This is a genomic window from Glycomyces algeriensis, from assembly GCF_027622855.1.
Taxonomy (GTDB): Bacteria; Actinomycetota; Actinomycetes; order Mycobacteriales; family Micromonosporaceae; genus Glycomyces; species Glycomyces algeriensis.
Map to the genome: position 1 here is coordinate 57,200 of NZ_JAPZVR010000016.1, position 45,422 is coordinate 102,621.

Here is a 45,422-nt window from a genome sequence, read left to right on the forward strand (position 1 = left end):
CAGCTCCGACCAATAGGTCCGCATACCGGTAGACCTCAGCCGTTAGCTCTTGTGCCCGTTCGAGAAGCTCCCGCTTCATCTCCTGGTCGGTCGCGCTCTTGTCGCCGATCTCAGCGATGGCCTTTCGTGCCTCCGCAGCCTCGGCGACGATGTCTCGGACATGGGCCGTGTAGTCGAGGATCGTGCCCTCGTGCAGCCTCCGACCCTCAACAGGATCGAGGTGCATGTACTCAAGCTGCTCAACGTTCGTGATGCCGAGGAGGCTGTCCCCGCAGACCAACCGGTCATCAAGAAAGGTAAAAGGTCGGTCTTTGTCCATGGACACCAACCAGAGCGACAGCTTGGCCATCTCGACCGCGGCCGGGTTGATGTCCGCCCCATAGAGGCAGTGCTCGATGATGAGGCGTCGGGCTTCGACCAGGTTCGGGTCCTCCCCCGCACCTTCGCTCTCGTCGCCTTCGAGGACCGCTGCGCGCGGGTCGTCCTCGATCTTCCAGGCCTCCAGCAGCCGTGCAGAGAGGAAGCGGCAAGCGGCGACCAAGAACGCGGCCGAGCCCATGGCGATGTCCGCGACCTTCAGTCCGAGAATGTCCTTGCTGCTCTTGAGCTTCCACTCACTCTCATCAGCGGTCTGGAGCGGGCCCGGCTCATATACCAGCGGCTCAAGAGCGCCCTTCACAACCTCATCCGCAAGCTTCCTGGGCGTGTAGTGCGCCCCGGTGTTCCCGCGAAGCTCGGACTCGGTCATGTAGAGCATGTCCTTGAGGACCACCGTGGCCTGTCCGCGCAGGTCGGCGCGGATGATGCCGTAGAAGGGCAGGAGGCGTTCGGCCAGGCTGCCGTCGTTGCCGGTCACGGCCCGGAGGTCGCGCATGGCGCGTTCGGTCTGCTCGGTGTCCATGGGCGCCAGAAGCTTCGCGATGGCGCTCGCGGAGCCGATGCCGGTCTTGCGCTGCTTCTCGAACCGTTCGTACAGCTCCGCCGCGAGCGCGTCGACGTCCCCGCTCACCGCTCGGCGCATGTCCTCGAGGTCCGTCAGGTAGACCTCGGCTTCTTTGCTCTGGCTGCCGATGAGTCCGACGACGATGTCGTCGGCCCAGCGGCCTTCCCAGGCGAGGAGGCCTTCGTAGACGTAGCCGATCTGCTCGACGCCGAGGCGGTCGAAGTTGAGTTTGCGCCATTCGCCGCGGGGTCGCTTGCCGGAGGCGAGCTGGAGTCCGTTGAGGGACTTGGGGGAACGCTGACGGCCGGCGCTCATCCAGACAGTGGTGACGGATTTGAGAACATTGTGGACGGTGCGGTCGTCGATGGCGAGGGGCTCGGCCATGTCGGTGAGCCAGGGATGCGTGGCCGGGTCGAAGAGGGAGCCGCCGTAGGCCGGGATGGCGAGTTCGGGGGTGTCGACGCCGCGGTGGACGGCGTTGAAGAGGGCAAGGAGCCGAAGCCAGTGGCGGTGGCTCTGTTCGAGGTGGGCTTCGCTGCCGGAGTCGGCGGTCTCGCGGAGTTGCTCCGCCGCTTCGGCAATGGAATAGGACTCGGCGTAGAGCGGGTTGTCGGCGGGGAGGAGGCGGCGTTCCTCGGCGAAGAGGAGGAAGACCAGGCGCATCATGACGGTGACCGCGCCGCGGTAGACCTCGTCGGCTTCGACGAGCCGGGTGGTGCCGTCTTCGGCGGTGACGGTGATGCCGGTGCCGTCGCGTCGCTTCTTGGCGAGGTGGGCGCGGCCGATCGCTTCGACGAGGAGTTCGACTGCCCGGCGGACCTGGACGCCGAGGGTTTCGGTGAGGTCCTCCTCCTTCTCGGCGGACTCCTTGAAGAGGGCGGGGAGCTGCTGCGCGGGTTCGTAGTCGGTGAAGCGGCGGAGGTTGAGGAGGCTGTAGAGGGCGCGGAGGACGTCCCGGTCGCCGCCTTCGGTGATGGTCTCGGTGTCGAAGACGCCGTAGGCGCTCGCGCCGTCGGCGGGGGCGTAGACGAGGGCGAGGTGCCGGCCGTCGGTGGCCATGCCGAGGTCGACCTGGTTGGCGTTGCAGAGGCGCACGAGTCGGTCGATGGGGGCGGCGGCCCAGGTCTCGCCGGGCATGCGCTTGGCGGGGTGGGTGCCGCGCGGGGTGACGAGGCCGATGAGGCGCACGTGCTCGCCGTCGTGGAGGGTGAAGCTCGGTTCGACGGTGGTGTCGTGCTGTCCGATGTGGATCGGCGCGATGCCGTCGACGGGTTCTCCTGGGCGGGAGGCGAAGTGGAGGCCCTTGTCGCCCCAGCCGAGGAAGTCGGCGAGGATCGCGCGGAGCCAGGTGGTGAGCGCGGCGGGGTCGTCTTGCGCGATGGACCAGTCGTTGTGGGCGTGCTTGAGCTGCTGGCGCTGCTCGGGGGTGACGGCGTCGAGTTCGGGCCAGGTGGCGGTGAGGACGGGGAGGGACAGCCAGGGGCCGTCGGTGTCGATGAGTTCGATCCAGTCCTGGTGGCCGCGGGTCCGGTCGGCTCCGGTGCGGCGCTTCCTGAACTGGCGGTTCGCGTTGCGGCTCAACGGTTCTCCCTCTCAGGGACGACGCAGACGATGGCGAGCGGGGTGCGGTGGCCGACCGGGTCGGCGTAGCGGGCGGCGACGCGGCCGACCTCGCGGTCGCGTTCGGTCTCGAGCTGCTCGAGGCGTTCGGCCCAGTGTGCCTCGTCGCGGCGGGCCTGCTGGAGTTCGAGGTCGGCGAGGCCGAACAGCTCGTTCTCGTCCGTGTCGCGGCCCCGGATGGCCGCTTCGAGGGAGGCGCGGAACTGGTCGTAGTCGGAGCGGATGCGGGCCCGCTCCTCCTCGACGCGCTTCTCGAGCTGGCGTTCCAGGGCTTCGCTGCGGGTCTTGGTGCGCCAGTCCAGCGAATCGCTGAGTCCGCGGTGGATCTCCTTGGCGTGCTCGGCGATCCGCAGCTGCGCACCAGGCCCGGCCGCGGTGCCGCGGTCCAAGGCGCTGTCGAGGATCTCGCGGGAGCGGGTCAGGTTCTCCAAGCGGCGGAAACGGCCCGTGCGCAGGTCGAGCCAGCCGCCCACGGCCATGAGCTCCTGGTGCAGTTGCGCGGAGTCGCCGCCGGTGAGCGTGTACTTCGCGTACGCGCCCACGAAGAGGTCCTCGAGGTCGTCGGGGCCCACGACCGCGGACACCCGGTGCAGGTCCACCCGGTCGGTGCTCGCCGCGGCGCGCAGCAGCCGCGCCGACATGTCGACGAGCGGGTGCGAGAGGTGCGCGAGGACCACGTCGTCGCGGCCGCGCGCGATCAACGGATCGAAGGTGATCGGCCGCCGGTACGACTCCTGGCCTTCGGGGACGAACGGCGTGTCCAGGCCGTCGAGCGCGCGGACCCACTCGCCCGTGAGGTCGGGGACCTTGTAGAGCGTCGCGTCGCTCTCGGGGTCAGCGACCGGTTCGAGCTGCACGTTCTGGTGGGCCAGAACAAGAGCCGTGTTGACCACCTCGCGGATCCGCTCGGGGTGGAGGTGCAGCTTGTTCTGGCTCTCGGCGAACACGTCGTCGAGCTCGGCGACCTGCGCGGAGACGTCCGCAGTGGCCTTCAGCTCCCCGCGGCTCTTCCCCTTGGCGACCGCCTGGTTCGTGAGCGCGTCCACGTCCGCCACGGAGACGTCGCCCGCGAGCCGCTTCTGGAGCGCTCCGGCGAGGACCGGGTTGACCGAGCCCAGGTCGGTCTCCATCTGGCTGACCTTCACCGCGACCCGGGCGAGGAACTCGATCTCGCCCTTGAACGCCGAATCGGGCACCGTGGCACCGGGCACGAAGTTGTAGACCTTCGGGTTCTCGCGCTGGCCGTACCGGTCGATGCGGCCGGCCCGCTGCTCGAGCTTGTTGGGGTTGAAGGGGATGTCGTAGTTGACGAGGCGGTGGCAGTGGTTCTGGAGGTCGATGCCCTCCCCCGCGGCGTCCGTGGCGAGCAGGATGCGCAGCGGGTGGGCGGCGGGGTCCGCCTGGAAGGCGAGGCGTATCTGCTCGCGGTCCTCGAGGTCCATGCCGCCGTGCAGGAGTGCGACCCGGTCGCCGCCGAAACCTTGGGAGGCGAGGAGTTCGTGGAGCCAGTGCAGGGTGTCGCGGTACTCGGTGAAGACCACGACCCGCTCGTTCGACCACGACGCGCCGATCTTGCAGGTCTCGTCGAGGAAGGCGAGGAGGCGGGCGGCCTTGGTGTCGGGGCGGGCCGCGTGCTGGACCGCCCAGTCGCTGATCGCGGCGAGGGCCTTTCGCTCGGTCGGGTCGAGGCGCTCCTCGTACCCGGCCGAGCGGCGCAGGGTCTCGTTCTCGTACTCGAAGAGCTCGTCGTCGTCGAGGACGGCGGCCTCGTCGTTGTACTCGTCGAAGTAGTCGGGCACGTCGTCGCTGAACGGGGCCGGTTCGGCCGGGAGTGCGCCGGCATAGGAGGCGTAGGTGTTCGCGAACGCGCGGGGGCTGGAGAGCAGGCGCTTCTTGAGCAGGAGCGTCACCAGGTCGGCCGCGGCCCGGCCGCGGCGGCCCTGCACCCGCCGGGCGCGGCGGGCGGTCGTGAACTCGCTGAAGAGCCGGTGGACCTCCAGCTCGTCGTCCGTGTACTCCAGGCGCAGGTCGCGAACCTCGCGGGACGGGAACTCGGGGTTCCCGTGCGCGTCGACGATGCTCGACTTGAGGCGGCGGATCACCACCGCCTCCTGCGCGGCGGGCGACGGCGTGACGCCGCGCGCGAAACGGGCCGGGTCGAGGATCTCCAGCAGTGCGGTGAACGACTCCGGGTAGCCGTTGTGCGGTGTGGCCGAAAGGAACAGGCGGTGCGTGAAGTGGGCGGCCAGCGCGCGGATGGTCTTCGTCTGCTGGGAGTCGACGGCGTACCGCTGCTTCGGCGCGGCGGGGGCGATGTGGTGGGCCTCGTCGAGGATGAGGAGGTCGAAGAACGGCTTGGTGTGCTCGTCGGCGTTCTTGAGGAGTTCGCCGAACAGGAGCCGGTCGGCTTTGGGGCCGCGCAGCCACGGGAGGCTGACGATGGTGTGGCGGTGGATCTCGAACGGGTTGGCGCCGCTGCCGCGCTCGCGGCGCAGATCGGTGTACGTCTGGGCGTTCACGATGGTGAAGCGGTGCCCGAAGAGGCGGAACATCTCGTCCTGCCACTTGTTGGTGAGGCCGGCCGGGCAGACGATCATGACGCGCTGCGCGCGGTGGCGCAGGATGAGTTCGGAGGCGACGAGGCCGGCTTCGACGGTCTTGCCGAGGCCCACGTCGTCGGCGAGGAGCTGGTTGACGCGGGGTGCGGTGAGGGAGCGCCAGACGGGTTCGAGCTGGTAGGTCTTGACGTCGGCGCCGGAGCGGAACGGGGCCTGGAGTTCGCGGGTGTCGAGGCGGACGAGGGCCGACCAGAGCATGGCGTCGAGGAACGCGGCGGACTGCTCGGGGCGGTCGAAGCCGTCGCGGGTGATCTCGGGCAGGCCGGAGGCGGGGAGCAGGCGGCGGCCGGGCTCGAGCTCCCAGACGAGGCGGAGGGTATCGCCGAAGCCGTCGTCCGCGAGGCTCGCCAACTCGACCACGGTGTCATTGCCTGCGGCGTCGACCGCGGCGACCGTCCAGCGGGAGTCCCTGACCTCGACCCGGTCCCCGACCGACGGCACTGCGACGGACGGTGCTGCGGAAGGTGGGGTCATGGGGTTCCCTTTCCAGGCGGGTTGCGGCTCGAACCGGGACGCATGGGCTGTTTCACGAGGTTATCAAGGGTTCCTTCGCGTCACATTCTCCATCGAGGAGCGTGCCGCGCGGAGGGCGGGTCAGAGGTGGCGCTGCATGCTTCTGAGGAGGTGCAGCAGTTCCCGCAACTCCTCGATCTGTTTCGGTGAGACGGGGTCCTTGGAGAAGTGCATGATCGCGTTCCTGGTGGCGGTCACCTTGTTGAGGCTGTCGACCAGTGAGGTCCGCGCGGACCATCCCAGTCGGTTCCAGTAGTGGTCGGAGGCGATGATCTTGGCGTACTGCCCGAGGGTCAGGTCGGAGGCGCTCTGCGACCGGGGCCCGTGCGATGCCGGTCCGGGTCAGTGGTTGCGCGCGAAGCCGGAGGTCGAGTCCTTCGTGGGGCGGAAGACCATGAAGACCCGCCGCTCCTGCTGGTCGACGAAGGTGCGCTTGGCGGCGATCGCATCGGTCGCGGTCAGGCGTCCGAGGCGGTCGGCCAGCGCGAAGAAGCCGTCGCCGGGCAGTCCCGTGTCGCCGTCGCGGACGAGGACGGTGATCATGAGGTGCAGTCCGGTGGTCCGGGAGTGGTAGGCGGTGATGTCGTCGCAGAGCCTCCCGATCCGCTCGAGGGCGTCGCTGTCGGGCTCGAACGGGCTGCCGAGTTCGCGGTGGAGGTCGTCGTAGGAGAGCGTCGCGCCCTGGGAGGCGTACCGCTTGAGCACCTGCAGTCCGGGTTCGATGAGGGCGGCGTCCTTGGAGGCGGCGTCGTTGGAGGCAGCGTCGTCGAGAGTGGAGTCGTCGTGCGTCATGTCGGGCCTGCTTCTCAGAGAATGCGATCGGACCCGATGAGGGGATGGCCTCGACCGTAACACGGTCGCCCCGTCCAGTACCCGGCTTCGACTCGGCGGAGGCGGGGCGGGCCTTGCGGCCCGCCCCGCCTCCTGTTCCCCAGGTCAAGAAGGTGTGGCGCCGGTGATGGTGAGTTCGTAGGGGAAGGGGTCGCCGACGCCGGTCTGCCACATCGTGTAGTTGCGGTGCTGGGACGGGGTGGCGGCGACGACGAGCATCATGTGGGTCTCCCCGCTCTGGAGCGAGAAGTTCGCGGTCTGGCCCGGTGTGAAGAGCGGGCTGTAGCGGACCGAGAAGTCGGCCTTGACCGCGACGAGGCGGAAGCGCCAGTCGGCGCCGGCGAGGCCGGAGGCGCCGGTGAGCTGGACGCCGATGGTGCCCGCGGTCGGGTTGAGGCGGATCGTGTTGTGGCCGTACTGGTGCGGCGCGTCGGTGTTCGCGATCCGGTAGCGGTTCGAGCCGAGGCTGGTGAGCGGGTCGGTGTGGAGCGGGCGGTAGCTGCCGCCGCGCCACAGGTCGGTGCGCATGGCCGGGCCCTGGTCGAAGTCGTAGACGACCTGCCGTGAGGTCATCTCGCCGATGAGGGTCGCGAACTCCTGGTGGTCGAGTTGGAGGACGCGTTTGATCGTGTCGATCGGGTGCTCGCCCTGGCGGGCCTCGAACCAGAGCCGGTCGACCGCTTCGGCGCCGTAGAGCTCGGCGATGGTGTCGAACATGAGCCAGTCGCCGTAGTAGGTCTCCTGGGCGAGCCAGCGGTAGTGCTGGCGTTCGAGGTAGTAGCCGGAGCCGAGGACGACCTCGGGCCGCTGCATGCGGGCCATGTAGTTGGCGTGGGCCTCCCAGACCGGTCCCGCGATGGGGTTGCCGTGGCCCCAGCCGCCGCCGTTCCCGTTGTCGGCGTTGATGTCGCTGGCGTAGGACTGCATGATGTGGTTGAACTCGTGGGATTCGACCCAGTCGTCCCAGATCTTGTCGTAGGGCAGGCACATGTGGCCGACGCCGGCGTCGTCGGGCCCGGCCCAGTTGGCGGGCGGGAGGAACCCGTTCGACCAGGTGCCGCAGAGGTAGAGGTTGATGCGGTAGCGGGACCCGGCGCTGTGGTCGGCGGGGTCGACGAAGCCGACGTCGTTGACGTAGAAGTCGTAGATCTCCTCCATGTGGTTCGCGACCCACTGGGGGTAGTTGTCGTAGCCGTGCTGGCGGCCCCAGGCGACGGCGTCGACGGCGTCGCCCCAGCGGACGGTGAAGTTCGCGGACTCGACGTAGTTCCTGGTGGAGGCGCCGGCCTCGATGAGGAAGCTGGGGGTGCGGGTCTGCTTCTGCTGCTGGGGGTTCCCGGTGGGCTCGGGTTCGGTGGGCGTCTGGGTCGGGGTGCTGGTGCCGCCGCAGGCGACGCCGTTGACCTTGAACCCGGTGGGGATGGTGCCGGTGCCGGTCACGGTGAGGCCGAAGACCTCTTTGGTCTGGCCGGCGCCGATCTGGGCGTTCCAGCCGACGTCCTCGCCGGTGAAGTGGGCGCCGGACGCGGTGTGGTCGACGTTCCAGGCGTTCTGGACGGAGGAGCCGGAGGGGAGGTCGAACTCGACCTTCCAGCCGTTGATCGACTCCGATCCGGCCTTGATGGACACGGCCGCGTTGTGGCCGGTGCCCCATTGGGAGGTGATGGCGTACTGGACGGCGTCGCATGCGGCGGCAGATGCCGGGACTGCCGCCACCACTGCGACGGACGCGGCCATGACCGCTCCTACCGCCAGTCCGACGGCGCCGAGCCGCCGTTTCCGGGTTCGTGTGGCTTCCATGGATCGAGCTCCTTCGCTCGGGCGCGACGGCTTCGGCGCGCCCGCAGCCGGAACCGCGGCGGCCCTGTGAGCACGCTGAACGCGGGCCCACGGCGCCGACCGCAGTTAATATTTACGGACGTAAATATTAGATCCCGCCTGGAAGTGCGAGCACAAGCGCAGGGGATTTCTGAAACCAATTACGCAAATCGCACGAAACGGCATCGGGCCGGTCGCGCGCGGCGAACCGCCGGGCCCGGTCCGGCGGGAGCGGTGGGGGCTACCGCCGGACCGGGCGGGACCTCAGCCGCGACGCCGGGCGTCGGCCCGCTGGAAGGCGGTGACGGCGGCGTTCACGGCCGCGGTGCGGCGGAGGAACCCCTGGTCCCTCGACCTGCGGAGTGCTTCGAGGCTGGTGCGGCGCCGCTGCAGGGACCGGCCGAGCCAGGCCTGCCAGGCGGCGCTCGCTTCGACGCGGCCGACCGTCTCGGCGCTCCAGAGCGGCATGGGCCTGCGGGCGCCCATGTGGTGCGGGTTCGACTTGTAGCGTTCGGGGCCGGGCAGGAAGTCGCGGATGGCGGTCTCGGTCCAGCCGCGGGTCCGGAGGATCGGCTTCGTCACCCAGATCTGGGTGCTCACGCCACCCGGAGGGCTGCCGCCGAAGTACCGGCGCGGGCGCTTGGCGTCGCCGCGGAACGCGTCGCGGCGCTCATTGCAGGAAGCGCCCCGCGCTTGCGGGCGCCCCGGCGAAGCGTTTCGGAGGACGAGCTCTCTGATGCGGGCCTTGATGTCTGCGGATGCGGGTTCGTCGTTCACGGGCTGCAGCCTCCGTTCGTCGTCGTCTGCGAACGAACGTAGCCAGCGCGGAAGTTACTTGTCGGTAATGACACGCCGGGACACCGGCGGTTCCCGCAACGAGTTGAGGCGGTAGGGCATCAGTACCCAGCGCCCTCAGCACGCCCGGTGCGTCAGGTGATGCGGTCGGGCCGGGCGTAGAGGTTCATGGTGTCCTCCCGCACGAAGCCCGCGAGGGTCAGCCCGGACTCCTCGGCGAGGTCCGCCGCGAGGGACGAGGGGGCCGATACCGCTGCGAGGGCGGGGATCCCGGCCATGACCGCCTTCTGGACGAGTTCGAAGGAGGCGCGTCCGGAGACGGCGAGCACGTTGCCGCGCAATGGGACCCGGCCTTCCCGGAGCGCCTGGCCGAGGACCTTGTCGACCGCGTTGTGGCGGCCAACGTCCTCCTTGGCGGTGATGAGGTCGCCGTCGGCGGTGAAGAGGCCCGCGGCGTGGAGGCCTCCGGTGCGGTCGAAGATCTTCTGCGCCTTGCGGAGCTGATCCGGGAGGGAGGCGAGGACTTCGGCGCTGATCAGGGTGTCGTCCTCGGCGACGCTCCATGCGGCCTTCGTGCGGACGTCCTCGAGGCTGTCCTTGCCGCACACCCCGCAGGCCGAGGTGACCGTGGTGTTCCGCTTCGCCGACTTCGGCGGGGCCGCCACGTCGGTGGCGAGGACGATGTCGAGGAGGTTGTAGGTCTGCTCGCCGTTCGCGTCGACGCCGGCGCAGTAGCGCATGGTCACGATGTCCCGGGGCCTGGTGATGACCCCTTCGGCGAGGAGGAACCCGGTCGCGAGGTCGAAGTCGTCGCCGGGGGTGCGCATGGTGACCTGCAGCGATTCGCCCCCGACCCGCAGCTCGAGGGGTTCTTCGACGGCAAGGGTGTCGACCCGCTCGGATCGGTGCTCCCCGGCGATGCGGGTGGTCTTGCGGCGGACGGTGACGCGGCCCATCGGGCTTCAGGTTCCCTTCAGGTGGCTTCAGCTCCCCTTCAGGTTCGGCGAGCTCTACTGGCTTGTATAGCGCGGCGGGCCACGAACGGCGAGGAAGGAGGTCCGAACTCACGACCGGGCGGATCCCGGAAGTAGCGTTCGCGGGTCGGCATCCGCCGACCCGAAGGCCGGCGAACATCGGGGTGGGTGGGGTGGGGCGGGGGGAGGGGCCCCCAGAAGGCCCGGGCCCCGGAATCGAATCAGGTGCGCGCCACCCCGGACGGCTCGCCGCTGTCGGGCTCGAAGCGCACCACGATCGATTTGGAGGTGGGGGTGTTGCTGGACTCGGCGACCGAGTCGAGCGGCACGAGCACGTTCGTCTCCGGGAAGTACGCGGCGGCGCAGCCGCGCGCCGTCGGGTAGTGCACGATCCGGAAGTGCGGGGCGCGCCGGTCGCCGTCGGACCATTCGCTCACCAGGTCGCAGAACGCGCCGTCGGCCAGACCGAGCTCGGCCGCGTCCTCGGGGTGGACCAGCACGACCCGCCGGCCGTTGTGGATGCCCCGGTAGCGGTCGTCGAGCCCGTAGATCGTGGTGTTGAACTGGTCGTGGCTGCGCAGCGTCTGGAGCAGCAGCCGCCCCGGCCCCGCCTCGGGCGAGGTCACCGGGTTGACCGTGAAGTTCGCTTTGCCTGTGGCCGTAGGGAACACGCGCCCGTCGCGCGGCGCGTGCGGCAGCGCGAACCCGCCCGGAACGCGGGCGCGGGCGTTGTAGTCCGCGAAACCGGGCACGACCCGCTCGATCCGGGCGCGGATCAGGTCGTAGTCGGCCGCGAACTCCTCCCAGGTCACCGCGTCGTCCGCCCCGAACACGGCGCGGGCGAGCCCGGCCACGATCGCGACCTCCGAGCGCATGTCCGGGCTCAGCGGCGGCACGCTGCCGCGCGAGGCGTGCACGATCCCCATCGAGTCCTCGACGGTCACGAACTGCTCGCGCCCGCCCGGCGCGTCCACATCCGTGCGGCCGAACGCCGGCAGGATGAGCGCCCGCGTCCCGGTCACCACGTGCGAGCGGTTGAGCTTCGTCGAGACGTGCACCGTCAGGCGGCAGCCGCGCATGGCGGCCTCGGTGGCGGCCGTGTCGGGCGTGGCCGCCACGAAGTTGCCGCCCATCGCGAAGAACACGCGCACCCGGCCGTCGCGCATCGCGCGGATCGTGTCCACGGTGTCGAGGCCGTGGTCGCGCGGCGGCGCGAAGTCGAACTCGGTGCCGAGGGCGTCGAGGAACCGGTCGGGCATGCGTTCCCAGATGCCCATCGTCCGGTCGCCCTGGACGTTCGAGTGCCCGCGCACCGGGCACACGCCCGCGCCCGGCCGCCCGATGTTGCCGCGCAGGAGCAGGAACGCGACGATCTCGCGGATCGTGGGCACGGCGTGCTTGTGCTGCGTCAGGCCCATCGCCCAGCACACCACGATCGTGTCCGCGGCCAGGACCATCGCGAGGAGCCGTTCGATCTCGGCGGCCGGCAGGCCGGTGCGCTCGACCGCGTCGGCCAGCGCGGCGGCGTCGCCGGCGGGGTCGTCGATGCCGTGGTGTGCCGCGAAGTCCGCGAAGCCGTGGGTGTGGGCGTCGATGAACGCGCGGTCGAGGGCGGTGGGGTCGGTGGTGGAGGCGCGCAGGATCATGCGGTTGAGGATGCTGAAGAGGGCGAGGTCGCCGCCGACTTTGATCTGCAGGAAGAGGTCGGTGAGGGTGGTGCCGCGTCCGGCGAGGCCGCGGGCGGTCTGGGGGTTCTTGAAGCGCTGCATGCCGGCTTCGGGGAGGGGGTTGACGGTGGCGATGCGGGCGCCGGCGTGTTTGGCCTTCTCGAGGGCGGTGAGCATGCGGGGGTGGTTGGTGCCGGGGTTCTGGCCGGCGACGATGATGAGGTCGGCCTGGTGGAGGTCGTCGAGGGTGACGCTGCCTTTGCCGATGCCGATGGTCTCGGCGAGGGCGGAGCCGGAGGACTCGTGGCACATGTTGCTGCAGTCGGGGAGGTTGTTGGTGCCGAGGCGGCGGGCGAAGAGCTGGTAGAGGAATGCGGCTTCGTTGCTGGTGCGGCCTGAGGTGTAGAACGCGGCGGCGTCGGGGGTGTCGAGGTCGTCGAGTTCGGCGGCGATGAGGTCGAAGGCGTCGTCCCAGCTGATCGGCTGGTAGTGGGTGGCGTTCTCGGCGAGGTGCATCGGTTGGGTGAGGCGGCCTTGCTGGCCGAGCCAGTAGCCGGATTTGTCGGCGAGGTCGGCGACGGGGTGGGCGGCGAAGAATTCGGGGTCGACGCGGCGGCGGGTGCCTTCTTCGGCGACGGCTTTGGCGCCGTTCTCGCAGAATTCGGCGGGGTGGCGGTGGCCGGGTTCGGGCCAGGCGCAGCCGGGGCAGTCGAAGCCGCCGGTCTGGTTGACGTCGCGCAGGAGGGGGAGGCCGCGTTTGGCGCCGGCTTGGGCGCCGACGACGCGGAGGGAGTTGGCGACGGCGGGCAGGCCGACGGCGTGGTGCTGGGGGCGGCGGACGTCGGGTGCGTCCTGGGCCGGGTCGAGTTCGGGCGCCTTGCTCATTGGTGCAGTGTAGGTGGGCGGGGTGCGGTGGCGGGTGGGGAACACTCGGTGGCGGGCGGGGCGCGGGGGTTGGTTGCGGGTGGCGGGTTTTCTGGATGAAATGCCAGCTCTTGGTGGCAGAGCAGGGGGTATCGGGGCGAATCGGCGCGGACTGTTCGGGCGGGTCGGTCCGGGTAGGCTGAACGTCGCGGACCGTCGCGGGGTCGCCGTCCCGGTCCCGTGGTGCGGTCCTCTGCGGAAGGCGGTGGTGATGGACGAGGCTGATGGCGCGCTTGACGACTCGCCTGGTCGGCGTGGTCGTCTGCACGGCCGCCTGCTGCAGTTGCTGGGTGTGGTGTCGGCGGTTGCGGCGGTGATCGCTTTGTGGCAGTTCGTGGTGTTCGGTGATGATCCCGACCGTGATCCGGTGAGCATGGCCGAGGGGCTGGAGACGTTGTCCATTCCGGAGGGTTCGAGCTCGTCTGGTGCGGTCGCTTCGGTCAGTGCGTCGAGTTCGCCGATCGAGTCGCCTTCGGAGTCGAGTGCGGCGGCGACGTCCGATGCGCCGACGAGTGCGAGCGCGGCGCCGTCGTCTTCGGAGGAGGCGACTTCGGGTGCGGCGGAGGAGGCTGCGCCGGCGTCGTGCACGGCGAGTCTGACGGTCGAGAAGGAGTGGGACGACTCGGTGGAGGTCCACGTCGAGGTGGTCAGCACCGGGGATGCCGCGTTGGGGGCGTGGGAGATCGACCTGGATCTGCGCGATGTGGACATTTACAATCACTGGAACATGCGGGATCTCGACCACGGCTGGTACGGCAGCGAGGACTGGAACGGGCGCCTCGATCCGGGTGAGAACGCGGTCGCGGGGTTCCAGGCGGAGACCGATGACCGCGTGGAGCTGCCCGGTTCGGTGTCCTGCACGGCGGTGGTGTGAGCCCTTTCAGGCGGTGAGGAGTGTCGCGGCGGCGCTCGCGCCGTCGGGGCGGATCGTCGCGGCCGTCGCGGCGGCGCGGTCGCGGGTTTCGGCGGTCAGGGCCGTTGCCATTGCGGCGGTGAGTGATGCGGTGGTGAGGTTCGGTCCGGGGTGCGCGGCGCCGATGCCGAGTTCGGCGACGCGGCGGGCCCAGTAGGGCTGGTCGACGATCTGCGGGAGCACCACTTGGGGCGTGCCCGCGATCGCGGCGGCGGTGGTGGTGCCGGCGCCGCCGTGGTGGACGACGGCGGCCGTTCGCGGGAACAGCGCCTGCTGGTTGACCTCCTCGACCGCGATGCAGTCGTCGTTGTCGTCGATCGGGGCGAGGCCGGCCCAGCCGCTGGCGAGGATCGCCCGCAGGCCGTGGCGGCGGGCCGCTCCAACGGCGACGCGGGCGATGCTTTCGCTGGGGCGCACGGGAATACTGCCGAATCCGATGTAGACCGGCGGCGGCCCGCTTTCGAGGAACGCCTCCAGTTCGGCGGTGAGCGGGCGGTCGTCGGGGAGGATCCAGGCCCCGGTCTGCACGGCGTCGAAATCGCGCGGGTGCCAGGGGCTGAGCACGGTGTCGGCCGCGAGCCAGGGCCGACCGGTGTAGACGCGGTCGCGGACGTTCGTCCAGGGCGGCAAGCCGTTCGCGGCCCGCAGCCGGTTGACCGGCTCACCGTAGAGGGCGTGCATGCTGGCGGCGTCGTGGGCCCACAGCTCCCGGTTGTCGGTGACGCCGCGCGGGAGCGGTCGGCCGGGCCGTTCGGGCGGCCGGTGCATCAGCGAGGGCAGGAGCGTCGGCTGGAAGCTGACATGGTGGTAGCGGAGGCCGAGCGCGTCGGCGGCGGCCCGCGCGGCGGCGGCGACGGGGAACATGCCGGTCGCGACGATCGCGTCGAATCCTGTTGCCGCCGTGATGATCCGGTCGAGCTGGTCGGCGAGGATCGCGGCGGTCCGCGCCGCGAAATCCCCCTCGGACGGCGGCCCGGTGCCGGTGACCAGCGGCCGCACGGCCGCCCCGGCGGGCACCATCGGCACCTCGGCATTCGCGAGCAGCCGCGCGAACTCGGGGTCGGGAGGCGCGCACACGACCGCCTCCGCGCCCTGCGCGCGCAGGCGCACCGCGAGGGCGGCCATCGGTTCGACGTCGCCGCGCGAACCGTAGGTCGAGAGCAGGACGCGCATCGGTCCCCCGTTCGAACGGTTGGGGCGTCTATTCTGCGCCGCGCATGCAAGGACCGGTGCCCCGGCGGGGCAGCCCGTGCGGGAGGATCGTCGGAGCGGCCCTCCCGTTGGGCGGCTTCGAGGATCGGGAGGCTGCCGATGGATGACGGAAACGCCGTGAGTCCGCAGGTCATCGTGTTCACCGGGCTGCCGGGGACGGGCAAGTCCACGCTCTCGGAGCGCCTCGGCCGGGCGACCGGCGTGCCGGTGTTCGCCGCGGACTGGCTGATGGGCTCGCTGGTGCCCCACGGAGTCCTGAACGACCTGGAGTTCGAGACCTACGCGGCGCTCCACGACGGCCTCATGGAGACGCTGATCGTGCGCCAGCTCCGGCTGGGGCAGTCGGCCATCACCGACTGCGTGGTCGACGACGCGACCGCCGAGCGGTGGGCCGGCATCGCCGCCGAGTACGGTGCGCGGCTGCGCGTCGTCGAGTGCATCTGCACCGATGCGGCACTGCACCGCAGCCGGGTCGAGGGCCGCGTCCGCGGCATCCCCGGCTGGCACGAGATCGACTGGGCGCACGTCGAGCACATGCGCAATGAACTGCCGCCGTTCACGCTGGACCGGCTCGTCACCGACGCTGTGGACCCGCTCGAGGCCAATATGGACAAGGTCCGCGCCTACGTGTCGCTCTGATCGTCTCCCGGAGGTGGGTTGCGGCCCGCCCCCGCCACCAGCGCCAGTAGGCTCGCAGGCCTACCGACAAATCGGTGCAATCGAAACGCGCGGAAGGGGAGCGAGATGAGCGGCAGTCGGATCGCGATCGTGTGGAACCCGTCGAAGACCTCGCGGGAGGACCTCGAACGCGCGCTTCCCGCGAGCGCCGCTGACGCGGAGGTCTCGTGGCATGAGACCACCCCTGACGACCCCGGGCAGGGTGCGACGGGCGAAGCGCTGGCCGCCGGTGCCGCGGTGGTGGTCGCGGCGGGCGGCGACGGGACCGTGCGGGCGGTCGCCGAGCGGCTGGCGCAGGGCGCCTCGGCCGAACTCGCGATCGTGCCGTTGGGCACCGGCAACCTCCTCGCGCGCAACCTCGGTGTGCCGCTCGGCCTCGCAGGCGCGCTCACCCGGGCGTTCGAGGGCGAGTCGCGCGCCTTGGACATCGGCTGGATTACGGCCGAAGTGGACGGTGCGAAGTCGCGTCAGGCGTTCGCCGTCCTCGCGGGCATCGGCCTCGACGCGCACATGATCGTGGAGACCGACGAGGACCTCAAGAGCAAGGTCGGATGGCTGGCCTATGTGGAGTCGCTCGGACGCGCCCTGAGCGCGAGCGCGGTGGTGAAGATGGCGATCGCCGTCGACGGCGCGGCACCCGAACGCGCCGAAGGGCACACGCTCCTGGTCGGCAACTGCGGCACCCTCCAGGGCGGCATCGCGCTCCTGCCGGACGCGGACCCCTCGGACGGCGAACTCGACCTGCTCCTCCTCAGCGCGGAGGGCATGGGCCAGTGGCTCGACACGCTCCGCTCCTTCATGTGGGACAACGGCATCCGCCGACTCTTCAGCCGCCACGAACGCGCCGAGAGCGCCGACACCGCCACCCACGGCAGGGTCCGCCGCGTGACGGTCGAGCTCGCAGAACCGCGCGTACTGGAGGTCGACGGCGACGACCTGGGCGAGACCGCCGCCTTCACCATCGAAGTCCAACCCGAAGCCGTACGAGTGCGCTGCGACGCCGCCGCCAAGCAGTGACCAGGGCGCGTCCGCTGCTCAGTGCCGGATTCCGTCTCAGGCCGATTCGGGGCGGCCGAAGCGCACTGCGACGCCCGGTGACCAGAGGACGCTCATCGGCGCGCCGGTGACGGGCAGGCCCGCCGCTGCGAGGAGGTTCTCGTCGCATTCGAGGAGTTCGGCGCGGTGCAGGGGCCAGCGCGGGTGGGCGTTGGGGAGGTACCGGAGGCGTCCGGCGACGGTGTGGTGGAGTCCCCAGCGGGCGGTGAGGAAGTGCTCGAGCGGGGTCGGGTCGGTGAGGGGCCGGCCGGCGCGGACGGTGATGCGGGAGCGGGCGTCGCGGGGTCCGGGCCGGCGGCGGGCGCTGGTGTAGGTGCGGGTGTCGCCGCTGGTGCGGAGGTTCATGCGCGACCAGACGTAGGGCAGGCGGAAGCCGATGCGGGCGGCGAGCACGGGGATGAGCCGGGAGGCGTCGAGGGAGCGGAAGACGACGCCGCGGCGGCCGTGCCGGTCCACCGAGTAGAGGCGGACGTTGGTCTCGGGGAAGGTGCCGAGGTAGGGGATGCCGGGGAGGCCGAACCAGCCGACGCGGTACATGCGGAACGGGACGAGGCCGACGTACGTGGCGCCTTCGAAGGTGTCGGGGACGGTCCCGGCGGGGAGGAGGCGGGCGACGCTTGCGACCGGGACCTCCCAGTGGAGGAAGGCCAGGTCGAGCCAGGACTGGGTGAGCAGCGGGCGGGTGATGGCCGCGCGCGGCTCGGGCGTGACGGGTTCGGGCGTCGGGTGCACGGTTCCAGCATCGCAGGGCCGGGCGGGTGGGCGGGGGCCGTTGGCGCTTACGCTGCGGGCGTGGAGATCTTTGAGGACCGGCGCGGGCTGCTGCAGGCGGTGGCCTACCGGGTGCTGGGGACGGTGACGGACGCCGAGGACATCGTCCAGGAGGCGTGGCTGCGGTGGAGCGGGGTGGACGCGGCGGCGGTCGAGGATCCGACGGCGTACCTGGTGAAGGTGACGACGCGGTTGGCGATCGACCGGTTGCGGAGCGCGCAGGCGCGGCGTGAGTCCTATGTGGGTCCGTGGCTGCCGGAGCCGGTGCTCACGGGCGGGGACGTGGCGGACGACGTGGCGCTGGCGGACACGGTGTCGTCGGCGATGCTGCTGGTGCTGGAGGCGCTGTCGCCGCTGGAGCGGGCGGTGTTCGTGCTGCGGGAGGCGTTCGGCTACTCGCACAAGGAGATCGGTGAGATCCTGGACCGGAGTGAGGCGTCGGTGCGGCAGACGATGATGCGTGCCCGGGAGCATGTGGAGTCGCGGCGGCGGCGATACGACACGGATCCGGTGACTCGGCGGCGCGCGGCGGAGTCCTTTCTGGAGGCTTCGGCGGGCGGGGACCTGGCGGGGCTGATGGGGATTCTCGCGCCGGACGTGAAGCTGGTGTGCGACGGCGGCGGGCTGGCGCCTGCGCCGCGCCGGGTGCTCGAGGGCTTGGAGCTGGTGGCGGGTGCGCTGATCTCGTTCACGGGGCGGATGCCGGAGGATCCGAGCGTGGCGCTCGCGGAGGTGAACGGCGGTCCGGCGATCGTGGTCCAGTCGGGCGGGGCGGCGGCGGTCGTGGTCATGCTGCATCTGGTCGACGGGATGATCGAGGAGATTCACCTGGTCAGCAACCCCGAGAAGCTCGGCGCAGTGTGACGAGCGCCACTACAACTCACGTTCGGCGGTGTCGTCTCGTCCTTGGGGCATGAATGACATCCTCGTTATCGGCGCCGGCTACACCGGCATGATGGCCGCCCACGGCATCGCCCTTCGCAACTCGGACGCCCGCGTCACCCTGCTCAACCCGACCGACCGCTTCAACGAGCGGCTGCGCCAGCACCAGGTCGCGGCCGGGCAGGAGCTCGGGGACCACCGGATCCCCCGGATCGTGGCGCCGGCGGGCATCCGCTTCGTCGAAGGATGGGCCGCCGCGATCGACGCGCAGGCCCGCGCGGTGACGCTGGCCGACGGGCGCGAGCTCCGCTACGACGTGCTCGTCTACGCCATCGGCAGCGCGACGCAGCCGATGAAGGGCGCCTTCACCATCGACGACCCGAACCTCGCCGAGCGGCTGCGCGCCCACCCGGAAGGGATGCTGACCGTGTGCGGGGCCGGGCTCACCGGCGTCGAGGCCGCGGCCGAGATCGCCGAGGCCTACCCGCGGATGACGGTGCGGCTGCTCAGCCGGGGCGAACCGGGGTCGATGATGGGCCCCGGCGCCCGCGCCCACGTCATGCGGGCCCTCGACAGGCTCGGCGTGGAGGTCCGCACCGGCGTCCGCGTCGCCGAGGTCCTGCCCGACGCGGTCGTGCTCGAAGGCGGCGAACGCGTCCCCACCGACACGACACTGTGGACGACCGGGGTGCGGGTGCCGCCGCTCGCCGCCGAAGCGGGCATCGCGACCGACGACACCGGCCGCGTGCTCGTGGACGCCACGCTGCGGTCGGTCTCGCACCCGGAGGTCTACGCGATCGGCGACGCCGCCGCGATCCGCCAGGGCTACGGCGTGATCCACGGGACCTGCCAGAGCGGCATCCCCTCGGCCGCGCACGCCGCCGAGTCGATCACGCGGCGCCTGCACGGCAAGGCGCCCAAGCCGTTCCGGTTCGGGTACTTCCACCAGCCGGTGTCGCTCGGCCGCAAGGACGCCGTCATCCAGTTCACCCGCCCCGACGACACCCCCGGCCGCTGGTACCTCAAGGGGCGGGCCGCGATCGCGTACAAGGAGGCCGTGAGCAGCAGCCCCTTCACGTTCTTCCGGTCGCGCCGGGCCATCCCGGCCCGCATGACCGGGCGGACCGGGGGCCGGCGCAACCGCCTTGCGGCGTAACGCCGCCGCCCGGCCCTCGCTCACGTGCAGCACCGCGTCGGCGCCTTCGAGGACCGATCGGTCGAGCGGGAACGGCCCCTGCGGCGAGGTGATGTCGGTGCGCGCGGCCGCCTCGGGAAGGTCGGCCGCGGCGACCAGGCCCCACGTGTCGAAACGCTCCTGGAGCCGGCCCTCGTACGTGCCCGGGTCGGGCGCGGGAAGCCCGATGCCGTCGCTCTGCCCGAGGCTCCCGACGATGCACGCGTACCGCGGGCCGAGCAGGGACGCCAGGATCGCGCCGGTGCCGGACCAGGCGAGGTCCATGCCGCCCATCGACATTCGACTGGGGTTCCGCTGGAGGTGGAGGTTGTGTCCGTAGAGGAGGGTCGGGCCGCGCTCGGCTTCGATGGCGCGGATGTCGAGCACGTTCTGGGCCATGATCGCGTCGCGGACGGCGCCCAGGCGGCTCCACCGCACGGCGTCCTCGCCGGGCCGGGCGGCCTCGCGGTGGTAGCGCAGCAGGGCCAGCGCGGTGGTGATGTGGACGCGGGCCCGGTCCCATTCGGCGCGTCCAGCGCCGGCGGCGAGTTCGGGTGCGCGGGCGTACAACTCGGTGTGCAGATCGTCGGCGATCGCGTGCAGTCGCCGGGCCTCCGGGGTGTCGCCGGGCGACTGGGCCGGGTCGGTGACGGCCTCCATGCGGGACCACCGCTCGTCGTCGCCGGCGAGCGCCCGCACGTCGAGGGCCAGGCCGAGGTGGTCGGCGGCGTGCTCGAGGTAGCGGCGCGGGCTCTCGGCGGTGAACTCGAAGGGGGCGTCGATGCCGTGGAAGGCGAGGCGGTCCTCCACGGGCCGGTCGGTGTTGTACTCGCGCATCCAGGCGACGAGTGCGCGGTTGGCCGCGGACTCGCCGAAGCCGTGCGAGAACCCTTGGGCCATGGCCGTATCGAGGCTTCCGTTTCCATGCTGGACGAAGTCGTTCACTGACAGGGCGGCGACCCGGTCGGATTCGAGGGCGAAGGAGCGGAAGCCCCGCTCGGCGAGGTCCGCGAACAGCTCGTTGCGGATCTCCCCGAACGCGGGCTCGCGGTGGTCGGGCTCGCCGAGGGCCAGGATGTGGTGGGCGTCGGTGACGAAGTCGCGAATGTCCTGAGTCATGGCCTCAAACCTATCCTTGAAAGAACGATTGAGACTTTCATCGGGTTGGAGCTCGAGAACCGGGCGCAGAGCCTCAATCGGTGGTGCATCGGGCGTCGGCGTCTTCAGCGCGAGGCGCGGGGTGCGTCGGTCCCCTGCTCTAGGGTCGGGGCATGACGGTGCACTGGCCTGAAGCGATCCTCGGGCAACTCGAGTTCTACTGGGAGGTCCACCTGCGGCCGCGGCTGGAGGGGCTCCACGACGAGGAGTACCTGTGGGAGCCCGCCGACGACTGCTGGAGCCTGCGTCCCGACGCGGACGGCGCCCTTGAGCTGGAGTTCGCCGAACCCGCCCCCGAGCCGCCGCCGGTGACCACGATCGCGTGGCGGATGGTCCACATCGGACGGGACGTACTCGGCGTCCGCGCCCGCGCGTTCTTCGGACCCCATGAGGGCTTGGAGGATGCGCACATGTGGGACCTGCGGCTGTGGCCCGATCCGCTGCCGGGCACCGCGGCCGACGCGATCGAGATGCTGGAGGCCGCGTACGCGCACTGGTGCGAAGGGGTGCGCGCGCTCGACACCGGGGCGCTCGAGCGGCCGCTCGGCCCCAAGGGCGCCTGGTTCGCGGACGACTCCATGGCGGCGCTCGTCCTCCACATCAACCGCGAGGTCATGGCCCACGGCGCGGAGATCTGCCTCCTTCGCGACCTCTACCGCGCCGCGGGCTTCCGCTCCCGCTGACGCTCAACCGGCGGTCTGCAGCCCGAACCCGTAGGGGTACAACGGATCGTAGGCCTCGTCCCCCACGTTCATCGGCTCCTGGTCGTTGGCGCGCGGCCAGGTGACCGGGAGCCGCCCGCCGTACGGCGCCATCCCGAAGAGCGGGTCGGCGACGCCCGCGCCCTCGCTGCCCGGCAGCCAGGCCGCGACGAGCGCGTCGACCGGGGCGAGGTGCGAGGTGATCTCGATCGGGCGTCCCGAGACGACGATGACCACGCAGTCGACTGCGGCGCAGACGGTGTCGATCGCGGCGGCGTCCGCATCGGACACGCGCATGTCGTGCTCGCCCGCGCCTGCGTCTCCGATGCCCTCGGCGTACGGGTCCTCCGCGACCACGACGACCCCGACGGCGGCGTCGCCGATCGGCTCGGAGGCGTCCTCGCTGTAGGTGATCGCCGCGTCGGGCGCGACCTCCTGCATTCCGGCGAGGATGCTGGTGCCCTCGGTGACCGCCTCGACGGAGCCCTGCCAGGAGGCGGTCCAGCCGCCCAGCTGGCGTCCGAGCGAGTCCGCGCCCGAACCGGCCACGTAGATCGACGCGTCGGCCGCGAGGGGCAGGATCGCATTGTCGTTGCGCAGCAGGGTCTGCGAGGCGGCGGCGGCCCGGCGGGCCGTGTCGCGGTGCTCGGCCGAGCCGATCTCACCGGCGCCGGAGGTGTCCGCGAACGGCCGCTCGAACAGGCCGAGCGCGAACTTCTGCGTGAGGATGCGGGAGACCGCGTTGTCGATGCGCTCCTCGCTCACCCCGCCTGAGTCCACTTCGGCCACGAGCGTGTCGATGAACCGGCGGTACTCGAACGGCACCATGACCATGTCGACCCCGGCGTTGATCGAGAGGCGCACGGCCTCGGCGTAGTCCTCGCTCACCTGGTCCACGCCCTGCCAGTCGGAGACGACGAAGCCGTCGAAGCCGAGCTCGCCCTTGAGGACCTCGTTGATGAGGTAGGAGTCGGCGTGGGCCTTGACCGGGCCGCCGCCGAGGTCGGTCGAGGAGAAGGACGCCATCACGGAGCCGACGCCCGCGTCCACCGCGGCCTTGAAGGGCGCCAAGTGGATCGCGCGCAGCTCCTCCTCGGTGAGGGTGGTGACCCCCTGGTCGAGCAGGTAGTCCTCGGTCGTGGAGGAGCCGAAGGCGGTGCCGCCGTCGCCCACGAAGTGCTTGGCCGTGGCCAGCACGCTCGTGTTCGCGGCCAGGTTCGCGCCCTGCAGGCCCTGCACGACGGGCCCGGCGTACTCGACGGCCAGGCCCGGGTCCTCGCCGTACGACTCGTAGGTGCGGCCCCAGCGGCTGTCGCGGGCCACGCACACGCACGGCGCGAACGTCCAGTGCACGCCCGTCGCGCGGGTCTCGGCCGCGGTGATCGCGGCGGCCTGCCCGGCGAGGTCGGGGTCGTGCGCGGCACCGAGGCCGATGTTGTGCGGGAAGACCACTGCGCCGGGGAGGGCGCCGTTGCCGTGGACGGCGTCGATGCCGTAGACGAGCGGGATGCTCAGGCGCGAGTCCATCGCCTGGGTCTGGAAGCCGTCGATCATCGCGGCCCAGCCCTCGGCCGTGTCGTGGAGGGCGTCGGAGCCGCCGTTCAGGAGCGAGCCGATGCCGAGCTCGGCGATGTCCGAGGGGACCCCCTCGACGGCGGGCACGGCGACCTGGGTCATCTGGCCGACCTTCTCCTCGATCGTCATGCGGCCGAGGAGGTCGGCGACGCGGGCGGCGACCGGCGCCTCAGGGTCGAGATAGGACGCCTCGCTCGCGTCGTCGGGGACGACGACGAGCACGGTGACCACCGCGGCGGCGAGCGCCGCGATCAGGGCGGTCCAGAGGACGGCCGGACGGCGGAGGACTGCGGGCAGGTGTGCGCCCATGGGGCGGGCTCCTTGAGGGGTGCGCGATCGACTACGGCCCCAACCTGGTTCGACCCTAATGGAAGAGCGCTCCCATGTCCAGAGGCCCGGCCGGTCGAGCCGGACCCGCCACTGCGCAGTGCGTATAGGCGGATGGAAATCTTTTTGCCGCCTGCTTGCCCGGGGCGCGGACCCCTGTTATGTTGGGTCTCCAAACTAACCCTTCGGCGGCCCCCAGCCGAACCTCCACCCTAGGAGCACCCGTGCGACGACGCACCTTCGCCGCGTCCCTCGGCGCCGCCGCAGTGGCCGCCACCGCCGTCCCCGCCGCCGCCCACGCGAAGGCCTCCGGCCGCTGCGACGACGCCTACAGCTGGCAGAACGTCGTGATCAACGGCGGCGGCTACGTCCCCGGCATCGTCTTCAACGAGACCGAGGCGAACCTGATCTACGCCCGCACCGACATCGGCGGCCTCTACCGCTGGCAGGAGCCCACCCAGACGTGGAAGGCGCTCCTCGACTGGGTCGGCCCGGACGAGTGGGGGTACACCGGCGTCGTCTCCGTCGCCTCCGACCCCGTCGAGCCCAACCGCGTCTACGCCGCCGTGGGCACCTACACGAACGACTGGGACCCCAACAACGGCGCCGTCCTCCACTCGGACGACTACGGCGACACCTGGGGCGTCGCCGAGCTCCCGTTCAAGCAGGGCGGCAACATGCCCGGCCGCGGCATGGGCGAGCGCCTCGCCGTCGACCCCGCCGACAACGCGGTCGTCTACCTCGGCACCCCGAACGGCAGCGGCCTCTGGCGCTCCGTCGACCACGGCCGCAACTGGTCCGAAGTGGAGGCGTTCCCGAACCCGGGGAACTTCGTGCAGGACCCCTCCGGCGACTACTCCGACGACAACCAGGGCGTCATCTGGATCGAGTTCGACCAGGCCGGCGACCGGATCTTCGTCGGCGTCGCCGACCCCGCCGACCCGCTCTACGTCTCCGAGGACCGCGGCCAGACCTGGGCGCCCGTGCCCGGCGCGACCGTGCTCGGCGCCGTGGGCGACAACAAGACCATCCCCAAGCAGGCCGCGATCGACCGCGCCAACGGCCACCTCTTCATCGTGACCAGCTGGGACCCCGGCCCCTACAACGGCGGCCCGGCCTCCGGTGCCGGCGGCGCCCTCTGGCGCCTCGACCTCGCCACCGGCGAGTGGACCGACGCGACCCCGGCCTACAGCCCGAACGGCCGGATCCCCGGCTTCGGCGGCATCACCGTCGACCGCCAGCGCCCCGGCACCCTCATGGCCGCGACCGAGAACTCCTGGTGGCCCGACGAGGTCATCTTCCGCTCCACCGACTCCGGGGCCACCTGGGAGACCAGCTGGGACTACGCCGGCGGGGCCCGCACCGACCGGTTCGACATGGACAGCACGGGAAGCGAGTGGCTGTCGTTCGGCGGCACCGACGAGGGCGCGGCCTACGCGGTCAAGCACGGCTGGATGATCGACGCGCTCGCGATCGACCCGTTCGACTCGGACCGGATCATGTGGGGAACGGGCGCGACGATCTGGGGCACCGAGCAGCTGACGACCTGGGACGCGCAGGGGCCGCTGGTCGGCGACGACGGCGCCGCGCTGCCGGTGGAGCGGTTCACCGTCGCGGTCCGGGCCGAGGGCCTGGAGGAGACCTCGATGCAGGACATCGCGGCGATCGGCGGGACCCTGGTGACCGCGGTGGGCGACCTCGGCGGTTTCGTCCACACCGACGTCGGCCGCGCCGGGACGCAGATCCGCAACCCCGACTGGTCCACCGGGACCTCAGTGGACTTCGCCGCGCTGGCCCCGGATGTCGTGGTGGGCACGGGCAATGTCCACGGCACGGTCGACGGGCACGTCGCGGTCTCCACCGACCGCGGTGCGACCTGGCTGACGACGGCGCGCCTGGAGGGCGTGGCCGGCGACGGCAACGGGGGCATCGTGGGGGTGAGCGCGGACGGCGCGGTGATCGTCTGGAGCCCCGGCAACGGGACGACGGCGCCGGTGTACAGCACCGATCTGGGTCAGACGTGGACGCCGGTGGAGGGCCTGCCCGCGGGGGCGAAGGTGCGCGCCGACCGGGTGCGCGCGAGCCGCTGGTACGCGTACTTCGCCGGAGTGTTCTACACGAGCGGGGACGGCGGGCGGACCTTCGCCGACACCGGTGCGACGGGGCTGCCGCCGGAGGGCGACGTGGACTTCCGGGCCGTGCCGGGCAAGCGCGGGCACCTGTGGCTGGCCGGCGGGAACACGCCTGAGCCGGTCGACCCGGTGTACGGGATGTGGCGCTCGACCGACGGCGGCACCTCGTGGAAGCGGGTGCGGGACTTCGACACTGCGGACTCGGTGGGCTTCGGCAAGGGCCGCGGGCGCGGGTATCCGGCGATCTACGCGTCGGGGAAGGCCGGCGGGCAGAACGGGATCTGGCGTTCGACCGATGAGGGCCGGAGCTGGCAGCGGATCAACGACGACGCGCACCAGTGGGCGTGGACCGGGAAGGCGATCTCGGGCGACCCGCAGGTGTACGGCCGCGTCTACATCGCGACGAACGGTCGCGGGCTGATCTACGGCGACATCGCGGACTGAAGTCCGCGCTCCCGAGCACCCCTGTGATGCGCTCTCTGGGGAGCGGCCGCGCCGGCCGCGGGACCTCCGTTCGGTCCCGCGGCCGGCGCGCTGTCGTGGTGCGGCACAGTCGGGTCGGGGCACTGTCATATTGCGGCACTGTCAAATTGCGGCACTGCCGTGGTGCGGCACTGCCGTGGTGCGGCACTGCCGTATTGAAGCGCAGTCGCAGTGCGGTGCCGTCCCGCCGCGGTTACGCGGTGATCGGCTCGAGGCGCGCGGGTGCGGCCCGGTGGCGCTGGTGCGGGGTCGGGTCGTCGTCCTTGTCGGTGCCGCAGAGCCCGGCGTAAAGGAGCTCGTTCCAGGCCTGCTCGAGGGCGTCGGGGTCGGCGACGTCGTGGCGGTCGACGATGTTCCAGGCGACCGAGATCTGCCGCTCACTGTCGAGGGAGTGGAACGAGTTGGCCTCGTGCCCGAGCGTGTCCCCATTGTGGCCCAGGAAGACCGCTTCGGGTTCGGCGGCGCATCCGGGTCGGATCCCGAAGAGGCCGAGGCCGTAGCCGAAGGACTTGCCGGTGGGTTTGAACGCGGTTGCCTCGGCGAGCGAGGCCGCGTCGAGGAGGGTCCCGTCGGTCATGGCCCGGTAGAAGTCGTTGAGGTCGCCCGCGGTGGAGACGACGTTGCCGCCGGCCCACAGCTGGCTGTACGAGAGCTTCGACGTGTCGAGGTAGGGCTGGGCGGGGTCGCCGGTGGTGAGGTAGGGGTCGAGGTGCGGGCCGCGCACGCCGGAGGTGCCGGGGCGGCCGAAATAGGTGTCGTCGAGGTCGGCGGGGTCAAGGACGCGGTCTTCGAGGACGTCGTCGAGGTCGTCGCCGGTGAGCTCCTCGATGAGGAGGCCGAGCACGGTGTACCCGGTGTTGGAGTAGGCGAAGCCGTCGTCGGGCTCGAACAGCTGCCCGCCCTCGGTGCCGATCGCGATGAGTTCCGCTGGGCGGTAGTGGGTCCGGTGGTTCGCGTAGAAGTCGGTGAGGTCGTCGTCCTCCAGTAGGGACTCGTAGAGGCGGGGCAGGTGGTCGGGGACGCCGCCGCGGTGCGACATGAGCTCGCGGACCGTGGGTTCCCACTCGCCTTCGTACGGGAGGACGCCGGGCAGGTGCTCGCCGATCGGGTCGTCGAGGTCGAGTTCCCCTTCGGCCTGGAGCTGCAGGAGCACGGTCGCGGTCATCGACTTGGTGATGCTGCCGACGCGGAAGCGGTCGCCGGGTCTCGCGTCGCCTTCGTCGGCTTCGAGGCTGCGCGGGCCGATCGCGGCGGACCATTCGGCGTCGCCGTTGCGGACCTCGGCGACCACCGCGTGGTCGGCGGCGGAGGCGAACGACTCCAGTTTGGACTCGAGCAGGTCGGTGTCGAGGCGCGGCGCACCGGGCGGTGCGGCGCTGGAGGCGGCCGGGACGGCGGCGACGGCGATGGCCAGGGCGGCCGCGGTGAGGATTCGGGTGTGCATGGGCCGACACTAAAGCCGCATTAAGCTGCACGGCAAGGCAAAAGGCCGGATTCAGCGCAAGAGGGGCGCAGGCGGGAACGGCGCCGGTACCGGCAGCGGTACCGTCCCTCCGATTCGAAGGAACGCGCTTCCACGGAGAAACGGGTTCGCTGGCATGAACTGTCGGTAATGCCCAGTACGAACGCCTGCATGGCAACGGTATGGTAATCGCGTCCATCGCCCTGTATAGGAAGGACTACCCCCGGTGCCCGACGTGCCCTCCACTCGTCTGGTCTACGACGCCCTGCTGGTCACCTCCCTCGACGACGCGTACAAGCCGGCCACCGGCCCGCGCGTCACCGGCCTGGGGATCGGCGCGGCGCTCCTGGCCGAGCTCGTGCTCTCGCAGCACGTGGTCGTCTGGGCCGCCAAGGGCGTCGACCTCCTGTGCTTCGACGAGCGGTTCCGGCCGCCGGAGGACTCCCTGGCGCTGTGGCTGGTCGAGCACGTCCGCGCCGAGCGCACCGCCCTCGGCGTGCGCGACTGGCTCGAGTTCCTCAGCGCCGCAGACGTGTACACCAAGACCGCCGAGCACATGGCGATGCTCGGCCTCATGGTCCGCCACGAGTACCGCTCGCGGTGGACCCGCCGCGTGGAGCACGGCTACGAGCCGAGCGACGCGCTCTTCGCGAACGCCGTGTTCTCGCGGCTGCGCCGCCAACTGTCCCTTGCGGAGCGTCAGACCTCCGTCGAGGACGCCTACCTGCTCGGCCTCACTGCTGCGGTCGGCCTCTCCAAACCGCTCTTCTACCAGCTTCCCCCCGGCGTGCACGTGTACGCCGAGAAGCAGCGGCAGTCGCTCCCCGCGCCGCTCCGGGCCCTCCTGGCGCACTTGGCGGCGGCGGTGGCGGACACCGCCATCACCGGCGGCCGCTGACTCCACCCTCACCAGAAGAAGGAGACACCACCCCCATGTCCACTGTGCCCTCCGCACCGAGTGCAGTGCAGGCCGTGCTGGCCCGCAACAAGCTCGGCACCTTCAGCCTGCTGCACTTCTCCCTCACCGCCGCCACGCCGCTCACCGTGATCGCCGGCGGCGTCGTCGTCATGTTCGCCCTCGCCGGCGAGATCGGCATCCCGCTGGGGTACCTGATCATCGCCGTCTGCCTGTGGCTCTTCAGCGTCGGCTACACGACCATGTCGCGGCACATCACGAACGCGGGCGCGTTCTACGCGTTCATCGCGCGCGGCATCGGCCGCGTCCCCGGCGTCGCCGCCGCATGGGTGGCGGCGACCGCGTACTGCGCCATGCAGATCAGCCTCTACGGCCTGCTCGGACTCACCGCCGAGAGCGTCCTGGCCCGCATGGGACTGGACGCGTCCTGGTGGGTCTGCGCGCTCGTCGCCTGGCTCCTCATCGGACTCCTCGGCACGCGCGCGGTCGACATCAACGCGAAGGTGCTCGCGATCCTCCTGGCCGTCGAGATCGCCGTGATCCTGCTGTTCAGCGTCTCGAACTTCGCCAACGCCGCCGACGGCCTCCCGCTCGCGGCGATGTCGCCGTCGACGCTCGGCGGCGAGGCGGCCGGGGCCATGCTGGCGCTGGCGGTCACCGGCTTCATCGGGTTCGAGTCGCCCACCGTCTACGGCGAGGAGGCGAAGGACCGGCGCCGCACGGTCGCGCGGGCCACCCTCGCCACCGTCGGCATCCTCGCATTCATCTACATCGCCTCGTCGTGGTCGATCATCGCCGCCGTCGGCGCGGACGGCGTCGTGGACGCCGCCATCGCGGACCCCTCGCTCATGTTCACCCTCGCCGGCGACCAGCTCGGCGCCCCTTGGGCGGTCATCGGCGAGGTGATGCTGCTGACCTCGGTCACCGCCGCCGCCTTGAGCTTCCACAACACGACCGCGCGCTACCTCTTCGCGCTCGGCCGCGAGCGGGTCGCGCCCGCGTGGCTGGGCCGCACCTCGCCGCGCACCTCGTCCCCCGTGACCGCCTCGCTGACCCAGACCGTCGTCAGCGGCGCGGTCATCATCGCCTGGGCGGCCCTGGGTCTGGACCCGCTCGTGCACTTGTTCTACTACATGAGCACGTCGGCGGGGATCGGCCTGCTCGCGCTCATCGCCACCTGCGCGGTCGCGGTCATCGTGTACTTCGCGCGCGACCGGCGCGGCGAGTCGCTGTGGGCCACCAGGATCGCGCCCGTGTTCGCGGTCGTCGCGCTCCTGTGGGTCCTGTACCTCTCGGTCCTGCACTTCCACACCCTGCTCGGTGTCGAGAAGGGATCGACACTGCCGGTGCTCGTCCCGATCCTGTTCGCGGTCCTGGCCCTCCTCGGCGCGGGCTGGGGCGCCTACCTGAAGCGGGGCCGCCCGGAGGTGTACGCCGGGATCGGCCACGGCGCGAAGGCCGCGCTCGTGACCGAGACGTCCGAACCGGTCGGGGTGGCCGGTGGCCGGTAGCACCGCGCACGTAGCGGGCCTGCTCGCCGAGGCGTTCCTTGAGATCCCGACCGCGGTCTGGCTCATCGACGACCCGGCCGATCGCTTGGCGGCCATGGAGGGCCAGTTCGCGATGCTCGTCGAGCACGCGGACGCACACGGCGGCGTGCTCACCGCCGGGTCGGACGGCGCGGTCGTCTGGTTCGACCGGACGAAGGAGGTGCCGCCGATCCCCGACTACGACGAGCGGCTGCGCGCGGCCTGCGGCAAGCACTACGAGGGGTTCGCCGAACTCGACTGGATCATGGACGAGCACCACCCGGCCGAACCGCACAACTACGTGGCGCTCGTGGGCGTGCGCGCCGACGCGCGCGGGCGCGGCATCGCGAGCGACCTGCTCCGGCGCCACCACGAGCGGCTCGACGCGACCGGCACGCCCGCGTACCTGGAGGCGGTCTCGCTGCAGACTGCGAGTCTCTATGCGTCCCTGGGCTACCGGCCGCACGGCGAACCGTTCCGCATCGGCGAGGGCGGCCCGCCGCTCCACCCGATGTGGCGGCCCGCCGGGGCCGCGTGAGCCGGTGGCCGGACCCGACGCGGTGACCTTAGAGTCGGGGCGATGATCACAAGTCAGCGAGGCGGCGCGCCCGCCGCTCAGAGGAGCGTCCGATGACCGACTGGTGGTGGGTGGACCTGCTGCTGGCGGTCGCTGCGGGCCTGGTGCTCACCTGGATCGCTTTGATCATCGCCCTGGCGGTCGCCGGGCCGCGCGGGCCGCTCCTGCGCGAGGCGCTGCGCGTGCTGCCGGACCTGCTCCGGCTGCTGCGGCGCCTCGCGGCGGACGGCAGCCTGCCGCGCGGCGTGCGCGTCCGCCTGGTCCTGCTGTTCGCGTACCTGGCGCTGCCGTTCGACCTGGTCCCCGATTTCATCCCGGTCCTCGGCTATGCCGACGACGCGATCATCGTGGCGCTGGTCCTGCGCTCGGTCGTGCGCCGCGCCGGCATCGACGCCGTCCGGGCCCACTGGCCCGGCAGCGACGACGGCTTCGCAGTGCTCTGCCGCCTCACCGGACTCCCGTTGCCCCGCAAGGAGTCCTGACCGCGACAGCGACGACGGCTTCGCGGTGCTCTGTCAGGCCACCGGACTCTCATTGCCCCGCAGGGATTCCTGACCGCTCAGCGACCGCTGCTCCAGTCCTCCGGCGGGTCGGCGAAGGCGACGGGCTCGGCCGGACCGAGCCGGTGCAGGCGGGCCCGCACGGCGCCGCAGACGCACCGGGTCCACACCACGACGCCTTCGGAGGTGTGGTGGCGGGACACGACCGCCGCGCCGTCCTCATCGGTCCACCCGCACGCCGAGCAGGTCGTGGTTTCGCCTGGGCCGCTTCGCCGGCCGCCATTCGAGCGGCCGGGCGGGCGGGGCCGGTCACGCATGTCTGCTCCCTTCGAGCGCAGTCCCGGTCGCGGCGCACTTCCCGGCCTGGGTGACCGGGCAGGCCGCGCCTTCGCGGATGCAGGCCGCCCGGTCGCACAGGCGGCACAGCAGCTCGCCGAGGGCGTCGTCCGGCACGCGCTCGGCGCGGCCGGTGCTGGCGTAGACGGCGTGCAGGAGCTTCTCCAGGAGCGCTTCCAGCGCAACGCGTTCCTTGGCGTCGAGGCCTTCGACGAGCGGCCCGAGGACGCCTTTGCGGTCCTTCAGCAGCCGCGCGACCGTGCGCTTGCCCGGAGCGGTGAGGTGGACGGCGACGGCTCGCCCCTGGCCGGTGCGCCGCTCCACGAGCCCGCGCTGGACCAGGCCGTCCACCATCCGGGCCGCGGCGGGCTGGCTCAAGCCGATGTACCGCCCGAGTGTCGTCACCGCCAGGCCGGGGAACTCGTCTAGGGTCAGCAGTGCCGCACTGGCGCTGTCGCCCAGGTCAGAGGCGCTTCGCTGCTCCTCGGCGACGAGATCGACCACGTTCAACGCGGTCGCGCCGAGCAGGTTCGCCAAACGATCATGCATGACTCATGCATACCACTGATCCGCGGAGCGGCGCAAGCGGTTCGCGCGAACGCGGCAAAGCACTGGCGCATTCGCCCGGCGCGTGAGACGGTGTCGCGGTGCACGACTCCTCCCCCGCCGCCCCGGCCCGCCGATGACCTTCCAGACCCTCGCCAGGCGCGTGCGGAACCCGGACCTCCCGCTCGGCCTGCGGTACGCGGCCCTGCGCTCGGCCGTCGAGTACTACCGCCGCCTCGGGTACCACGCGACCTGGTCGTTCATCACCGGCACCGATCCGCGCAAGAGGCTCCCGCTCGACGAGTGGTCGCTGATCAGAGCACTGGACCTCTTGGAGGCCAGTCGAAACGCATGGTTGGTGGAGATGGAGGGCTTCGCCACGAGAAGGACCGCGTTCAAGAAACTCGGCATCCCCGCTGACCGCGGAGAGTCCCGCTACCGGTTGGCGCCGCGCTGGGCGGGGCCGGACGCTCGCTCCGCCACGGTCATCGCCGTGATCCGGCAGTGGCGCCGCGACCAGCCGTATGCGGCGTCCGCGCTCATGGAGCCGTACCAACCGCTCGAGCGGGAGTTGTCGGCACTCGTAGGGGCATATCTCGGAAACAGTCTCGATGCGGCGCAGCGACACCGGATCCCAGAACTGCACTCCCGCATCGACGCAGTCCACCGCGAACACCGCCATCACTACCACCTGCGGCACCCGACGGCGCGGCTCGCCAAAGTCGCCGAGCTCATCCGCAACGAGACGCTGCCCCTCATCCGGCGCGGATGGGTCGGGGACGCCGACAGGATCACGGGGATCTTCTGGGCCGCGCGCGGCGACATGACCTACCTGCCCGGCCTGTACACGCGCGAGCAGACGCAATGGTGGGTCGAGCACGTCATGGTCCCGCAGTCCGAGTTGTGGATCGCCGAGCGGCACGGCGTGCCGGTCGGGTTCGCGGCCCTCAACGGCACCTGGCTCGATCACCTGTATCTCGAACCCGCGCATCAGGGCCGGGGCATCGGCGAAGCGCTGCTCGCGAAGGCGAAGCGGCGCCGCCCCGAACTCAATCTGCGGGTGTTCGAGCAGAACACCGGCGCCCGCGCCTTCTATGCGCGCCAAGGCTTCACCGAAGTCGCCTCAGGCGACGGCTCCGACAACGAGGAGCGCCTCCCCGACCTCCACCTGCGCTGGCGGCGCTAGAGCTGCTCCCCCAGGTCCGCGGCGGTGGCGAGCACGCCCGCGGCGGCTTCCCGCTCGACGTCGGTGAGCTCGGTCTGCGCTGGCGGCGCTAGAGCTGCTCCCCTAGGTCCTGGGCGGTGGCGAGCGCACCCTTGGCGGCGTCCCGCTCGGCGTCGGTGAGCTCGGTGTCGTCGACCTGCTTGAGGAGTGACGCGGCTTTCTCGCGGTCGCCGAGGCGCACCGCGAGTTCGGCGCGGTAGACGAGGGCGTCGAGCAGTTCGGGCTTCGGGGCCTCTTCACCGCTGCGCGCGAGGGTCGAGTCCAGGAGCTTGACCGCCTGCGCGGCGTCGCCCTTGGCCTCGCCGAGGACGATCGCTTTGGCGAGCGTGCGGCCCAGTTTGCTCTGCGGCGCTTCGGCTTTGGCGGTGTCCTCCTGCTGCGGGAAGAACCGGATGATGTTGCCGCTCGGGTCGGTCAGGGAGAACCCGGCCCGGTTGCCCGTGTTGGCGCGCTTGCGCGGGCGGGTCACGCGCGGGATGCCCTCCACGAGGACCTTGCCGTGGGCCGCGCGCATGCCGGCCGCGAACTCGTCCCAGAGTTTGCCGGTGTCGGGCACGAAGACCAGGCAGGTGCCGTACGTGTTCTCGGGGTCGAGCACGTCGACGCCGAAGAAGTGGAGCTGCCAGTCGTCGCGGGCCATGACGATGTACGGGTTCGGGCGCGTCTGGTGGTGGGTCCGCTCGAAGCCGAGCATCCGGTAGAACTCGCTGGTCTCGTCGATGGACCTGCACGGCAGCAGGGGGATGGTGAACGCTCCGCTCATCGGCTTCCTTCCGGTTCGAGTGCGGTGGTGAGTGCGCGCAGGGCCGCGGTGGCGGCCTCGATCTGGGACGGGGCGAGCGATGCCGCGAGGGCGTCGGCCCAGTCGGCATGGGCGCGTTCGACTTCGGCGAGGGCGCGGTGCCCGGCCTCGGTCGGGGCGAGGAGCTTCGCGCGGCGGTGGCGCGGGTTCTCCGTGAAGGCGGCGAGGCCGTCGGCGGTGAGCGCGTCGGCGGTCTGCTGCACGCTCTGGCGGCGCAGGCCCATCGTGCGGGCGATGTCCGCGACGGTGGCCGGGGCGTGGTCGATGACGCCGAGGACCTGCCAGCGCGCGCTGGTGAGCCCGGCGGGGCGGGCGAGGGCGTCGCCGGCGGCGAGGAGGGCGCCGTTGGCGCGGAAGACCTCGATCGCGAGTTCGGAGACGGCGAGGCCGCGGGGACTGAGCTGCACGTCCGGAGCCTATGCCAGTTGACAGGTACCTGTCAAATAGATCGGCGAGTGAGTGGTGTCACGGGATTCGAGTTGAGACGATCCTTGTAGTTCGTAGTACGAACTATTATGGTTCGTAGTACGAACTAGATTTCCGGAGAGGGAACGACATGACGCAGCAGGGGAAGACCGTGGCGATCGTCGGCGGCGGGTACGGCGGGGCCGCCCTCGCCAAGGCGCTGGACGAGCACGCCGACGTGGTCCTGATCGAGCCCAAGGACGCCTTCGTCAACGCCGCCGCCTCACTGCGGGCCCTGACGCAGCCCGAGCAGTGGGCCGAGCGCCTGTTCTACCCGTACGACGCGTTCATCAAGCGCGGCAAGCACCTTCGCGAGTACGCCTCCGGCGTGGACGAGCGGGGCGTCACCCTCGCCTCCGGGGAGCGGGTCGAGGCCGACTACATCGTGCTGGCCAGCGGCTCGGGCTACCCGTACCCGGCCAAGACCCGCACCGACTCGACCGACGAGGCCCTGGCGCACTTCAAGGAGACCCACGCCGAACTGGCCGGGGCCGACCGGGTGCTCATCGCTGGGGCCGGGCCGGTGGGCCTGGAACTGGCCGGTGAGATCAAGGCCGTCTGGCCCGAGAAGCGGATCACCATTGTGGACCCGTCCGACGAGCTGATGCCCGGGTACGAGCCGGAGCTGCGCGCCGAGCTCCACTCGCAGCTGGACAAGCTCGGCATCGAGGTGCGCCTGGGCGTCACCCTGGACGACGAGCCCGCCGTCGAACCGGGCCGGACCGGGACCGTGGCGGTCACCGCGAACGGCGAGCCGATCGAAGCGGACATCTGGTTCCGGGCCTTCGGGATGAGCACCAACTCCGGCTACCTGCGGGACGGCATCGCGCCGCTCAACCGGCGCGGCCAGCTGCCCGTCACCCCGACGCTCAATGTGGAGGGCCACGCGCACGTGTACGCCATCGGCGACGTCACGAACGTGAACGAGGAGAAGCGCGCCGCGGCGGCCGGGAGGCACGCGGACGTGGTGGCCGCCAACATCATCGCGCAGATCAACGGCGAGCAGCCCGCATCGGTGTACGAGCCCTCGCCCGTGCGGGTGGCGATCGTGCCGCTCGGCCCCGAACTCGGCGTCGGCCAGATGCCCTCCGAGAACGGCCCCGTGCAGCTGCCGCTGGAGTCGGTCATCGAATGGAAGGGGCGCGATCTCATGGTCGGCTACTTCGACCAGGCGTTCCGACTCGTCCCCGCCCAGTAGGACTCCCCCGTCCGCCTGATCGTCATAGGACGGGGAAGGCCCCCGCCGCGCCGCGGCGGGGGCTTCGTCGTGCGTGCGGCAGGCGCTGCGCGCCTTACGACTCGGTGCAGTCCTTCGCGGTCGGGCAGCCCGAGTCGGTGAAGACCACCGGCACGTGATTGTCCGCGACCACCCGGGTGAGCAGGCCGGCCAGGACCTCCTGCTCGGCGGCGCTCAGCCCGAGCGGGAGGTCGGCCACCCGCTTCGTGGTCTCGTCGTGGAACTCCTCGGCGAGCTGGGCGCCCTGCTCGGTGAGCGCCACGCGGAACGCGCGGCCGTCACCGGGGTCGGCCTCGCGGCGCACGAGGCCGCGCTTCTCGCAGCGGTCGACCAGGCCCGAGATGCTCGACTTGGCCAGGCCCAGGGTCTTCGCGAGCTCGAACATCCCGAAGGGCCGCTGGATGAGGACGCACAGGAGCTGCGCCTGCTGCACCGTGAGGTCGAACTGCCGGACCGAGTCGGAGTACACCGTGTCGACGAGGAACGCGGTCCGCACCAGAGCGGTCCCCATGCCCATCGACGCTCCCGTGTTCTCCTCCATGGATCAAGCTTACCCGCAGGCCACGACCGGTACCCGGTGTCGTCGGCCACCGCGGTTCACGCCGCGGCGGGCTGCGGGGCGGGCGTCTTCGCGCGGACCATGGCGATGGTGAGCGCAAGACCCGCGATGCCGATGACCGCGCCGACCGGGCCGAGCGCCGCGACCGGGAGCCAGTTGAGGCTGACGCCGCCCACGAGCCCGCCGAACGCGATCCCCGCGTACAGCGCCGAGGAGTTCAGTCCGATCAGGACGATCGCGGCCTCGGGGTGGCGGGAGACGAGCCGGTGCTGCTGCGGCACGATCGCCATCCAGGCCACGACGCCGAACGCGAACGAGATCGCGATGGCGGCCGCGAGGTTCGCGAACGCGAAGGGCGCCAAGCCCAGCAGGCCGACCATGACCGCCTGGACGATGAGCATGAGCCGGGCCGGGCCGAAGCGGTCGGTGAGCCGCCCGGCCAGGTGGTTGCCGATGACCGCGCCGATGCCCTGCGCCAGCAGGATCGCGGTGAGCAGCGTCTGCGAACCGCCCGTGGCCTCCTCGGCCGCCGCACCGAAGTAGGTGTAGAGCGCGTACCCCGAGGCCAGGACCAGGGCGGTGGTGGTGACGATGCCCAGCACCGCCTTGTCGCGCAGCGGGGCCAGCCGCGCGGCCAGGCCCGCAGCGGGGGCCGTGAGCGACGGGAGCAGCGCGGCGATCCCGGCCGCGGCGAGGACGCCGAGCCCGGCGACCGCCCACAGGGTCAGCTGCCAGTCGACGGCGGCGAGCAGGGAGCCGAGCGGCACGCCGAGCGCAGTGGCCGCGGTGAGCCCGCCCATGACGACGGCGAGGTACCGCCCGCGCCGCTCGGGCGGGGCGATCGAGGCGGCGATGGCGCTGGCCTGCGGGGTGATCAGGGCCGCGCCGAGCCCGGTGACGATCCGCGCGGCGATGGCGAACGCGTAGTCGTCCGCGACGGCGAACGCGGCGTTCCCGATGACGAACACCGCGAGCGCCGCGAGGAGGACGGTGCGGCGGTCGAGCGCGGCGGTGAGGGCGCCGAGGACGGGGGCGGCGAGGGCGTAGGTGAGGGCGTAGACGGTGATGAGCTGGCCTGCGGCGGCGGTGGTGACCTCGAGGTCGGCGCTGATCGCGGGCAGGAGTCCGGTGATGACGAAGGCGTCGGTGCCGACCGCGAACGCGGCGGCGACCAGCGGGATGAGCCTGCGGTCCATGGGGGTTCCTTCAGTTTGATGGTTGGGTGAGGATCAAACTAAGTGATGGTTGGATGGTTGCGCAACCATCCGACAGCGGACTATGCTGGCCGCGTGAAGGAAGGCCAGGTGACTACCATGCGTGAGCTGCCTCACCCCGCGACGGAGGACATCCGGCTGCCGGAGGTCATGCACGCGTTGAGCGACGAGGTGCGGCTCGAGCTCGTCCGCCGGCTCGCGGACGGCGTGGAGGGCAACTGCACCTTGCTGTCCGGTGACATCGAGATCCATAAGTCCACTTTGTCCCACCACTACCGGGTCCTGCGCGAAGCCGGCGTCACCCGCACCAGAGTGGACGGCCGCGACCGCCACATCCGGCTCAACCGCGAGGCGCTCGACGGCCGCTTCCCGGGCCTCCTCGACTCGGTGCTGCACGCCCTGCACGCCTGAGCAAAGCATCGGAACGCTCTGTCACACACCCCGTGACAGGGAGTTTTTTTGTTGCCACAGGCGATCAAAAGGTTGACATGCGCCGATGCCGCTGCAATCATTGCCGCAGCGTTTCGACCCCGCAATACGGGATCTTCCCGGCAATTTTTCGTCCGACGCGCCCGCAGTGGAGGCCGACCCGGCATGCCCTCCCGCAGGGCGCAGAAAGAGTGGTCACCCTTGCGACGCAAACCGATCAGGCTCATCGCGGCCCTGGTGGCGGTGGCGGCGGCAGTCGCCGCCGCGCTCACCGTGCGAACCGCCTTCGCCGAACCCGAGACCCCGCCGGAGGACGGCGCCGCCGTCCAGCTCGGCGCCGAGGCCACGGTCGCGGCCATGCAGCCGGGCTGGAACCTCGGCAACTCGCTCGACGCCGTGGGCGAGGACGAGACCGCCTGGGGCAACCCGCGCATCACCCCTGAGCTGCTCGATTCGATTCGGGCCCAGGGCTTCAACTCGATCCGCATCCCCGTCACGTGGTCGGCCCACCAGGCCGAGACCGGCGACTACGCGATCGACGCCGCGTACCTGGCCCGCGTCCAGGAGGTCGTCGACCTCGCGCTCGAGGACGGCTTCTACGTGCTCATCAACATCCACCACGACTCGTGGCAGTGGGTGAACCAGATGCCGACGCGGCACGACGAGGTCCTCGCGCGCTACAACGCGGCATGGACGCAGATCGCCGGGGCGTTCGCGGACGCCCCGCCGGAGCTCGTGTTCGAGAACATCAACGAGCCCCAGTTCGCCGACGTGGGCGAGGAGGAGGGCGACGCGCTCCTCAACGAGCTCAACGAGTCCTTCCACGCGATCGTGCGCGGCTCGGGCGGCGTGAACGCCCAGCGGCTGCTGGTCATCCCGACGCTGCACACCAGCAGCGAGCAGGCGCGCCTGGACGCGGCCGCCGCGAGCATCGCGGCCCTCGACGACCCGATGATCGCCGCCACCGTGCACTACTACGGCTACTGGCCCTTCAGCGTCAACGTCGCCGGGTACACCACCTTCAACGAGGAGGTGCGCGGCGACATCGTGGCGGCCTTCGACCGGGTCAAGGCCACATTCATCGACCAGGGCGTGCCGGTCATCCTCGGCGAGTGGGGCCTCCTGGGCTTCGACAAGCACACCGGTGTGATCGAGCAGGGCGAGAAGCTGAAGTTCTTCGAGTACCTCGGGTACTACGCGAACGAGGTCGGCATGACCACCATGTGGTGGGACAACGGCCAGCACTTCGACCGCGGGTCCCACACCTGGAAGGACCCGGACCTGTTCGCGCACGTCGCGGGCGCCTGGGCGGGCCGCTCCGGGACCGCCGCCTCCGACCAGGTGTACGTCCCGGCGGGCGAGGCCCCGGCCGCGGCGGCCGTGCCGCTCCAGCTGAACGGCCTGGAGTTCGCCGGCGTCTTCAACGGCGACACCGAACTCGCCGCGGGCACCGACTACACCCTGGACGGCGAGCAGCTGACGCTCAGCGCCGGACTCCTCGCGTCCCTCGCGGACGGCGCAGCGCTCGGCGAGCGGGCCGTGCTCGAGGTCCGGTTCTCCTCGGGCGTCCCGTGGAAGCTCCACATCATCGCCTCGACGGCACCGGCGGTGCAGGACGCGACCGGGACCACGACCGAGCTCGCGGTCCCGGTGGCGTTCAACGGCGACCAGCTCGCCACGATGGAGGCCGTCTACCCGGACGGGACCCCCGCGGGCCCGCAGGACTGGACCGCGTTCAAGGAGTTCGCGGTCGCGTTCACCCCCGACTACGAGGCCGGCAAGATCGTGCTCCCCGAGGCGTTCTTCGCCGCGGTGGACGACAATGCGACCGTGAACCTCACCTTCCACTTCTGGAGCGGGAAGACGATCGAGTACACGGTGGAGCGTTCCGGCACCGTCGTGACGGGAAGCGCCGCTTAGCGACCCGCCCTATGTAAACAACTGCGCTCGCGGGGCGCCCGGTCGCCGGGCGCCCCGTTGCGCACCTGGAATGGGAGCGTTTCTCGAGGTTGCGGGGGTGCGACAGGCTGCCACGACCGGTGTGCGGCGACTCGTGTTCGGGCACCCGATGGGCTAGTCTGGACCGACGTCCGCACCGGTGAAGCAGCCGCTCGCGCGCGCCGGCGCCGAGCGCGACGCGACTGCCCGGAGCGTTGCCCCGCCTCCCCCCGCCACCTGCCCATTCAGTGCCGATTGGATAGTTTTGAACGACGCAGCACCATGGCCGCCGCCGGGGATCGACCCCAACGTCCCCTCCACCGCGCGGGTCTACGACGCCGCGCTGGGCGGCAAGAACAACTTCAAGGCCGACCGCGAGGCCGTCGAGGTCTTCGCGCGCAAGATCCCGCAGGTCCGCGAAGCGACCCGGCTCAACCGCGACGCGCTCATCCGCGGCGTCCAGTACCTGGTGCGCGGCGCCGGCATCGACCAGATCCTCGACATCGGGTGCGGCCTGCCGACCGAGCAGAACACGCATGAGGCCGCGCAGGAGATCAACCCGGAGGCGCGGGTCGTCTACGTGGACAACGACCCGATGGTGCTCTCCCACGGCCGCGCGCTCCTGGCCGACAACCGCACCACCACTGTGGTCACCGCGGACCTGCGCGACCCGCAGGCCATCCTCGCCAACCCGGAGGTGCGCGCGCACCTCGACTTCGACCGGCCGATCGCGGTGGTCATCGTCGGCATGATCATGCAGATCCACGAGAACGAGAAGCCCGACGAGATCATCGCCACCCTCATGGAGCCGCTCGCCTCCGGTTCGCACCTGTTCCTCACCGCCTGGCCCGACACCGGCGACCCCGCGCAGCTCGGGCTCTCGCAGGGGTGCCTCGAGACGCTCGGCAACGGCTGGATCAGGCCGATCGAACGCCTCGAGCGGCACTTCCAGGGCATGCCGATGGTCCCGCCGGGGCTGGAGTACGTGTCCCGCTGGTACCCCGAGGAGCCGGGCCGGGAGGTCCCCGCGTTCGAGGACTTCGAGCCGTACGAGCGCACGCAGATGGCCGGTATCGCGGTCAAACCCTGACGAGGCCCACAGGCGAGGCGGCGGCGGCCGAGCCGTAGATTGGTACCGCGCAGCGTGTTCGAGAAGAGAAGAGACCGCCTATGCCCATGCTCGAGATCCGCCGCCACAGCAAGCGCAACGGGGACGAGGCCGTCCACCTCTCCCAGGAGGGGGTCGAACTGGCCCGCTGGTCGGGAACGCTCATGGGGCCCTTCGAAGTCGTCGCCGCCAGCGTCGCCCCGCGGGCCCGCGAGACGGCGATCGCCATGGGATTCGCGGTGACACTGGAGTTGCCCACCCTCCCCAACGTCAACGGCTTCCTGCAGGAGTCGCAGGCGGCGACGTACGACGTCGGCGCCCCGTTCACCCGGCTCGCGCGGCTGGTGAACCGGCGCGGCAGCACCGCGTCCGACTACGCGCACGCGCTCGCCCGGCAGTGGTCGGACCTGATGGCGCCCTTGGGTCCCGGTGACGCGGCCCTGGTGATCGGCCACGGCGGCCACATCGAGTGCGGGCTCGTGACGCTGTTCCCGGAGGCGAACCACGACGAGTGGGGCGCGCTGTTCGGGTACATGGAAGGCGCACGGCTGCACTACGACGCGGTCGCCCGCCGCTTCCACGACATCGAGTTCGTCCGCAGCTAGAGCAACAGTGACGGGGCCGGCGTTCGCCGGCCCCGTTCACTGCGTTCAGTCCTTGCCGACCCTGATCGCCAGGCGCGGCAGGTACCAGACCGCGGCGGCCGCCGCGGCGAGCAGGGCGACGATCAGGATCGGGATCGGGAAGCCCAGGGCCACACCGGAATGCTCGAACTCGAGGTGCTCCAGGGCGGTGATCATCGGGCCCGAGGACAGCATGTCCTGAAAGGTCAGCTGCTGCCAGAACAGGTCCTGGCCGTTGACGAGCAGCAGCGCCAGCCCCATGAGGCCGGTCATCGGCCAGGCCGCCTTGAAGAACGCCAGCCGCGCCTCGCCGGGCTCGGCGCCGTCGATGAGGGCCGCGCGGCGGCGGTCCTCCAGGCCCCAGAACAGGGCAGTGAAGACGAACAGGAGCGGGACCGCGATCCAGGCGCGGGGCGGGAACGACCCGATGACCATGTACTCGCCTTCGCCCGCGACGGCTTCCAGGTTCGCGGCCCCCAGCGGGCCGGACCCGATGAACAGCCACGGCGCGAACGCCAGCAGCAGCCAGCGCGAGGCGCCTCCCAAGGGCCGCAGGGCGCCCACGGCGTAGCCGCCGATGGCCGCCACGGGCAGTGCGACGGCGGTGGTGATGAGCGGCGGGCCCCAGGTGCGGCGGATCGCGAGCCACAGGTCGGCGCCTTCGCGGGTGTCCTCGCCGAAGCGGGCGAGCCAGGGCAGGAGGAACGAGCCGACGGCGGCGAGCAGGAGCACGAGCGCGGCGATGCCGACGACCGCGGCGGACCGGGTCGGTGTCGGGTCGACCGGGTCGGGGCTGACGTCGATCCGGGTCCGGGCGGCGGCGAACACGAGCGCGGCGCCGAGGCCGAGCGCGGCGAGGATCGCCATGAGCAGCACCGATTTCGCGCTGGACAGGCCCGGGGAGATCCCGGAGTACAGGCCTCTGAAGATCTGGGCGACGGGGGTCTCTGCGTCTTGCGGCAGGCCGCTGACGACGCTGTAGGCGAAGGTCTGGAGTCCGGCCGCGGCGGTGGCGAACGCGGCGAGGCAGGCCGTGACGAGCAGGGCGGGCTTCCCGGTCGCGTTGCCGCGCAGGGCGGCGAGTCCGGCGATGACGCCGAGGCCGAGCACGACGCCGGCGATGAGCCCGGGCCAGTCCCACAGGCCCGCTTCGCGGTCGCCGCCGGCGACGATGCGGTCGATGACCCAGGCGACGGAGAGGGCGGCCGGGGCGAAGGCGACCGCGGCGAGGGCCCAGACGACGGTGGCGGTGGTGCGCAGGCGGCGGCCGCCGCGGTGGATGAGCCAGGCGGCGAGCGGGGCCAGGACCGCGCCGGCGAGGACCATCATGGCGATCGGCCCGGCGAGGTCGGCGAGGCCTGCGGTGAAGGCGCCTTCGGCGGCGACCTCGTCGTAGTTGGCGGTGCCGATGGTCTCGGCGGAGCCCAGGACGCTGAGGCCTTCGATGCGGCTCAGCTGGACGGTGCGGATCGTGGGCAGCAGGTAGGCGTTGACGAGGGCGATCAGGGGCACGGCGAGGAGGACGAAGCCGAAGACGGTGCGGGCGGTGTCGCCCTGCGCCTGCAGGAGTGTCGCGTAGGACCGGTCGAGGTCGGCCTGCGTCGGCCGCCGTTCGGTGCCTTGCGGGGCTTGGGGTTTGGGGAGGGCGCCGGTGGTGCCGGTGCCGCCGCGGCCCGGGGAGGCGGGGCGGTTGGGCGCGGGCAGGTACTGGGGCGCGATGCGGGCGGGGACTGAGCGGGAGGACGGGGGCGGTCCGCCTGCTCGGGGCGGTTGGTCCATGAACACTCCTGTGTGGATAAAGGGTGGGAGGTCATGAAAATTATGCTCCACGTCACCTGGCGGAAATCAAGCGGGCACTGGCACCTGAGCGTGACCTTGGGCAGGTCAGTGGTACATCACATGTCATGCGTGACGCGCTATTCCCGAAGTCGGTGGGGGCCCGCCTAATGAGTTGCCGCCGTTGGGCCCGGGTGCTTTGATCGAGGCATGCCAAGCACCGCGCAGTACCTGGGGTTCGTCGTCGCCTCGCTCATCCTGATCCTCATCCCCGGGCCGTCGGTCATGTTCACCGTCAGCCGGGCCCTCGCCTACGGCCGCACGCAGGCGGTGCTCACGGCCTGGGGCAACGCGATCGGCACGTTCGCCGCCGCGACCCTCGCGGCGGTCGGCCTGGGGGCGCTCATCCAGGAGTCGGCGCTGGCGTTCGCGATCGTGAAGTACGCGGGCGCGGCGTACCTGGTGTTCCTGGGTGTCAAGGCGCTCCGGGACCGCAAGGGCCTGATGGCCGGGCCCGAGGACGAGGCGGGGAGCCCGAAGCGGGCGCTGGCGACCATGGCGGAGGGGTTCATGGTGGGGATGCTGAACCCGAAGACGATCCTGTTCTTCCTGGCGATCCTCCCCCAGTTCGTCAACGCCGGGGGCGGTTCGGCGACGGTGCAGATGCTCCTGCTGGGCGCGACCTTCGCGGCGCTCGCGGCGGCGTGCGACACGGTCTGGGGCCTGGTGGCCGCGGCCGCGCGCGACGTCTTGCGCCGCCCGCGCCCGAGGCTGATCCTGGCCCGCACCGGCGGCACGGCCCTGATCGGCCTGGGCATCGCGGCGGCGGCGGGCGAACGGGCCTGACGCATCTTGGGGCCGAACCGCCTTGGGAGCGCTTGCATATAGAAGTTCATGGATATATAGTGTGTGGACCCTCAGGCGATCCCCATCGTTTCTGGGCTATGCGGCCCTGTTCCTCGGGCCGTCACGACGCCCCCGGCAGCGTCAAGAGAGGACCCCATGCCATTCACCCTCCCCCGCGTGCGCAGAGGACTGATGGCCGCGGCGGCCGCGGTGTTCGTCGCCGCGGCCGCGATCCTCGCGGTCATGATCCCGCAGCCCGCCAGCGCCGCGTCCCTCACGCGGGTCGCGAACTTCGGGAACAACCCGAGCAGCCTCGAGATGTACCTCTACGTGCCGGACAACGTGGCCCCCGAGCCGGCGATGGTCCTGGGCATCCACTGGTGCACGGGTTCGGCGAACGACTTCTACAACGGCACCGAGTGGGCGCGCCTGGCCGACCAGTACGGCTTCATCGTCGTATACCCGTCGGTAACGCGCTCGAGCAAGTGCTGGGACGTGGCCTCCGCGGCCTCGCTGAGCGGCACCGGATCCGACTCGGTCGGCATCAAGTCCATGATGGACTGGACTATCGCGGAATACGATGTGGACACCGACCGGATCTTCTCGACCGGCATCTCCTCGGGCGCGATGATGACCAACGTGATGCTGGGCGTCTACCCCGAGGTCTTCGAGGCGGGCGCGGCGTTCTCCGGCGTCCCCTACACCTGCTTCAGGACCGGCAGCACCTCCGAGTGGAACTCGGAGTGCGCGCAGGGGCGGGTCAACCGCACACCCCAGCAGTGGGGCGACGAGGTCCGGGCGACCAACCCGGGCTACACCGGGCCGTGGCCGCGCATGCAGATCTGGCACGGCACCAATGACGACGTGCTGTTCTACCAGAACTTCCAGGAGCAGGTCGACCAGTGGACGAACGTCCACGGCACCGACCAGGCGCCCGAGCTCTCGGACACGCCGCAGGCGAACTGGAACCGGACCCGCTACGGCGGCACCGGGACCCAGGCGCCGGTGGAGGCCATCAGCCTCCAGGGGGTGGGCCACAACCTGATGGCGAACGGCATGGCGGCCAAGGCGCTCGCGTTCTTCGGGCTCGACAAGCCCGCGGATCCGTCCACCCCGGACACCAGCCCGAGCCCGAGCGACCCCGTCACGACGCCCACGGGCGGTCCCACGGGCGGGTGCTCGGCCGTGATCAAGGTGGTCAGCAACTGGTACTCCGGTTGGCAGGCCAATGTGGACGTCACGGCGGGAAGTGCCGCGATCAGCGGCTGGAAGCTCACGTGGACCTGGCCGAGCGGGCAGACGATCTCGAGTTCGTGGAACGCGGGCGTGACGTCCGCGGGCTCCACGGTCACGGCCGAGGACGTGGGCTGGAACGGTTCGGTCGCGGCGGGCCAGACCCGCACCTCCAGCTGGGGCTTCATCGGCACCGGCACGGCGGCCACACCGGCGGTGACCTGCACACCGGCATAACTCCCACCCCACCGAAGAAGCGGGGCCGCGGTCGCTTGGGCGATCGCGGCCCCGCCGGTCTACCGGGCGGTCGCCGTGGGCCGCCGGCGGGCCCGGCGG

The 45,422-nt window shown here is 71.2% G+C and carries 37 protein-coding genes and 1 pseudogene (1 of these 38 cut by a window edge); 19 read left to right on the forward strand and 19 right to left on the reverse strand.

Translation table 11 applies throughout. The features are described from left to right. From O2L52_RS21265 to O2L52_RS21295, 7 genes are all read right to left on the reverse strand, one after another. Positions 1-2,524 carry the 5' portion of an Eco57I restriction-modification methylase domain-containing protein gene (locus O2L52_RS21265; protein ID WP_270118074.1) on the reverse strand. 1,721 nt of this gene lie to the left of the window's left edge, so 2,524 of the gene's 4,245 nt are visible here — the first part of the coding sequence; its start codon is at positions 2,522-2,524; the stop codon falls past the left edge of the window. Then, positions 2,521-5,655, reverse strand: coding sequence for a DISARM system SNF2-like helicase DrmD (gene drmD / locus O2L52_RS21270; RefSeq protein WP_270118075.1), 3,135 nt, complete (start codon positions 5,653-5,655; stop codon positions 2,521-2,523). The genes O2L52_RS21265 and drmD overlap by 4 nt, the downstream gene beginning before the upstream one ends. 381 nt (positions 5,656-6,036) lie before the next feature. Then, on the reverse strand, positions 6,037-6,486 hold the full coding sequence (locus O2L52_RS21275; RefSeq protein WP_270118077.1) for a hypothetical protein: 450 nt from the start codon (positions 6,484-6,486) through the stop codon (positions 6,037-6,039). A gap of 144 nt (positions 6,487-6,630) precedes the next feature. Beyond that, the gene (locus tag O2L52_RS21280) at positions 6,631-8,325 is read right to left on the reverse strand and encodes a DUF6055 domain-containing protein (RefSeq protein ID WP_270118078.1); all 1,695 of its coding nucleotides are present in this window, start codon (positions 8,323-8,325) and stop codon (positions 6,631-6,633) included. 282 nt (positions 8,326-8,607) lie between these two features. Then, the gene (locus O2L52_RS21285; RefSeq protein WP_270118080.1) at positions 8,608-9,120 is read right to left on the reverse strand and encodes a hypothetical protein; all 513 of its coding nucleotides are present in this window, start codon (positions 9,118-9,120) and stop codon (positions 8,608-8,610) included. A gap of 152 nt (positions 9,121-9,272) precedes the next feature. After that, positions 9,273-10,094: a formate dehydrogenase accessory sulfurtransferase FdhD gene (fdhD, locus tag O2L52_RS21290; protein ID WP_270118081.1), complete on the reverse strand. Its 822-nt coding sequence runs from the start codon at positions 10,092-10,094 to the stop codon at positions 9,273-9,275. 239 nt (positions 10,095-10,333) lie between these two features. Further along, positions 10,334-12,664: an FdhF/YdeP family oxidoreductase gene (locus O2L52_RS21295; protein ID WP_270118082.1), complete on the reverse strand. Its 2,331-nt coding sequence runs from the start codon at positions 12,662-12,664 to the stop codon at positions 10,334-10,336. 250 nt (positions 12,665-12,914) lie between these two features. On the opposite strand from O2L52_RS21295, the gene O2L52_RS21300 reads away from it, so the two are divergent. Next, positions 12,915-13,577, forward strand: a complete 663-nt coding sequence (locus tag O2L52_RS21300; RefSeq protein WP_270118083.1) for a cellulose binding domain-containing protein — start codon at positions 12,915-12,917, stop codon at positions 13,575-13,577. A gap of 6 nt (positions 13,578-13,583) precedes the next feature. Here the strand turns inward: O2L52_RS21300 and O2L52_RS21305 are convergent, their stop codons facing one another. Then, complete coding sequence (locus O2L52_RS21305) at positions 13,584-14,789, reverse strand: glycosyltransferase (protein ID WP_270118084.1); 1,206 nt, start codon at positions 14,787-14,789, stop codon at positions 13,584-13,586. Between the two features lie 138 nt (positions 14,790-14,927). On the opposite strand from O2L52_RS21305, the gene O2L52_RS21310 reads away from it, so the two are divergent. Both O2L52_RS21310 and O2L52_RS21315 read left to right on the forward strand, forming a co-directional pair. Beyond that, complete coding sequence (locus O2L52_RS21310) at positions 14,928-15,467, forward strand: P-loop nucleotide/nucleoside kinase family protein (protein ID WP_270118085.1); 540 nt, start codon at positions 14,928-14,930, stop codon at positions 15,465-15,467. Positions 15,468-15,572: 105 nt separating this feature from the next. Further along, complete coding sequence (locus tag O2L52_RS21315) at positions 15,573-16,523, forward strand: diacylglycerol/lipid kinase family protein (RefSeq protein WP_270118086.1); 951 nt, start codon at positions 15,573-15,575, stop codon at positions 16,521-16,523. Between the two features lie 36 nt (positions 16,524-16,559). On the opposite strand, the gene O2L52_RS21320 is transcribed toward O2L52_RS21315, so the two are convergent. Continuing rightward, on the reverse strand, positions 16,560-17,294 hold the full coding sequence (locus O2L52_RS21320; RefSeq protein WP_270118087.1) for a YqjF family protein: 735 nt from the start codon (positions 17,292-17,294) through the stop codon (positions 16,560-16,562). A gap of 60 nt (positions 17,295-17,354) precedes the next feature. Here O2L52_RS21320 and sigJ point away from each other — a divergent pair, with 60 nt between their 5' ends. Together sigJ and O2L52_RS21330 are read left to right on the forward strand one after the other, a co-directional pair. Continuing rightward, a complete protein-coding gene (gene sigJ / locus O2L52_RS21325; protein WP_270118088.1) occupies positions 17,355-18,197 on the forward strand; it encodes an RNA polymerase sigma factor SigJ in 843 nt (280 codons plus the stop codon). Positions 18,198-18,246: 49 nt separating this feature from the next. Beyond that, positions 18,247-19,371 carry an NAD(P)/FAD-dependent oxidoreductase gene (locus O2L52_RS21330; RefSeq protein ID WP_270118089.1) on the forward strand — a complete coding sequence of 375 codons (1,125 nt, stop codon included), beginning with the start codon at positions 18,247-18,249 and terminating at the stop codon, positions 19,369-19,371. A 216-nt stretch (positions 19,372-19,587) separates the two neighbouring features. On the opposite strand, the pseudogene O2L52_RS21335 reads toward O2L52_RS21330, so the two are convergent. Then, positions 19,588-20,508 (reverse strand): annotated as a pseudogene (locus O2L52_RS21335) (erythromycin esterase family protein); the annotation flags it as partial. A gap of 152 nt (positions 20,509-20,660) precedes the next feature. Here O2L52_RS21335 and O2L52_RS21340 point away from each other — a divergent pair. Then, positions 20,661-21,230 carry a DinB family protein gene (locus tag O2L52_RS21340; RefSeq protein ID WP_270118090.1) on the forward strand — a complete coding sequence of 190 codons (570 nt, stop codon included), beginning with the start codon at positions 20,661-20,663 and terminating at the stop codon, positions 21,228-21,230. Between the two features lie 3 nt (positions 21,231-21,233). Here O2L52_RS21340 and O2L52_RS21345 read toward each other — a convergent pair whose 3' ends face one another. Beyond that, complete coding sequence (locus O2L52_RS21345; RefSeq protein ID WP_270118091.1) at positions 21,234-23,132, reverse strand: glycoside hydrolase family 3 protein; 1,899 nt, start codon at positions 23,130-23,132, stop codon at positions 21,234-21,236. A 242-nt stretch (positions 23,133-23,374) separates the two neighbouring features. Here O2L52_RS21345 and O2L52_RS21350 point away from each other — a divergent pair, with 242 nt between their 5' ends. Further along, entirely contained in the window at positions 23,375-25,726 is a 2,352-nt protein-coding gene (locus O2L52_RS21350; RefSeq protein ID WP_270118092.1) for a xyloglucanase, read from the forward strand. Between the two features lie 232 nt (positions 25,727-25,958). Here O2L52_RS21350 and O2L52_RS21355 read toward each other — a convergent pair whose 3' ends face one another. Next, complete coding sequence (locus O2L52_RS21355) at positions 25,959-27,209, reverse strand: serine hydrolase domain-containing protein (RefSeq protein WP_270118093.1); 1,251 nt, start codon at positions 27,207-27,209, stop codon at positions 25,959-25,961. Between the two features lie 244 nt (positions 27,210-27,453). On the opposite strand from O2L52_RS21355, the gene O2L52_RS21360 reads away from it, so the two are divergent. From O2L52_RS21360 to O2L52_RS21375, 4 genes are all read left to right on the forward strand, one after another. Then, a complete protein-coding gene (locus tag O2L52_RS21360; RefSeq protein WP_270118094.1) occupies positions 27,454-28,125 on the forward strand; it encodes a GPP34 family phosphoprotein in 672 nt (223 codons plus the stop codon). A 35-nt stretch (positions 28,126-28,160) separates the two neighbouring features. Beyond that, entirely contained in the window at positions 28,161-29,654 is a 1,494-nt protein-coding gene (locus O2L52_RS21365; protein ID WP_270118095.1) for an APC family permease, read from the forward strand. Further along, positions 29,644-30,210, forward strand: coding sequence for a GNAT family N-acetyltransferase (locus tag O2L52_RS21370; protein ID WP_270118097.1), 567 nt, complete (start codon positions 29,644-29,646; stop codon positions 30,208-30,210). Before O2L52_RS21365 ends, O2L52_RS21370 begins: the two co-directional genes overlap by 11 nt. A 92-nt stretch (positions 30,211-30,302) precedes the next feature. Beyond that, the gene (locus O2L52_RS21375) at positions 30,303-30,731 is read left to right on the forward strand and encodes a YkvA family protein (protein WP_270118098.1); all 429 of its coding nucleotides are present in this window, start codon (positions 30,303-30,305) and stop codon (positions 30,729-30,731) included. A 77-nt stretch (positions 30,732-30,808) separates the two neighbouring features. Here O2L52_RS21375 and O2L52_RS21380 read toward each other — a convergent pair whose 3' ends face one another. Continuing rightward, positions 30,809-31,066, reverse strand: coding sequence for a hypothetical protein (locus O2L52_RS21380; RefSeq protein WP_270118099.1), 258 nt, complete (start codon positions 31,064-31,066; stop codon positions 30,809-30,811). Next, positions 31,059-31,634 (reverse strand): MarR family transcriptional regulator, encoded by a 576-nt coding sequence (locus O2L52_RS21385; RefSeq protein ID WP_270118101.1) that lies wholly within the window; start codon positions 31,632-31,634, stop codon positions 31,059-31,061. Before O2L52_RS21385 ends, O2L52_RS21380 begins: the two co-directional genes overlap by 8 nt. A 133-nt stretch (positions 31,635-31,767) precedes the next feature. Between O2L52_RS21385 and O2L52_RS21390 the strand changes: the two genes are divergently transcribed. After that, positions 31,768-32,817, forward strand: a complete 1,050-nt coding sequence (locus O2L52_RS21390) for a GNAT family N-acetyltransferase (RefSeq protein WP_270118102.1) — start codon at positions 31,768-31,770, stop codon at positions 32,815-32,817. An 88-nt stretch (positions 32,818-32,905) separates the two neighbouring features. On the opposite strand, the gene O2L52_RS21395 is transcribed toward O2L52_RS21390, so the two are convergent. Beyond that, on the reverse strand, positions 32,906-33,619 hold the full coding sequence (locus tag O2L52_RS21395; protein WP_270118104.1) for a VOC family protein: 714 nt from the start codon (positions 33,617-33,619) through the stop codon (positions 32,906-32,908). After that, positions 33,616-34,065, reverse strand: a complete 450-nt coding sequence (locus O2L52_RS21400) for a MarR family winged helix-turn-helix transcriptional regulator (RefSeq protein ID WP_270118105.1) — start codon at positions 34,063-34,065, stop codon at positions 33,616-33,618. Before O2L52_RS21400 ends, O2L52_RS21395 begins: the two co-directional genes overlap by 4 nt. Before the next feature lie 149 nt (positions 34,066-34,214). Here O2L52_RS21400 and O2L52_RS21405 point away from each other — a divergent pair, with 149 nt between their 5' ends. Next, complete coding sequence (locus O2L52_RS21405) at positions 34,215-35,321, forward strand: NAD(P)/FAD-dependent oxidoreductase (RefSeq protein ID WP_270118106.1); 1,107 nt, start codon at positions 34,215-34,217, stop codon at positions 35,319-35,321. 94 nt (positions 35,322-35,415) lie between these two features. Here O2L52_RS21405 and O2L52_RS21410 read toward each other — a convergent pair whose 3' ends face one another. Next, entirely contained in the window at positions 35,416-35,901 is a 486-nt protein-coding gene (locus O2L52_RS21410) for a MarR family winged helix-turn-helix transcriptional regulator (RefSeq protein WP_270118107.1), read from the reverse strand. Between the two features lie 56 nt (positions 35,902-35,957). Beyond that, on the reverse strand, positions 35,958-37,115 hold the full coding sequence (locus O2L52_RS21415) for an MFS transporter (protein ID WP_270118108.1): 1,158 nt from the start codon (positions 37,113-37,115) through the stop codon (positions 35,958-35,960). Positions 37,116-37,232: 117 nt separating this feature from the next. Between O2L52_RS21415 and O2L52_RS21420 the strand changes: the two genes are divergently transcribed. From O2L52_RS21420 to O2L52_RS21435, 4 genes are all read left to right on the forward strand, one after another. Continuing rightward, positions 37,233-37,544 (forward strand): ArsR/SmtB family transcription factor, encoded by a 312-nt coding sequence (locus O2L52_RS21420; protein ID WP_270118118.1) that lies wholly within the window; start codon positions 37,233-37,235, stop codon positions 37,542-37,544. Between the two features lie 219 nt (positions 37,545-37,763). Further along, on the forward strand, positions 37,764-39,482 hold the full coding sequence (locus O2L52_RS21425) for a cellulase family glycosylhydrolase (RefSeq protein WP_270118110.1): 1,719 nt from the start codon (positions 37,764-37,766) through the stop codon (positions 39,480-39,482). A gap of 283 nt (positions 39,483-39,765) precedes the next feature. Continuing rightward, positions 39,766-40,590 (forward strand): SAM-dependent methyltransferase, encoded by an 825-nt coding sequence (locus O2L52_RS21430; RefSeq protein WP_270118112.1) that lies wholly within the window; start codon positions 39,766-39,768, stop codon positions 40,588-40,590. An 80-nt stretch (positions 40,591-40,670) separates the two neighbouring features. Continuing rightward, positions 40,671-41,213 (forward strand): hypothetical protein, encoded by a 543-nt coding sequence (locus tag O2L52_RS21435; protein ID WP_270118113.1) that lies wholly within the window; start codon positions 40,671-40,673, stop codon positions 41,211-41,213. A gap of 45 nt (positions 41,214-41,258) precedes the next feature. Here O2L52_RS21435 and O2L52_RS21440 read toward each other — a convergent pair whose 3' ends face one another. After that, on the reverse strand, positions 41,259-43,010 hold the full coding sequence (locus tag O2L52_RS21440; RefSeq protein WP_270118114.1) for a hypothetical protein: 1,752 nt from the start codon (positions 43,008-43,010) through the stop codon (positions 41,259-41,261). A 207-nt stretch (positions 43,011-43,217) separates the two neighbouring features. On the opposite strand from O2L52_RS21440, the gene O2L52_RS21445 reads away from it, so the two are divergent. After that, entirely contained in the window at positions 43,218-43,853 is a 636-nt protein-coding gene (locus O2L52_RS21445; protein WP_270118115.1) for a LysE family translocator, read from the forward strand. A 177-nt stretch (positions 43,854-44,030) separates the two neighbouring features. Further along, on the forward strand, positions 44,031-45,323 hold the full coding sequence (locus O2L52_RS21450) for an extracellular catalytic domain type 1 short-chain-length polyhydroxyalkanoate depolymerase (protein ID WP_270118116.1): 1,293 nt from the start codon (positions 44,031-44,033) through the stop codon (positions 45,321-45,323). Positions 45,324-45,422: the final 99 nt, after the last annotated feature.

Coding starts and splice junctions, on each gene's coding strand:
- O2L52_RS21390 (WP_270118102.1), top strand. CDS start 31,768: ATGACCTTCCAGACCCTCGCCAGGCGCGTGCGGAACCCGGACCTCCCG.
- O2L52_RS21365 (WP_270118095.1), top strand. CDS start 28,161: ATGTCCACTGTGCCCTCCGCACCGAGTGCAGTGCAGGCCGTGCTGGCC.
- O2L52_RS21405 (WP_270118106.1), top strand. CDS start 34,215: ATGACGCAGCAGGGGAAGACCGTGGCGATCGTCGGCGGCGGGTACGGC.
- O2L52_RS21435 (WP_270118113.1), top strand. CDS start 40,671: ATGCCCATGCTCGAGATCCGCCGCCACAGCAAGCGCAACGGGGACGAG.
- drmD (WP_270118075.1), bottom strand. CDS start 5,655: ATGACCCCACCTTCCGCAGCACCGTCCGTCGCAGTGCCGTCGGTCGGG.
- O2L52_RS21315 (WP_270118086.1), top strand. CDS start 15,573: ATGAGCGGCAGTCGGATCGCGATCGTGTGGAACCCGTCGAAGACCTCG.
- O2L52_RS21445 (WP_270118115.1), top strand. CDS start 43,218: ATGCCAAGCACCGCGCAGTACCTGGGGTTCGTCGTCGCCTCGCTCATC.
- O2L52_RS21300 (WP_270118083.1), top strand. CDS start 12,915: ATGGACGAGGCTGATGGCGCGCTTGACGACTCGCCTGGTCGGCGTGGT.
- O2L52_RS21295 (WP_270118082.1), bottom strand. CDS start 12,664: ATGAGCAAGGCGCCCGAACTCGACCCGGCCCAGGACGCACCCGACGTC.
- O2L52_RS21355 (WP_270118093.1), bottom strand. CDS start 27,209: ATGCACACCCGAATCCTCACCGCGGCCGCCCTGGCCATCGCCGTCGCC.
- O2L52_RS21330 (WP_270118089.1), top strand. CDS start 18,247: ATGAATGACATCCTCGTTATCGGCGCCGGCTACACCGGCATGATGGCC.
- O2L52_RS21345 (WP_270118091.1), bottom strand. CDS start 23,132: ATGGGCGCACACCTGCCCGCAGTCCTCCGCCGTCCGGCCGTCCTCTGG.
- O2L52_RS21415 (WP_270118108.1), bottom strand. CDS start 37,115: ATGGACCGCAGGCTCATCCCGCTGGTCGCCGCCGCGTTCGCGGTCGGC.
- fdhD (WP_270118081.1), bottom strand. CDS start 10,094: ATGGGCCGCGTCACCGTCCGCCGCAAGACCACCCGCATCGCCGGGGAG.
- O2L52_RS21280 (WP_270118078.1), bottom strand. CDS start 8,325: ATGGAAGCCACACGAACCCGGAAACGGCGGCTCGGCGCCGTCGGACTG.
- O2L52_RS21395 (WP_270118104.1), bottom strand. CDS start 33,619: ATGAGCGGAGCGTTCACCATCCCCCTGCTGCCGTGCAGGTCCATCGAC.
- O2L52_RS21385 (WP_270118101.1), bottom strand. CDS start 31,634: ATGCATGATCGTTTGGCGAACCTGCTCGGCGCGACCGCGTTGAACGTG.
- O2L52_RS21420 (WP_270118118.1), top strand. CDS start 37,233: ATGCGTGAGCTGCCTCACCCCGCGACGGAGGACATCCGGCTGCCGGAG.
- O2L52_RS21310 (WP_270118085.1), top strand. CDS start 14,928: ATGGATGACGGAAACGCCGTGAGTCCGCAGGTCATCGTGTTCACCGGG.
- O2L52_RS21340 (WP_270118090.1), top strand. CDS start 20,661: ATGACGGTGCACTGGCCTGAAGCGATCCTCGGGCAACTCGAGTTCTAC.
- O2L52_RS21275 (WP_270118077.1), bottom strand. CDS start 6,486: ATGACGCACGACGACTCCACTCTCGACGACGCTGCCTCCAACGACGCC.
- O2L52_RS21380 (WP_270118099.1), bottom strand. CDS start 31,066: ATGCGTGACCGGCCCCGCCCGCCCGGCCGCTCGAATGGCGGCCGGCGA.
- O2L52_RS21440 (WP_270118114.1), bottom strand. CDS start 43,010: ATGGACCAACCGCCCCGAGCAGGCGGACCGCCCCCGTCCTCCCGCTCA.
- O2L52_RS21305 (WP_270118084.1), bottom strand. CDS start 14,789: ATGCGCGTCCTGCTCTCGACCTACGGTTCGCGCGGCGACGTCGAACCG.
- O2L52_RS21410 (WP_270118107.1), bottom strand. CDS start 35,901: ATGGAGGAGAACACGGGAGCGTCGATGGGCATGGGGACCGCTCTGGTG.
- O2L52_RS21375 (WP_270118098.1), top strand. CDS start 30,303: ATGACCGACTGGTGGTGGGTGGACCTGCTGCTGGCGGTCGCTGCGGGC.